This window comes from Pseudomonas sp. R37(2017), assembly GCF_002113375.1.
Taxonomy (GTDB): domain Bacteria; phylum Pseudomonadota; class Gammaproteobacteria; order Pseudomonadales; family Pseudomonadaceae; genus Aquipseudomonas.
The window spans coordinates 510,296-564,270 of the sequence record NZ_NEHO01000002.1 but is presented as its reverse complement, the minus strand read 5'-3'; the positions used below and the strand labels follow the sequence as shown (position 1 = coordinate 564,270).

Genomic DNA, 53,975 nt, shown 5'->3' with positions numbered 1-53,975 from the left:
TGCGCCTGCATGACGCGCTTGCTGGTGTAGTTCTCCGACGCGATCAGCTCGATGTGATCTTCCTGACGTTGCTCTTCGGCATTCATCGCCGCCAGCAGTGCATCGTCGTAACCCTGGATCTGGTCTTGCTTGCTGAACATCGCGTCTCTCCCAGCGGCATCTATGCGCCATTCGTCTCGGTAAGGCACTGGCGGTTCGCCCTTGCCCTTTGAATGCGATGGTATGACTGGCTTGGAGTCGTCAAATGCCTACGGGCGCCACGCAAAGGTGCGTTTACGACATGGCGGAAAATGGCATGCCGGACACAAACCTCAAATCAGCAGAGATCCCCTGTGGGAGCGAGCCTGCTCGCGAAGGCGGTGTGTCAGCAACATTGATGCAGATTGGCACGCCCTCTTCGCGAGCAGGCTCGCTCCCACAGGTTTTACATCTTCCACAGGGTTATGCGATGGCCTGTCGCACAGCCAGCAACATCAGAAAATGCACGGGATAAAGCGCATACGCCCATCTGCGCATGGCTGGTGGTTTTACGTCCCTGGCATGTCGCAAAAGGAACATCCCCAACCAGGGCGCAATCAGACAAGTGGCAACCGCCGCCATCGCCACGTGATTGCCCAATCGCATGGAGTAATACAGCACCTGCCATTGATTGGCGGCCAGACACACCAACCCCGGCAGCAGCGCGAAACTCCAGGGCCGACGCATCACCAGCAACATCGCCAGCGGCAACAACACACCGAAGAAACCAAACATGAGCTTTGACGCGAACAGCGCCGCCAGCACGACGCAAGCGACAGCCAACAGTCGCATCTGAACACTGCGATCCTGCCAGCCACGCGCCACCAGCAGACCCAGTACCAGCGTTGGCATCACGTTCAGCGTGTCGGGATTGGGCAAGAACAATCGATAGGGCATTTCGCTGACCGCGCTGAACAGCACCAGCCATCCCAGATAGCGCCACTGGCCGCCTGTCGCTACGGGCGCCCGCGCCAGATTGGCCGCCATCGCCAGACAAAACCAGGGGAACGCCACCCGCCCCGGCACATACAGCCAATCGGCGGAATAACCGACATATCGCAGGTGATCGAGCACCATGCACAGCAGCGCCAGCCACTTGAGCAAATCCAGTGCACCATCGCGCTGCTTTAAGTGCATAGACATGTGCATAATTGCCCGGCATCTCCGTAACTTTTTGACAGTGATATCCCGTGTACTCCCCGGACGATCTTCGGCAGAGTGCGCCCCCCCTAATTGACCACGAGACGCTTCACCATAGGCATCTCGACCACGGAAGCAGGCCATGACCGACAAGAGCCAACAATTCGCCAGCGACAACTATTCCGGTATCTGCCCTGAAGCCTGGGCTGCCATGGAACAGGCCAACCACGGCCACCAGCGCGCATACGGCGACGACGAGTGGACCGCCCGCGCCTCCGACGGTTTCCGCAAACTGTTCGAGACCGACTGCGAAGTGTTTTTCGCCTTCAACGGCACCGCCGCCAACTCGCTGGCACTGTCGTCCCTGTGCCAGAGTTACCACAGCGTGATCTGCTCGGAAACCGCCCACGTCGAGACCGACGAATGCGGCGCCCCGGAATTCTTCTCCAACGGCTCCAAACTGCTGATCGCCGGCACTGAAAACGGCAAGCTGACCCCGGACTCGATCCGCGAGGTCGCGCTCAAGCGCCAGGACATCCACTACCCCAAACCCCGCGTCGTGACCCTGACCCAGGCCACCGAAGTCGGCAGCGTCTACACCCCGGACGAAATCCGCGCCATCAGCGCCACCTGCAAGGAACTGGGCCTGAACCTGCACATGGACGGCGCGCGCTTCTCCAATGCCTGCGCATTCCTCGGCTGCTCGCCAGCGGACCTGACCTGGAAGGCCGGCGTCGACGTGCTGTGCTTCGGCGGCACGAAAAACGGCATGGCCGTGGGCGAAGCCATCCTGTTCTTCAATCACAAACTGGCCGAAGACTTCGACTACCGCTGCAAACAGGCAGGGCAGCTTGCTTCGAAGATGCGCTTCCTGTCGGCCCCGTGGGTCGGGATCCTGGAAAACGACGCCTGGCTCAAATACGCCAACCACGCCAACCATTGCGCGCAATTGCTCGCCGAGCTGGTCAGCGACATTCCCGGCGTGGAACTGATGTTCCCGGTACAGGCCAACGGCGTGTTCCTGCAACTCTCGGAACCGGCCATCGCCGCGCTGACCGCCAAGGGCTGGCGCTTCTACACCTTCATCGGCAAGGGTGGCGCGCGCTTCATGTGCTCATGGGATACCGAGGAAGAGCGGGTGCGGGAACTGGCGCGGGATATCCGTGAAGTGATGTCTCACTGAAACACGGCTTGCACAGCTCCCTGCAGGAGCGAGCTTGCTCGCGATGAGGCCGGCACATCCAACATTGATGTCAGCTGACACTCCACCATCGCAAGCAAACTCGCTCCCGCAATCGGCAACCAGGCGCCTCATTGCCGTTCGCACCTGAAGACTTCGTCTACATTGTCTGTCGAGCCTCGGCTCACATAACAATAATCAGGAGCGTGCGCATGTCCCTACAAGGCAAAACCCTGTTCATCACCGGTGCCAGCCGTGGCATCGGCCGCGAAATCGCGCTGCGGGCCGCGCGTGATGGGGCCAATATCGTGATTGCCGCCAAGAGCGCGGAACCGCATGCCAAACTGCCCGGGACCATTTTCAGCGTGGCCGGGGAAGTCGAGGCCGCAGGGGGCAAGGCATTGGCCCTGCAGGTAGACGTACGTGAAGAGGATGCCGTACGTGAGGCACTGGCCCAGGCGAACGAGCATTTCGGTGGCATCGATGCACTGATCAACAACGCCGGGGCGATCAAGCTGACCGGTGTCCAGCACCTCGAACTCAAGCGCTTCGACCTGATGCACCAGATCAACACTCGCGCCGTATTGCTGTGCAGTCAGGCTGCGTTGCCGTACCTGAAAAAGTCCGCCGGCCACATCCTCAACCTGTCCCCACCGCTGAACCTGGCGACCAAATGGTTCGCCCAATACAGCCCCTACACCGTCACCAAGTACGGCATGAGCATGCTGACTTTGGGCATGAGTGAGGAGTTCAAGAACTACGGGATCAGCGTCAACTCGCTATGGCCCCAGACGATGATCGCCACCGCCGCGATCGAATTTCAGTTGGGATCGAGGGAATCGTTCAAGCATGCGCGCCTGCCTGCGATCATGGCGGATGCGGCGCATGTGATTCTGAGCAGCAGCGGGCGCAGCATCACCGGGCGCCTGCTGATCGATGAGGAAGTACTGCGGGAAAGTGGCGTGACCGAGTTCGAACACTATCGGTTCGCGCCCGATAGCGACGAAAAACTCATGACCGACCTGTTCGTTGACTGAAACACCCTTCCCTGTAGGAGCGAGCATGCTCGCGATAGCGGACTGTCAGTCGACATCAATTCTGAATGTCAGATCGCAATCGCGAGCATGCTCGCTCCTACAGGGGTTAGTGCGTGACCGTCAGAATTCGATCCGCACGTCGCCTTTCGGCACGCTGCAGCACGACAGGATGAAGCCTTCGGCTTCGTCTTCCTCGGTAATCCCGCCGTTGTGCTCCATCTCCACTTCGCCCCCCAGCTTCAGCACCTTGCAGGTGCCACAGATGCCCATGCCGCAGGCTTTCGGGATCATCAAGCCAACCTTGGCCGCCGCCGCATGCACAGTCTCGCCCGGTGCCACGCGAATGCTCTTGCCTGAAGCGGTGAACTCCACCTCGTGCAGATCCGCCGCATCGATTTCCGGTGCCTCGGCCGCTTGTTCGGCATTCTCCACGGCATCGGCGATCGCCTCTGGCGGCGTCGCACCAAAGGACTCCTCGTGGTAGTGCTTCATATTGAAGCCGGCGTTTTCCAGCAAGCGCTTGACCGCATTCATGTACGGCGTCGGGCCGCAGCAGAACACTTCGCGCTCAAGGAAGTCCGGAACCATCAGTTCCAGCATCTTGTGGTTCAGATAACCGCGATAACCGGACCAGGGCTCACCGAAGCCATGTTTTTCGCAGATCAGGTGCAGGCTGAAGTTTTCGATCCGCGCCGCCATGTGTTCCAGCTCGCGGTGATAAATGATGTCCTTGGGCGAGCGGGCGCTATGGATGAACGCCATGTCGACGTTGCCGTTGGTGTCGAAGAACCACCGAGCCATGGACATGCACGGCGTGATCCCCACCCCGCCACTGAGGTACAGCACTTTCGGGCTGGGGAAATCGATGGCGTTGAACAGCCCCACCGGGCCGTGCACCGCCAGTTCGTAGCCTTCATGCAGGGTGTCGTGCAGCCAGTTCGAGACCTTGCCGCCCGGAACCCGCTTGATGGTCACCGAAAAGCTGTAAGGCACCGACGGCGAACTGGAAATGGTGTACGAGCGCATGATCGGCTGGCCTTCGATCTCCAGCTCCAGGGTGACGAATTGCCCCGGCTTGAAGAAGAACATGATTGGCTGGTCGGCCATAAAGCAAAAGGTGCGCACATCCCAGGTTTCCTGGATGACTTTGACGCAACGGACGATGTGTCGGCCATTGGCCCAGGTCTGGGTGGTTACCGGATTCAGGAAGTTATTGGACATGCTGATCTCCACGGCCGACTGCCGGCCTTCATGTTGGCGATTCTGCGTATAGCGCGAACCATCCATTTACCTATCTGCGACATTCACATGCTTATCGCGACCAGCCTCTAACGACCGGGCCTTGCGCGTCGGGAACAGATTGCACCATGTCGCCCATGGATAAGGTTCGGGCCAGCGCCGGCCCCACACTCGCCCCATACCAAGAGACACTCTTCACACCTTGCGTAGCAACCCTGATCAGCCACTTTCGTCGGCCACGCAGATGGCCTTGAGGATTAAACGATGGACGTCACCACTACCCTGAGCCTGGGCGATCCGCTGGAACCCGCACGCAAGGCCACCGCCCAGATGCTGCAAGAGCGCGAGCGCACCTTCTCGCTGCCGCAGCCGTTCTACACCGACGAGCGCCTGTTCGACATCGACATGCAGGAGATCTTCCAGAAAGAGTGGTTGATCGCCGGCATGACCTGCGAGATCCCGACCAAGGGCAACTACCTGACCCTGCAGGTCGGCAAGAACCCGATCATCGTGATCCGCGGCGCCGATGGCGTGGTGCATGCCTTCCACAACGTCTGCCGTCACCGCGGCTCACGCCTGTGCACCAGCGACAAGGGCAAGGTCGCAAAACTGGTCTGCCACTACCACCAGTGGACCTACGAACTCGACGGTCGCCTGCTGTTCGCCGGCACCGAAATGGGCGCCGACTTCGACATGAACCAGTACGGCCTCAAGCCGGTGAACGTGAAGACCGCCGGCGGCTACATCTTCATCAGCCTGGCGGAAAACCCGCCGGCCATCGATGAATTCCTGGCGACGCTGACCCATTACATGGAACCGTACGACATGGAAAACACCAAGGTGGCGGTGCAAACCACCTTGATGGAAAAAGCCAACTGGAAACTGGTGCTGGAAAACAACCGCGAGTGCTACCACTGCGGCGGCTCGCACCCTGAGTTGCTGAAAACCCTGCTGGAATGGGACGACGTCACCGACCCGCGCGCCGACCAGGCGTTCAAGGATCACGTGGCCGCCTCCGCCGCTGCCTGGGAAGCCGAGAAGATCCCTTACGCCCACGCCAGCTTCGGCCTGCGCAACCGCATCGTGCGTATGCCGCTGCTCAAGGGCACCGTGTCGATGACCATGGACGGCAAACAGGGCTGCGCCAAGCTGATGGGCCGCATCAAGAACCCGGACCTGGGCTCGATGCGCATCCTGCACCTGCCGCACTCCTGGAACCACTGCATGGGCGACCACATCATCGTGTTCACCGTGTGGCCGATCAGCGCCCAGGAAACCATGGTCACCACCAAGTGGCTGGTACACAAAGACGCCGTCGAAGGCGTGGACTACGACGTGGAACGCATGCGCCAGGTCTGGGACGCCACCAACGACCAGGACCGTCGCCTGGCCGAAGAAAACCAGCGTGGCATCAACTCCACCGCCTACCAGCCAGGTCCGTATTCCAAGACCTATGAGTTCGGTGTGGTGAACTTCATCGACTGGTACAGCGGTCGCATGCTGAACAACCTGGGCGCCGAGCCTGCGCCGTACCTCAAAGGGGTTGCGGTCAGCGGCTAACAGCATCGCGGGCAAGCCCGCTCCCACAGGATTTTGGTTGTTCACTCAATTTGTTCAACAACGTAAATCTCTGTGGGAGCGGGCTTGCCCGCGATGAGTCTCTTCCGGTCACTACCTCTCTTCCCGCAACACCAACTCCTCGCATTTGAAACTGTACGAAATATGACCTATTCCGTTCAGCGCTATACCCCACGCGGCCCCCAGCCTTCCGCAAACAACTTATCCACATCTCCACCCACAGCAAATGGGGACAACTGTGGAAAGTCTGCAAGTTTTCTCCACAGAAACTGAAGAAAATCCGTGACTTATTAAGCGCGAGGATTTTTCCCGCCACCTGATCATTTATTGATCAAATCTCTGAAAACTACGTAATACGTGGCTTTCAGCGTATAGCGAACACCTTATCCACAGAAGCGCCAACAGACTTTGGGGGAAACTTTCCCGGCATTGTGGAAAACCGCTGAAAGCCACGAATTTCCTGTGTTCTGGAGATACCTGGTTAGCAAAACGGCCAATTTGAACATTTTTTGATCAAACCTTCGAAAGCCACGGTTTATATGGCCCGTAGCGGTAAACGAACATCTTATCCACAGAAACGCCAACAGAGATTGGGGGCAAATCCTGTTAGCCGATCACACTTATCCTCTGAAAAATCCTTTGAAAACCGCAATTCAGGCTGGTTGTTTTTTGATCGACGGGCTGCAAGCCCTGATCTGCAAGGGCTTGAGAAAGGGGCAAACATGTTATCCACAGAAGCGCCAACAGGGATTGTGGGTAACCACATCCAATCGACTCGAACCCGTCAAACTTTGTTGAAACACGAGCGCCCCGTTTCGATATCCAGGCTCATCTCGAAATCCTCGAACGCCCGCCACCCAAGCAGAACGGAAGGCACGTACCACCCTCTCACCCGGGACGGCGGAATGGTGAAGTGCGGGTAATATTTGTAGATGACCGGCAGACTGTGGCCGGGCAGGTTCAGCACACCCTTGAAGGCTTGGTAGCGTTGCTTCTCGGTGGTATCGAGCGGGGAACTTCCAGGGGTCAGCGTCTGCACCACGTTGATTGGCTCACCGGGCAAGGCGGAGGTCAGGTAATCGACATTGCCGGTGTCGACGATCGCCTGGGTCATGCGATTGTCCAGACGGGCGGCGATGGTCAGTCGCTGGTTGAGGTCCACGCGGGTGTAGGTAATCGGCGAGTCGCAGCGCGGGAACAGTGCAGGGTTGAGTATCAGGGTCTCGCGGGTAATTTTCAGCCGTCCCAGCTTGCTGATCAGATCCAGCCCCAGCAGGTTGTCTCGATCGCTGACGAACACCAGCACGTTCCTGAACTCGCTTGAGCCGATCTTCAGCGAATCGATGACGCCAAGCCTGGCCGACAGATTGTTCTCGCCGTAAAAGGTGCTGTAGGCGTAGTGAGAGTCGCTCAGCCACCTGATCCCCATCAACTTTGCGGTGTCGACATTGATCCGGGTTTGCGGCGCGCCTGTATCGAGGATGAAACGTGCGGAATGACCGTTAGCGGCACTGACATCGATGAATGGCAGCACCTGTTGTGCGATGAAATGGTCACGGGCGTAAGGATGAATCTTCAGCACTTCGCGTTGCGAAGTGCGTTTTACCGTGAAATTGCCAGTCGTGCGCAGTATCGCCAGGGATTGATCGCCGAACATCGAGAACAGAAGCTTCAGCTCTGGATCGGCCTGGATGACCCCAGCGTGTCGGCGCTGAATCGCCAGGTAGTAATCCGGCAACTGGTTGGCAGCCTTGAGCTCGAACATCCGGGCGATCACCGTCACCGAACAATCGAGATTTCCCCCCGGCTCTGACACACGGTCACAACGCTCGCGCAGCTGCTCCAGGGTGGCTTTCTGCCCCTGATCCGAGGCCAACCATTGATAGAAGCCCGGTTCGGGCAAGACACGCGGCTCAGGCGCGTTCGGCGGGGTAGCGGCGGTCAATCCCGTCGACACCAGGACCACCCAGGCGAGGAGCAAGCGCTTCAGCGGCTTCATGGCCAACCCACTCATAAAAACCAGGTTTCATGAACAAGCGCTGAACCTCTGAAAGCTCCTTGATCCCGTGATGCACCCTGACCAGCGCACCTTGAAAATGTAGCTCATCCAATGCGCTGGAGGACGGGGAGCGAGAGTTATCCACAACCCGTCGCCGGTCGCATCGAGCCCCTAGGGCCGATACATCAGATAAGCCTCACCCGTCACCCGAATCATCGGATGCGGCGTGATCTGGCAGGTATCGACAACTCGAAACCCATGGCGCTCGTAGAAACGCCGGGCGCCGGTATTGGCGGCGTAGTCGATCAGGCTCAGGCCATTGAGGCCCAGCTGATTGGCACGGTCGTAGGCGTAGGCGAGGAACTGTTTGCCCAGGCCTTGATTTCGCCAACCCTCATGCAGCGCGAGGCTGGAAATGTAGAGCGTGTCGGGGATTTCCATCGTGGCATAGGGTGCCAGCACCGGATCGGTCACGGGCTCGGCGAATGGATCGTGACGCATCACATAGCTGTGCATCATGCCAATGACCTGCCCGTTCGTCTCGGCGATCAGGCAGTTCTGCCAGGAGAAATCCACATCGTCGCGGGCATAGCGCTGGGCGCCGACGTCGAGCAGGTTCTGGCCGGGTTCGGCAATCTGGCTCCAGATGTAATCTGAAGCACCCTCGGATGAAATCTGGAACAGGCGCGCAATCTCCCGCGCATCCGCGCGGACCGCGGAACGAAATTCAACAGCCATTATTTTTCCCTGTGGAAAACAAATCTGTGGTGAGGGGCTAGCCAGTCAGCCAAAAGATTGAACAGGCGATGAAAACATTGTGGCGAGGGGGCTTGCCCCCGCTGGGCTGCGCAGCGGCCCCAAAAAGATGGGACTGCTGCGCAGTCCAACGGGGGCAAGCCCCCTCGCCACAGGTTACTCATTGTTTTTTACATCTCTTGACCGACCCGAAAGAGTCAGCGAACAACGCCTTCTTCGACCAGCAACTTGAGAATCGCCTCGGCACCCGCTTGTGCGGTCACGCCCTTGAGCACTTGCCCGCCACCGCCACTGGCCTTGGCCGTCGCGGCTTTCATACGGTCGGCGCCGCTCTTGGCCTTGATCACTTTCAGGCGTTTGGGTCGCGGCTTGGCCGGTTGCAGCGTTGCGACCGCCAACAGTTCATCGTCGACCACTTCCACTTCATCGGCCTGCAACACCCCGCGCCGGGCCGGGCCGTAGGCGCTTTGCCGTGGCTTGGGCGCGGCGTTATCCACAGTCGCCAGGAACGGCAGACGTACCTTCAACCGACGACGCTGGCCACGGGGCAAGGCTTGCAGCACCAGTGCCGAGCCGCCGTCGATCGACTCGACCTGGGCCAACCCCACTACCAGCGGCCAGCCAAGGCCCTCCGCCAGCAGGAACGGCAGCATGCCCGAGCCTTCACCGGTTTCCGCCTGGCTGCCGGTCAGCACCACCTGAGCTCCAGCGTCGCGCAGATAAGCGGTCAATGCCGGCAGCGCATCGGCGCCTTGCGGTTGTTCCAGCACGTGAAGTTGTTCCAGGCCCATGCCCAGATAAGCCCGCAGCGCAGGCTCGGCCACATCGCCGGCATGCAGCACCTGCAAGTTATCCCCAGCCAGTTGCAGACCCAGTTCCACCGCCCGTGCATCCTGTTCCGCGCGACGCGGACGACCGGAGGTCGGGTGCGCGCCGATGGACACCAGGCTGATGATTTTCGTGCTCATAACCCTTTCCTTCCCTTAAGCCGCATCGCGCTTGGCGTCGTTGCGGTAAGCCTCTACCGCCTCGATCAAGGCTTGAAGAATCTCCGCGCTCTCGCCGATCACCGAGAGGTCCGCGCGCTTGATCATGTCGCAGCCAGGGTCGAGATTGATCGCCACCACCTTGTCACAGGCACCGATGCCTTGCAGGTGCTGGATCGCCCCGGAAATCCCCACCGCCACATAAACCCGCGCGGTGACCCAGGTGCCGGACGCGCCGACCTGACGATCACGGGCCATGAAGCCGTCGTCCACCGCCACCCGCGATGCGCCTTCGGTCGCGCCGAGGGCTTCGGCGGTCCTGTGGAAAAGTCCCCAGTCCTTGACCCCGTTGCCACCGGAGAAAATGAATTCGGCTTCGGCCATGGGGATCGCCGCCGGGTCCACCGCCACCGCGCCCAGATCTTCGATCCGCGACAGGCTGCGCGCCACGGCTGTGGATAACTCCACCGGCAAGGCTTCATGACGGGTTTCGCTGACCGGTTCGGCGCACTCGACAGCCGCCAGAATCAAGCGCGCCAGCGGACGGGCAAGGTCTTGCAGACCCGCGCCGGCGCGGCCGATGCACTCCTGATCCTTGACCTGCCAGACCCGGGTGGCCGGGCGTTCGCCCAGTGCCGCGGCAAAACGCCGGCCCAGTTCGCCACCGCCACTGCGGCTGTCCGGCAGCAGCCAGTGACGCGGGCTGAACTGGTTATCCACAGCCCGCAGGCCCTGGACCCGTTGCTCCGGTGCATAACCGCTGAACTCCTCACCCTCCAGCACCAGCAGGCGATCGACGCCCGCCGTGGCGAAAGCGTTTTCCTTGTGCTCGCCGAAGACCACGGCCAGCACCGCGCCGTCCTTGCCAGCCAGTTGATGGGCCAGGCCCAGCAGGTCGCGGTCGTGACTGCTCAAGCGGCCACCGACCATGTCCGGCACCACGCTGATGTAAAACGCCGGCGCCACCACCTGATGCAATGGCAACTGCACTTCGACAGCGGCTGAACGTTTGGTCGTCCCGCCCTGCTGGGCGCCACTGCGGTCGATGCGCTTGATGCCATTGGGGCCGATAAAGCCAATGCCGTGGGGATTCTTGCGGATGACACCGTTCGGCCCCATCCAGCTGTGTTGCACCGGCTGCATGGCTGCGTGCAGCGGATGCAGGCGGTTGCGGGCAATCCGCTCGGCTCGCGGATCGCGGCGAATAATGTCGCTCATCAGTGCACCTCCGCGGCTACACGTTGGGCCGCAGCCGCTGGCTTGCTCGGCGCTGCGTCTTCGAGCAACGCATCGGCCACCAGTTCGGCAATGTCCTTGATCATCGGCCGGGGCTCGACCACGCCTTCGAGCATCGCCGTGCATTGTGGACAACCCACCGCCACCAGTTCGGCGCCGGTTTCGCGGATGTCTTCCATGCGCATGTCGGGGATACGTTGCTTGCCGGGAATGTCGGTGATTGGCGCACCGCCACCACCGCCGCAGCAGCGGGAGCGGAAACCGGAGCGTTGCATTTCTTTCACTTCAATCCCGAGGGCACGCAACACCTGGCGCGGTGCCTCGTATTCGCCATTGTAGCGGCCCAGGTAGCACGGGTCGTGATAGGTCACGCTGTCGCCTTTGTGCTGACCGAGATTGAGCGCGCCAGCATCGATGATTTCCGCCATGTAGGTGCTGTGGTGCTGCACCAGATAGTTGCCATCGAAGGCGCCGTACTCGTTTTTCAGCACGTGGAAGCTGTGTGGATCGCAGGTGACGATGCGGTTGAAACTGTACTTGGCCAGGGTCTGGATGTTGCGTTTGGCCAACAGTTGGAAGGTCGCTTCGTCGCCCAGGCGCCGGGCCACGTCACCGCTGTCGCGCTCTTCGAGGCCGAGCACGGCGAAGTCGATTTTCGCCGCCTTGAGCACTTTGACGAAGGCGCGCAGGGTGCGCTGGTTGCGCATGTCGAAGGCACCGTCGCCGACCCAGAACAGCACGTCGGTGGATTTCTTTTCGCTGAGCAGGTTGAGGTTCAGGTCCGCCGCCCAGTTCATCCGTCCGCCCGGTGCGAAACCGCCCGGGTTGTCGGTGGCGATCAGGTTTTCCAGGACCTCGGCGCCCTTGTTCGGCGTCGCACCTTTTTCCAGGGTCAGATGGCGGCGCATGTCGACGATGGCATCGACGTGCTCGATCATCATCGGGCATTCCTCGACGCAGGCACGGCAGGTGGTGCACGACCACAGGGTTTCGGCGTCGACCAGACCGTTGACGATCGGTTGATGCGGGTTGCCGGAATGCTCGCCGATTGGCTTGCCTGGATACGGGCTGCCGGCGAACTTGGCATCGCTGCCGCCGGCCAGGCCGACGACCATGTCCTGGATGAGCTTTTTCGGGTTCAGTGGCTGGCCGGCGGCGAACGCCGGGCATGCCGCTTCGCATTTACCGCACTGCACGCAGGCATCGAAGCCGAGCAACTGGTTCCAGGTGAAATCCTTGGGTTTTTCCACGCCCAGCGGTGCGCTCGGGTCGTTCAGGTCGAGCGGTTTCAGCCCCGTGGAACGACCGCCGCCAAAGCGCTCGGCGCGACGGTGCCAGGCCAGGTGCAAGGCACCGGCGAAGGCGTGTTTCATCGGCCCGCCCCAGGTCATGCCGAAGAACAGTTCCGATACGCCCCACAGCACGCCGATGCCGAGAATCGTCGCCAACAGCCAGCCGCCGAAGTTCTCCGGCAGGATGCCCGCCACCGGCAGGGTCACCAGGAAAAACGACGCCGAGAACGCCAGCAGGCTTTTCGGCAGGCGCATCCACGGGCCTTTGGACAGACGCGACGGCGGGTTGCGCCGACGCAGGTAAACAAAGATCGCGCCGACGAACATCACCGCCGACATCAGCAACAGCGCATAGCCGAGGAAGCGGTTATGCAGGCCGAAACCATGCACCAGGATCGCCAGCACGATGGACGCCACTGCACCGCCCGCCGTGGCGACGTGGGTGTTGGCAATGTATTTGTCCCGCGCTACCACATGGTGCAAATCGACCATGTAGCGCTTGGGCATGGCGAACAGGCCGCCGATCAGGTCGACCTTGGAGGCTCGGCCCCGGCGCCACATGGCCACCCGCCGCAACGCGCCGAGAACCGCAAGGCCCAGGGCAGCGAACAACAGGATTGGAAGAAGGGTGTTCAACATAGGTGTTGCTCCCAAAGACCGCAGGGTCTTGCAGGTCGAGATGCCTTACTCGGTTCCTGTAGGGGCGGGTTCCCGCTTGCGGCATGCTCGCGAAAAACCTGAGAACGCCGCGTTGAATCAGAGATCCCGCGTCATCGTTCACGTCCATCGCGAGCATGCTCGCTCCTACAGGGTCATGTGCAAGCCTTTAGAAGTCTTTGCACAACCGCAGCGCGTCATAGATGGCTGCGTGCACGTTACGCTGGGCCACGCAGTCGCCGATGCGGAACAGCAGGTAGCCGTCGCCGCTTTGCTCCAGACAAGGCTGCGGCTTGATCGCGAACAGGGCTTCGACGTCGATCTGGCCCTTGTTGCGCGAACCTTCCTTGAGCGCGTAGTAGATTTCCTCGTCCGGGCGCACGCCGTTTTCGACGACCACCTGGTCCACCACCCGCTCCTCTTTGGCGCCGGTGTATTCGTTTTCCAGCACCGCCACCAGCTTGTCGCCTTCGCGGTAGACCTTCTCCAGCATCATGTCGCCGGTCATGATCACTTCTTTGGGGTACATGCTGCGGTAGTAGGTCGGGAACGACGTACCGCCGATCGCCACGCCAGGCTTGATGTCGTCGGTGACGATCTCGACCTGGCTGCCCTTGTCGGCGAGGAAGTCGGCGGTCGACATGCCGGTGAATTCGCAGATGGTGTCGTAGACCAGCACGTTCTTGCCCGGCGCCACCTTGCCGTCGAGCACGTCCCAACTGCTGACCACCAGGCCTTCAGCCGCGCCCCAGTGCTCATTCTGCTCCAGGTACGGATGACCGCCGACAGCCAGCACCACCACATCCGGACGCAGGTCCATGATGGTCGGCGCATCCGCCGCGGTGCCCAGGCGCAGGTCGACTTTCAACCGGGCCAGTTCCAGCTGATACCAGCGGGTGATACCGGCGATCTGGTCACGCTGCGGCGCCTTGGCCGCGGTGGTGATCTGCCCGCCGATGAATTCCTTCTTCTCGAACAGGGTCACGTCGTGGCCACGTTCGGCGGCGACACGGGCGGCTTCCATCCCCGCAGGGCCGGCACCGACCACTACCACCTTGCGTTTCTTGCCGGTGGTTTTTTCGATGATGTGCGGCAGGCCCATGTATTCACGGGAGGTCGCCGCGTTCTGGATGCACAACACATCCAGGCCCTGATACTGACGGTCGATGCAGTAGTTGGCACCGACGCATTGCTTGATCTGGTCGACCTGGCCCATCTTGATCTTGGCGATCAGGTGCGGGTCGGCGATGTGCGCGCGGGTCATGCCGACCATGTCGACGTAACCGCCCTCCAGAATACGGGTGGCCTGGTTCGGGTCCTTGATGTTCTGCGCATGCAGCACCGGAACCTTGACCACTTCCTTGATACCGGCGGCCAGGTGCAGGAACGGCTCCGGTGGATAACTCATGTTCGGAATCACGTTGGCCAGGGTGTTGTGGGTGTCGCAACCCGAACCCACGACGCCGATGAAGTCGAGCATGCCGGTGTCGTCGTAATACTTGGCGATCTGCTTCATGTCCTCGTGAGACAAACCATCCGGGTGGAACTCGTCACCGCAGATACGCATGCCCACGCAGAAATCGTCACCGACCTCGGCGCGTACGGCCTTGAGCACTTCCAGGCCGAATTTCATGCGGCCTTCGAAGGTGCCGCCCCATTCGTCGGTACGCTTGTTGACCCGCGGGCTCCAGAACTGGTCGATCATGTGCTGGTGCACGGCCGACAGTTCGACGCCGTCCAGGCCACCGGCCTTGGCGCGACGTGCCGCTTGCGCGTAGTTGCCGATCACCCGCCAGATTTCTTCCGGCTCGATGGTTTTGCAGGTGGCGCGGTGCACCGGTTCACGGATGCCCGACGGCGACATCAGCGTCGGCCAGTTGAAACCGTCCCAACGGGAGCGACGGCCCATGTGGGTAATCTGGATCATGATCTTGGCGCCGTGCTTGTGCATGGCGTCGGCCAGATTCTGGAAGTGCGGAATGATGCGGTCGGTGGACAGGTTCACCGAGCTCCACCATTCCTGCGGGCTGTCGATGGCCACCACGGACGAACCGCCGCAGATCGCCAGGCCGATCCCGCCCTTGGCCTTCTCTTCGTAATACTTGACGTACCGGTCGGTGGTCATGCCGCCGTCGGTGGCGTAGACCTCGGCGTGCGCGGTGCTGAGCACGCGGTTGCGGATGGTCAGTTTGCCGATCTGGATCGGCTGGAACATTGCTTCGAAAGCCATGGCGGGTTCCTCGACTTACAACGGCTTGACGGTGAACAGGCCGTCGTCGTGGCCCTCTTCGGAGCCACCGTAGACTTGTTCGGCCACGGTACGGATCTTGCTGCCGCGAGCGGCGAGGATCTGATCCATTGCCCCTGCAAACCAGCCGGTGAACATGTAGTCGACCTTGCGCCCGACCTTGCCGTACACGTAGACGAACGCCGAGTGTTCGAGCTTGACGCTGGCGGTGCCTTTGTCGAGGTCGATGTCCTGGATCTTGAACAGGCCCCAACCGCGTTGCGACAGACGCTTCATGTAGTGCTCGAACACCGCGACACCTTCCAGGCCATGGCATTCGGCTTCTTTTTCACACCAGTGCCAGGCGGACTTGTAGCCGGCCTTGTAGAGAATTTCGGCATAGGCTTCGGCGCCCAGCACTTCCTCGATGCCCATGTGGTTGTTGACGAAGAAATGGCGCGGTACGTACAGCATCGGCAGGGCGTCGGACGTCCAGACACCGGTCTCGCTGTCGACTTCGATAGGCAATTGCGGGGCGATCTTGGCCATGGAAACTTAACTCCAGAAAAATTTTGTTGTTGCCCCCGGCGCGGCCGGCCGGGGGAAAGGATTCAGAAGAGCGGTGGCTTATTCGCCCCAAACGTCTTTCAAGACGTTGACCCAGTTCTCGCCCATGATCTTGCGCACCACGCGCTCGGAGTGGCCGCGCTTGAGCAAGGTCTCGGTCAGGTTCGGGAACTCGCCCACGGTGCGGATGCCCAGCGGGTTGATGATCTTGCCGAAGCTGGTCAGACGGCGGGCGTAGCCCTTGTCGTGGGTCAGGTATTCGAAGAAGTCCTGGCCGTGACCCTGGGTGAAGTCGGTGCCGATGCCGATGGCGTCTTCGCCGACGATGTTCATGGTGTATTCGATGGCTTCGGCGTAGTCGTCGATGGTCGAGTCGATGCCCTTGGCCAGGAACGGCGCGAACATGGTCACGCCGACGAAACCGCCGTGGTCGGCAATGAACTTGAGTTCTTCATCGGACTTGTTGCGCGGGTGCTCCTTGAGCCCCGACGGCAGGCAGTGGGAGTAGCAGACCGGCTTCTTCGATTCGAGGATGACTTCTTCGGAAGTCTTGGAACCGACGTGGGACAGGTCGCACATGACGCCGACGCGGTTCATCTCGGCAACGATTTCGCGACCGAAGCCCGACAGGCCGCCGTCTCGCTCGTAGCAGCCGGTACCCACCAGGTTCTGGGTGTTGTAGCACATCTGCACGATGCCCACGCCGAGCTGCTTGAAGACTTCGACATAGCCGATCTGGTCTTCAAACGCATGGGCGTTCTGGAAGCCGAAAAGGATGCCGGTCTTGCCCTGCTCCTTGGCTTTGCGGATGTCGGCGGTGGTGCGCACCGGCATCACCAGGTCACTGTTCTCGCGGATCAGCTTCTGGCTGGCGGCGATGTTGTTGACGGTGGCCTGGAAGCCTTCCCACACCGACACGGTGCAGTTGGCCGCGGTCAGACCGCCCTTGCGCATGTCTTCGAACAGTTCACGGTTCCACTTGGCGATAATCAGCCCGTCGATAACGATACTGTCGGCGTGCAATTCGGCTGGGCTCATCAGGCTGTCCCCTTGTTAGCGATTCATGCGCCGAATCGTCTGCCGGCGCTTTGGAGCCAGCATATGCCTCGGTGCGGGGGCAGCCGGGTGCAAAAACGACAGGGGGTTTGCCGAAAGCGTCAATCCGCGACAAAGGGTCGCCGCAAGGCTCGATTGACGCCCTGTTCAAGGCGTTGCGCTTGGGCCAGAATTCGCCGCATCACTGGAATAGAGCGGCGACCTGAATGAAATCCATCCTTCTGGCTTTGGCACTGATTACGACCGGCGTACACGCGGCAGAGGTGTCCGACGACAACCCGTGCGACAAAGTCGAAAACGATGTCCAGACCCTCGAGTGCTCGGTCTTCAGCAAAACCACCGCCGAAGACCTGCTCAAGGAAAATCTCCAAGGCCTGACCGACCGCATGCAGTCGCAATACGGCAAAAACCCTTCGCAATTGGCCGACATCACCGCCAAGATCAAGGCCGCCCAACAGCAATGGCTGAAGACTCGGGATGCCGACTGCGCCGTCGAAGCCTTCCCGGCCACCAGCGGCAGCAAGGCGTTCACCATCGCGCAAAACGATTGCGTGGCGCGAATGAGCGATGAACGGTCGGAGTTTTTGGAGTCGATTGGGCAGGAATAGTCCTGAATATTCCGCTGAAAGCTGGCACTACCACCAGCTTTCAATCGCCAAAAAACCTTTTCCCACAAAGCACTCTGATCTGACCTACAGCTTCTGTCCAAAGCCATTACTCTGCGGACTTTTCATGCAACATGCCGACAAATGTTGTTGATGGCCGACCACAAAAATATAAGTAAAGATTCGCAAATCTTATAAAAGACTTATATTCTTCCATGAACAGCATCCACTGGACTCGAAAGGCCGTTAAGCAACTTTTGAGATTGCATTCCGTTCACCAGATTCAGGTTCGTGATGCCATCACGGCGCTCGCTGGCATGCCCGATGTGGCTCAAGTCAAAGCACTGGTTGGTCATGATTACGCTTACCGACTACGTGTCGGTAATTATCGGGTCATGTTCGACTGGGATGGCGCGATCAAAGTGGTCAGTATTCAAGAGGTCAAAAAACGCGATGAACGCACCTACTGAGGTTCAAATCATCAACGACGAAAACGGCAACCCCGCATTCGTGGTCATTCCCTATGCGCAATATGTCGCGCAAAGGATCGAGCCAGACCTGATCCCCCACGAGGTGGTCAGCCGTATCGTCGATGGCGCCACGCCCATCCGCGCCTGGCGCGAACACTTGAACCTTACCCAGGATGAAGTGGCCAAACGCATGGGCATTTCCCAACCGGCTTTCGCCCAACAGGAAACGGTCGCCAAGCCGCGCAGGGCCACCCGCGAAAAAATTGCGGCAGCTTTTGGCATCAACGCCAGTCAACTTGAGCTGTAAGCTGCACGCTTCAGCCAGCAAAGGGATTCAACATGAAAGTCTGCGGCATCGAAATCAAAGGCAGCGAAGCGATCATCGCCGTGGCGACGCTGGAGGGTCCGTCGTTGAACCACGTGGCGCTAGCCACAAAGAAAATCGCCCTCGACGATGACGACGAATCCGCGAACGTGAAGGTTTTCGCTGCTCAGGTTGCTTCTTTTGTTCGCGAGAATTCGATAGATCGAATGGCGATCAAGAAGCGCAGCAAGAAAGGCGAATTCGCCGGTGGGCCGACGACGTTCAAGATCGAAGGGGTTTTGCAGTTGCTGGAGCATTGCGAGGTGACCCTGCTGTCGCCGCAGACCATCAATGCCCAAGCCAAGAAACACGGGTTTGAACTGCCGGCGACGCTGAACAAGTATCAGCATGAGGCTTATAAGGCGGCTTGTTCGGCGTTACTGAAAAAATAATCAGATCAATTGTGGGAGCGAGCCTGCTCGCGAAGGCGGTACACCAGTCAACGTCAGTTTGACTGACAAACCGCTTTCGCGAGCAGGCTCGCTCCCACAGGTTTCCCCAGCGTTTATGCCTTTTCGGTACGCCTATCTTCCCGCGGACAACGCTCATACTTCGCCCGATAACTGCGGGTGAAATACGACGGCGATTCAAACCCGCAGGCAATGCTCACCTCCAGCACGCTCATGTCTGTTTGTCGCAATAACTGCCGGGCTTTCTCCAGCCTCAAGCGCAGATAGAAATTGCTCGGCGTGTCGTTCAGATGCAGGCGAAACAGGCGCTCCAGCTGTCGCCGTGTCACCTTGATCGATTCCGCCAGTTCCAGCGTGCTCAGCGGCGGTTCGCTGTGCTGTTCCATCTCGCCGATCACGTGCACCAACTTCTTGTTGCTGATGCCATAACGGGTGGCGACTTCCATGCGCTGGTGGTCTTTGCGCGTGCGGATGCGGCCGAGCACGAATTGTTCGCTGACCTGGATCGCCAGGTCGGGGCCGTGGGCCTGGGCGATCAGATCCAGCATCAAATCGATGGACGCCGTGCCACCGGCGCAGGTGATGCGCCGACGGTCGATCTCGAACAGCTCCTGGGTGACGCTCAGCTGCGGGTAGGACTCCTTGAAAGCGTCGATGGCTTCCCAGTGCAGGGTCAGGCGATGACCGTCGAGCAGGCCTGCTTCGGCGAGGATGAAACTGCCGGTGTCGATGGCGCCGAGGGTTACGCCTTCGTTGTCCAGGCGGCGCAACCAGTGCTCCAGCGCCGGGGAGGTGAATTTCAAGGGTTCGAAACCGGCAACCACCAGCAGCGTCGCGCCTTTTTTCAACGGTTCCAGCGCCGCATCGGCGTTGACCGACATGCCGTTGCTCGCCAGTACCGCCCCGCCATCCGCGCTCAGCACATGCCAGCGATAGAGCTCGCCGCGAAAGCGATTGGCGACCCGCAACGGCTCGATGGCCGAGATGAATCCAATGGCCGAGAAACCCGGCATCAACAAGAAGTAGAAATCCTGGGACATGGAGCGCACTCGACTGGCAGGGAGCGAGATGGCGGGTAGCGTGAGGACGTTGATACGCCAGTTGCGAGCGGCATTCAAGAGCACAGGTCGCCACAGTGCAAGAGCTGGTCGCCGCAGTGCGCTTTCACGGCCGCTTGGCTGCGTAACTTGGCATCACCGGCGCATCAGACACCGGAACTCACAATAAACGAACTGCCGAGGAACCCGAGAATGAAACGACTGATCAGCAGCTGTGTTCTTGCACTCAGTGGTACCGCGTTACTGAGCGCCAGTGTCATGGCCGCAGAGCCCGCCGCGTGCCAGAACGTGCGCATGGGTGTAGTGAACTGGACCGACGTGATCGCCACCAGCGCCATGACCCAGGTATTGCTCGATGGCCTCGGCTACAGCACCAAGCAAACCAGCGCCTCCCAGCAGATCATTTTCGCCGGGATCCGCGACCAGCGTCTGGACCTGTTCCTCGGCTACTGGAACCCGCTGATGACCCAGACCATCACCCCGTTCGTCGACGCCAAACAGGTCAAGGTGCTTGAAGCGCCAAGCCTGCAGGACGCCCGCGCGACCCTCGCCGTACCGACCTACCTCGCCGACAAGGGCCTGAAAACCTTCGCTGACATCGCCAAATTCGAAAAAGAACTGGGCGGCAAGATCTACGGCATCGAGCCCGGCTCGGGCGCCAACACCCAGATCAAGGCGATGATCGCCAAGAACCAGTTCGGCCTCGGCAAGTTCCAGCTGGTCGAGTCCAGTGAAGCCGGCATGCTCGCCGCGGTGGATCGCGCCGTGCGTCGCAACGAAGCCGTGGTGTTCTTCGGCTGGGCACCGCACCCGATGAACGTCAACGTGAAAATGACCTACCTCAGCGGCAGCGACGACGCCCTCGGCCCGAACGAAGGCAAGGCCACCGTGTGGACCGTCACCGCACCGACATACGCCGAACAATGCCCGAACATCGCTCGCCTGCTGAGCAACCTGACATTCACCGCCGAAGACGAGAGCCGGATGATGCAGCCGCTGCTGGATCACAAGGACGCTTTCGAGTCGGCCAGACAATGGCTCAAGGATCACCCGCAGGACAAAAAACGCTGGCTTGAAGGCGTCACCACCTTCGATGGCAAACCGGCCGCCGAAAACCTGCAACTGACCAGTAAGTAAACCCGAACGAAGCACCGACTCGCAGCCCCGACGGGCTGCGAACGGGACGGCCACGCCTGGCCAAAACCCACAAACTCGCCTGTAAGGAACCGCCAAATGAACCACGACGTCATCATCACCTGCGCACTCACCGGTGCTGGCGACACGACCGCCAAGAGCCCCCACGTGCCGGTCACCCCGAAACAGATCGCGGCCGCCGCCGTGGAAGCCGCCAAGGCCGGCGCCACCGTGGTTCACTGCCATGTGCGCGACCCGCAAACCGGCAAGTTCAGCCGTGACGTGGCGCTGTATCGTGAGGTGATGGAGCGCATCCGCGAGGCGGATGTGGACATCATCGTCAACCTCACCGCAGGCATGGGTGGCGACCTGGAAATCGGCGCCGGCGAGAATCCGATGGAGTTCGGCCCGAATACTGATCTGGTCGGTCCGCTGACCCGCCTGGCCCACGTCGAAGAGCTGCTGCCGGAAATCTGCACCCTGGATTGCGGCACCCTGAACTTCGGTGACGGCGACACCATTTACGTCTCCACCCCTGCCCAACTGCGTGCTGGCGCCAAGCGCATCCAGGAGCTGGGCGTGAAGGCCGAGTTGGAAATCTTCGACACCGGTCACCTGTGGTTCGCCAAACAAATGATCAAGGAAGGCCTGCTCGACAACCCGCTGTTCCAGCTGTGCCTGGGCATCCCGTGGGGCGCCCCGGCGGACACCACGACCATGAAAGCCATGGTCGACAACCTGCCCGCCGACGCGGTCTGGGCCGGTTTCGGTATCGGCCGCATGCAGATGCCGATGGCGGCGCAAGCGGTGTTGCTCGGCGGCAACGTGCGCGTCGGCCTGGAAGACAACCTGTGGCTGGACAAGGGCGTGCTAGCGACCAACGGTCAACTGGTCGAACGCGCCACGGAAATCCTCAGCCGCCTCGGTGCCCGCGTCCTGACCCCGGCTGAGGGCCGCAAGAAAATGGGCCTGACCCAGCGCGGCTAATCCATCACCCATTTCCCCCTGTGGGAGCGAGCTTTTGTGGCGAGGGGGCTTGCCCCCGTTCGACTGCGAAGCAGTCGTAAATCATTGCACCTGTTGTATCTGGAACACTGCAGTTTCTGGTTTTAGGGCCGCTTCGCGCCCCAACGGGGGCAAGCCCCCTCGCCACAAAGCCCACTCCCACTAGGGATCACCGAACTCTTCAGGAAATCGCCATGAGCTTTATCACCGAAATCAAAACCTTCGCAGCGTTAGGCAGCGGTGTCATCGGCAGCGGCTGGGTGTCCCGCGCCCTCGCCCATGGCCTGGACGTGGTGGCCTGGGACCCGGCTCCCGGTGCCGAAGCAGCCCTGCGCAAACGCGTTGCAAATGCCTGGGGTGCACTGGAAAAACAAGGCCTGGCACCCGGTGCATCGCAGGATCGCCTGCGCTTTGTCACGACTATCGAAGAGTGCGTGCGCGATGCCGACTTCATCCAGGAAAGCGCCCCGGAGCGTCTGGAACTGAAACTGGACCTGCACAGCAAAATCAGCGCGGCGGCCAAACCCAATGCGTTGATCGGCTCCAGCACCTCCGGCCTGTTGCCGAGCGAGTTCTACGAAAGCGCCACGCACCCGCAACGCTGTGTGGTCGGCCACCCGTTCAACCCGGTTTACCTGCTGCCATTGGTGGAAGTGGTCGGCGGCAAGAACACCGCCCCTGAAGCGGTGCAGGCAGCGATGAAAGTCTATGAATCCTTGGGGATGCGCCCGTTGCACGTGCGCAAGGAAGTGCCGGGCTTCATCGCCGACCGCCTGCTCGAAGCGCTGTGGCGCGAGGCGCTGCACCTGGTCAACGACGGCGTGGCGACCACCGGCGAAATCGACGATGCAATCCGCTTTGGCGCGGGCTTGCGCTGGTCGTTCATGGGCACGTTCCTGACCTACACCCTGGCGGGTGGCGATGCCGGCATGCGTCACTTCATGGCGCAGTTTGGTCCAGCGTTGCAGTTACCCTGGACTTACCTGCCGGCGCCGGAACTGACAGACAAACTGATCGACGACGTAGTCGACGGCACCAGCGATCAACTGGGCAAACACAGCATTTCGGCGCTGGAGCGCTATCGTGATGACTGCCTGCTGGCGGTGCTGGAGGCGGTGAAAACCACCAAAGAGAAGCATGGGATGGCGTTCAGCGAGTAGTCTCATGTTATGAGGCCAGCAGTACCGGCCTCTTCGCGGGCAAGCCCGCTCCCACAGGGTTCTGTTGAGTGAAAAAGTCAGTGTTCACACCACAAATCACTGTGGGAGCGGGCTTGCCCGCGAAGACGGCAGTCCAGTCACCACCAATGTTGGAACAGATATCATGCCCACCCTCACCACCTACCAGACCACCATCATCCCCGACTGGGTCGACTACAACGGCCACCTGCGCGATGCCTTCTACCTGCTGATTTTCAGCTACGCCACCGATGCCCTGATGGATCGCCTGGGCCTGGACAGCAACAGTCGCGAAGCCAGCGGCAACTCGCTGTTCACCCTCGAACTGCACCTCAACTACCTGCACGAAGTGAAGCTCGACGCCCAAGTCGAAGTGCACACCCAAATCATTGCCCACGACAGCAAGCGCGTGCACCTCTATCACAGCCTGCACCTGGTCGGTGACGCCCGGGAACTTGCAGGCAACGAACAGATGCTGCTGCACGTGGACCTCGACGGGCCGCGTTCGGCACCGTTCAGCGAACAGTCCTTGAACCGACTGCAAGCCATCGTCGCCGAACAGGCGGACCTGCCGTCCCCCGAGTACATTGGCCGAGTGATCGCATTACCGCCAAAAAAATAACAAGGAGATCGCCATGAACACCGCCGCTGCATTTGCCGACTTTCGTACCTATCCGTTGATCAGCGCGCTGACTGGCGTGCAGACCCTGGCGGACCGTGTTCTGGTGAAGTGGGCCGACGATCGCGTCAGCCCTTTCCACCATCAATGGCTGCGGGATAACTGCCCGTGCCCGCAGTGCGTCTACACCGTGACCCGCGAGCAAGTGCTGGAAATCGTCGATGTGGCCCGGGATCTGATGCCTGACGCCGTACACATCGACACGGAAGGCTGCCTGTCGGTGGCTTGGCAGGATGGCCACGCCAGCCGCTTCGATCCCGGCTGGCTGCGCGCCCATGCCTATGACGACGAGTCCCGCGCCGAACGTCAGGCACACAAGCCCAAAGCCAGGCTTTGGCACAGTGATTTGCAGTTGCCGGTGTTCGACTATCAGGCGTTGATGAACGACTCCCAGGCGTTGCTGCAATGGCTGCTGGCGGTGCGGGATGTCGGGCTGACCCAGGTCCGTGGCGTACCCACCGAACCCGGCTCGTTGAAGCAGGTCGCCCAACGCATTTCTTTCATCCGCGAGAGCAATTTCGGCGTGCTGTTCAACGTGCAGTCCAAGGCCGACGCCGACAGCAACGCCTACACCGCTTTCAACCTGCCGCTGCACACCGATCTGCCAACCCGCGAGTTGCAACCGGGTCTGCAATTCCTGCACTGCCTGGTCAATGACGCCGAGGGTGGCGAGAGCATTTTCGTCGACGGTTTTGCCATTGCCGACGCCTTGCGCCGGGAAGATCCCGAGTCGTTCAAAAGCCTCTGCGAAATCCCCGTGGAATTTCGCAACAAGGACCGCCACAGCGACTACCGTTGCCTCGCACCCATCATTGCCCTGGATGCGTTGGGGCAGGTGTCGGAAATCCGCATGGCCAACTTTCTGCGCGGACCGTTCGATGCCTCGGTAGAGCAGATGCCCAGGCTCTATCAAGCCTACCGGCGCTTTATCGCGATGACCCGCGAACCCCGGTTCCGCCTGATGCAGCGGCTCAACCCAGGTGAGCTGTGGTGCTTCGACAACCGTCGCACGCTGCATGCCCGCAACGCCTTCGACCCCGCCACCGGAGCGCGACATTTCCAGGGCTGCTATGTCGACCGGGATGAGTTGCTGTCGCGGATCCTCGTGTTACAGCGCTAGACCGCGTTATCGTTCATCGCGGGCAAGCCGCGCTCCCACAGGTTTGGTGTCGTTCACCAAATCTGTGGCAACCCTGACCTTGTGGGAGCGCGGCTTGCCCGCGATGGCGTCCGCACAGACAACACAGAAAAAACGAGCAAAAAAAACCCCGGTCAAGCCGTGACATGACCGAGGCAGAGGGTACTGTTGAGGAGCTGCCACGCTTGGGTGACCAAACCTTCGTGAAGCGAGCTGAGTCCAGTGTGCCCCCTCCTTCGGCCGGCAAGTTGCCCGAAAACGACCTGTTCATAGCCATTGCTGCCATTGTGACAAATCGCCCTTGCCGACACTCGGCACCCCCACCAGAATCGAACCACGACACCGTTCCCTGAAGAAGGATTGCGTCATGATGCACGCCGATTTGATAGACCAGGAAGACCTGTTGGGCCATCTCATTTCATTGGGCTTTCAAGTGCCGAACGGCGCCACTGCCGAGCAGGCCTGCGAGTTTGCGGTGCGCGGTTTGAACAACGAGCGAGCCATCGTGCTGCGCACCATGGTCAAGCAGATGTACACCAGCAGCGCGACCATCCTGCCGGCGGTGCGCCAGGCGATCGACAAGCAGTTGCTGCCGGCATTGGCGGAGTATCAGCAGAGCCACCCAGGCCGATAAATCCATTCGCGAGCAGGCTCGCTCCCACAGGAGATCGGGGTTGAACACAAAATGTGTGAACAATCCGATAACCTGTGGGAGCGAGCCTGCTCGCGATAAAGGCGCCTCGGTCTAGAGCCTTACGCTGGCAAACGTCGACTCATTGCGCGCCTGGCTCAGTGCCGACAACGGACCGGACAACGGCGACAGCACCAGCGCTTGCGGCAGCGGCATCATCGCCACTTGCTGGGTGGTATTGGAGCCTACGCGCTCGTCACGCGGCGGAATGCCGAAGTATTCGCGGTAGCACTTGGAGAAGTGCGGCGTGGACACGAAACCGCACACCGACGCCACTTCGATGATCGACATCGGCGTTTGCTTGAGCAGCTGGCGCGCACGGATCAGGCGCAGCTTGAGGTAGTAACGCGACGGCGAACAGTGCAGGTATTTCTGGAACAGGCGTTCGAGCTGCCGACGGGACACCGCGACATACACCGCCAATTCGTCGAGGTCGATCGGCTCTTCGAGGTTGGCCTCCATCAGCGCAACGATTTCCTGCAACTTCGGTTGATTGGTGCCGAGCATGTGCTTGAGCGGCACACGCTGGTGATCCTGTTCGTTGCGGATGCGCTCGTAGACGAACATCTCCGAAATGGCCGCCGACAGTTCACGGCCGTGATCGCGGCTGATCAGGTGCAGCATCATGTCCAGTGGCGCGGTGCCGCCCGAACTGGTGAAACGGTTACGGTCGAGGGTGAACAGACGAGTGCTCATCGCTACCCGCGGGAAAGCTTCCTGCATCGCCGCCAGGCATTCCCAGTGCACGCTGCAATCGAAACCGTCCAGCAGGCCGGCGCAGGCCAGGGCCCAGCTGCCAGTGCAGACCGCGCCGAGACGACGGGACTGGCGAGCCTGGCTCTGCAGCCATGACACGTGTTCGCGGGTAACAGTGCGCTGGATGCCGATACCGCCGCACACGATGACAGTGTCCATCGGCGGGGCTTTGTGCATGGAAGCGTCGGGGGTGATCTGCAGACCGTCACTGGCCCAGACCTGGCCGCCATCGACGGTGAGGGTGGTCCAGCGATACAGCTCGCGACCGGACAACTGGTTGGCCATGCGCAAGGGTTCGACTGCAGAGGCCAGAGAAATCAGTGTGAAATTGTCCAGCAGCAGAAAGCCGATGGATTGAGGCGCACGGTTCTGGGGTTGGGCCCCGGAGTTGAACGTCGTCATCGCGGTATCTCCTCACACAAAGCGGGTGATGGCCTCAGGCGGAGGCTCTTGTTATTGCCATCGTTCTCGCATTGGAGACGGGCTTTGTAATGACAGAGCAATTGCCATGCCTATTTTTGAATGTGCGTTCAATAACTCCTGAAAACGACGTCGGAATGTGTCTATATATGACGCGCAAGGTGGGGGGATTTAAATGGCCATCAGGGCCGGCACGCGCCTCGGTCCACACACTGTGAGCAATTCGGTAGCACTTGTGGGAACAGCATTGCGCCACGATGGAAAGGAGTGTCACCGCAGGCACGGGCGACGGGTGGTCGAGGACTCGATGAAGCCTGATCACCGGCAGGGCGATTTATCTGTAAGCGACGCGCCAAAAGGTGGCGCGTTTTCCAGCAGGTGTTCACTTAACGCGCAATTTTGACTGGTTTGACGCCTTCGTCGGAACGCCGCCCGGAACAGGCTCGCTCCCACCGAGCCCTGTGGGAGCGAGCCTGCTCGCGAACAATGCGACTCGGTGCTACTGACTCAGCACTCCACCGCACTCACCGCCAACCCACCCCGCGATGTCTCCTTGTATTTGTCATGCATATCGGCACCGGTATCGCGCATGGTGCGGATCACTCGATCCAGCGAGATAAAGTGCTGACCATCACCGCGCAATGCCATTTGCGCCGCATTGATCGCTTTCACAGCAGCGATTGCATTGCGCTCGATGCACGGCACCTGGACCAGCCCACCCACCGGGTCGCAGGTCAGGCCGAGGTTGTGTTCCAGGCCGATCTCCGCCGCGTTGCACATTTGCTCCGGTGTAGCGCCGAGGATTTGCGCCAGCCCCGCCGCCGCCATGGCGCAGGCCGAACCGACTTCACCCTGGCAGCCGACTTCGGCACCGGAAATCGAAGCGTTCTTCTTGCACAGGATCCCGACCGACGCAGCGCCGAGGAAGTAATCGACGACATTGGCGTCGGTCACGTCTTCGCTGAACTTCATAAAGTAGTGCAACACCGCAGGAATGATTCCCGCCGCACCATTGGTCGGCGCCGTGACCATGCGCCCACCGGCGGCGTTTTCTTCGTTGACCGCCAATGCGTAGAGGTTGACCCACTCCATCGCACTCAGAGTCGAGCCGATCACATTGGGCTTGTTCAGTTCCTGCAGACTGCGATGCAACTTGGCCGCACGCCGCCGCACGTTCAGGCCACCGGGCAGGATGCCTTCGTGCTTGAGGCCGTGCTCGACGCAATCCTGCATGGCACGCCAGAGTTTCATCAGGCCGCTGCGGATTTCCTCTTCGCTGCGCCAGACCTTCTCGTTGGCCATCATTAATTCAGCCACGCTCAGGCCGTGTTTCCTGCACAGCTCCAACAACTCCGCGGCGCTGGAAAAATCGTAAGGCAATACAGTGCCATCCAGATCGACGACACCGCTGGACGCCTGGGCTTGATCGACGACAAAACCGCCGCCGACCGAATAATAAGTGTCGCGATGCAACTCGCCGTCATCGCCTTCGGCGACCAGGGTCATGGCATTGGGGTGAAACGGCAGGTTCTCATCGATCAGGCGCATGTCCCGTGCCCAGACGAACGACACCGGCAGACGACCATCGAGCAATAGCGTGTCGGTTTCGCGCAGGGTGGCGATGCGGACGCCGATTTGCGACGGATCGATCGCATCCGGCCACTCGCCCATCAGGCCCATGATCACCGCGTTGTCGCTGCCGTGGCCGATGCCGGTGGCCGACAGCGAACCATAAAGCTGAACTTCGACACGCCGCACCCGCTCCAGCAGCCCGCGCTCACGCAGATCCTGTACGAATAGCGCCGCCGCGCGCATCGGTCCCACGGTGTGCGAACTGGAAGGGCCGATGCCGATTTTGAACAGGTCGAAAACACTGATAGCCATTACTGCCGAACTCCTGGATAGGCCCACTGCGCACGCGAAAGCGCACGATGACGGAGCTGCTACGCTCAAGCTGCAATCCGCCGAGATGGCCGCATCATCCGGCTTTTGTCGTGTCGCTCGACGTCTCGGACCGACGCACTCATGTCCACGAACGCCGTGTGCGTTTTACGCCATGTTTTCACTGTTTTTGGCGGTGCAGATGGGGAAAAGGGGCTGAAAAAATCTGTAAACGACGTCACCGACACTGGATGCGACCATCCCTGTACTGGTTACGACGCACCCTGTAGGCGTCAGATTTTCACTGGTACATGATCTTATTCGACTCGATTGCAAAGGCGCTGCGGTAGAGCCGTCACAAGAACGCCACCCAACCGCAACCTATAAGTGCGGTAGTCCAAGTCGGAACACTGCCAAAAAAAAAAAACACCAAGGAGTCCATCCATGAAAGGTTCCCCGTCGTTGTTGTTGGCCGCCATGCTTAGCCTGCCGGTTCTGGCGCAAGCCGCAGAACCGGCACAGTGCAGTACCGTGAACTTCTCCGATGTCGGCTGGACCGATATCACCGCGACAACCGCGACCACCAGCGTGGTGCTCAACGCCCTCGGCTACAAGACCAAGACCACCATGATTTCCGTCCCCGTGACCTACAAGTCCCTGGCCGACGGCAAGAACATGGACGTGTTCCTGGGGAACTGGATGCCGACCATGGAAAACGACATCAAGGCCTACCGCGATGCCGGCACCGTGGAAACCCTGCGTACCAACCTCAAGGGTGCCAAGTACACCCTGGCGGTTCCTCAAGCCCTGTACGACAAGGGGCTGCATGACTTCGCCGATATCGCCAAATTCAAGAAAGAACTCGACGGCAAGATCTACGGGATCGAGCCGGGCAACGACGGCAACCGCCTGATCCAGAGCATGATCGACAAGAACGCCTTCGGCCTCAAGGACGCCGGCTTCAAGGTCGTCGAATCCAGCGAAGCCGGCATGCTGTCGCAGGTCGATCGTGCGCAGAAACGCGACACCGCCGTAGTCTTCCTCGGCTGGGCGCCGCACCCGATGAACAAGCGCTTCAAGATTCAATACCTGACCGGCGGCGACGATTTCTTTGGCCCGGATTTCGGCGCCGCCACCGTAGCGACCAACACCCGCAAGGGTTACGCCGAGGAATGCAGCAACGTGGGCCAGCTGTTGAAAAACCTGGAGTTCAACGTCGACATGGAAAGCGAACTGATGGGCAACATCCTGGACGACAAGATGAAGCCTGAGGCGGCCGCCAAGGCCTGGCTGAAAAAGAATCCACAGGTGCTCGATACCTGGCTCGCTGGCGTAACCACCATTGACGGTAAACCTGGCCTGGAGGCCGTTAAAGCCAAACTGCAGTAATCGCTTATGCCGGACGGCGCACGCCGTCCGGGCTGTTAATTACCTTGCATGCGGACGTTCACTACCATGCTGATTGATCAGAAAATACCCTTAGGCCAGTACATCGCGGGCTTCGTTGAATGGCTGACGCAACACGGCGCCAGCACCTTCGACGCAATCGCCGTGACGCTGGAAACGATGATCCACGGCGTGACGTTTGCGCTGACCTGGTTCAACCCGCTGGCACTGATCGGCCTAATCGCACTACTGGCACACTTCATTCAACGCAAATGGGGCCTGACCGCGTTTGTCGTTGCCTCCTTTCTGCTGATCCTCAATCTGGGGTACTGGCAGGAAACCATGGAAACCCTGGCCCAGGTGATGTTCGCCACCCTGGTCTGCGTACTCATCGGCGTGCCGCTGGGCATCGTCGCGGCGCACAAGCCGATGTTCTACACTTTAATGCGTCCGGTACTCGATCTGATGCAGACCGTACCGACCTTTGTATACCTCATTCCTACCCTGACCCTCTTCGGGCTGGGTGTGGTCCCGGGCCTGATTTCGACGGTGGTGTTCGCGATTGCCGCGCCCATCCGCCTGACCTACCTGGGTATCCGCGATGTTCCGGAAGAATTGATGGACGCCGGCAAAGCCTTTGGCTGTTCGCGCCGTCAGTTGCTCTCGCGAATCGAACTGCCCCACGCCATGCCAAGCATCGCGGCCGGCATCACCCAGTGCATCATGCTGTCTCTTTCGATGGTGGTGATCGCGGCACTGGTGGGTGCCGATGGTCTGGGCAAACCGGTGGTCAACGCACTGAACACTGCTGATATCGCCCTGGGCTTCGAAGCAGGCCTGGCGATCGTACTGCTGGCGATCATGCTCGACCGTATCTGCAAACAACCCGACGCCAAAGCAGGGGGTGACGCATGAGCATTATTCGCTTCGATAACGTTGACGTTATCTTCTCCAGGGATCCACGCGAGGCACTCAAGCTGCTGGATCAGGGCATGACCCGCAACGAGATCCTGAAAAAGACCGGGCAGATTGTCGGTGTTGAAAAAGCCAGCCTGGATATCGAAAAAGGTGAAATCTGCGTACTGATGGGCCTGTCCGGCTCCGGCAAGTCCAGCCTGCTGCGCTGCATCAACGGGCTGAACACCGTCAGCCGTGGCAAGTTGTTCGTCGAGCACGAAGGCAAGCAGATCGACATCGCCTCCTGCAGCCCCGCCGAACTGAAAATGATGCGCACCAAACGCATCGCGATGGTGTTCCAGAAGTTCGCCCTGATGCCTTGGCTGACCGTTCGCGAGAACATCAGCTTTGGCCTGGAAATGCAGGGCCGTCCCGAGAAGGAACGGCGCAAACTGGTGGACGACAAGCTTGAGCTGGTGGGCCTGACCCAATGGCGCAACAAGAAACCCAACGAGCTGTCCGGTGGTATGCAACAACGCGTGGGCCTGGCCCGTGCCCTGGCGATGGACGCCGACATTCTGCTGATGGACGAACCGTTCTCGGCACTCGACCCGCTGATCCGCCAGGGTCTGCAAGACGAACTGCTGGAACTGCAAACCAAGCTGAGCAAGACCATCGTGTTCGTCAGCCACGACCTCGACGAGGCCCTGAAACTGGGTAGCCGCATCGCGATCATGAAAGACGGCCGGATCATCCAGTACAGCAAACCGGAAGAAATCGTCCTCAACCCGGCGGACGACTATGTACGGACCTTCGTGGCCCACACCAACCCGCTGAACGTGTTGTGCGGCCGCAGCCTGATGCGCACCCTGGACAACTGCAAACGCATCAACGGTTCGGTGTGCCTGGATCCGGGCGGCGATTCGTGGCTGGACCTGGCCGAAGGCAACACCATCAAGGGCGCTCGCCAGAACGGCTCTACGCTGGACCTGCAAAACTGGGCACCGGGTCAGGCCGTTGAAGGCCTGGGTCGTCGACCAACCCTGGTGGATTCGAACATCGGCATGCGCGATGCGCTGCAGATTCGTTATCAGACCGGCAACAAACTGGTGCTGCACGATAACAACCATGTGGTGGGGATTCTTGGCGACAGCGAGCTGTATCACGCACTGCTCGGCAAGAACCTGGGGTAAGGCAACAGACACAAAAACGCCGCGAGAGATCGCGGCGTTTTTGTTTATGGGGTATCCGGTCAAGCAGCTTCGCAACTGATGACCCCTTCGCGAGCAGGCTCGCTCCCACGTTGGAATGCATACACCTGTGGGAGCGAGCCTGCTCGCGAAGAATGCGACGCGGTGCTTCTGACTGAAACACCACGCCACTCACACGATCAATTCGTAATCCTGGCTTCAGCTGCGCTATTACGCACTTGCGACTGCTCCGGCTGCAGGTCCAGCTCGGTCAGAAGCTCGTTGAAACCACGACGACTGCGTGCTGCCATTTCCGCCTGCTCCTGCTCGATCTGCGCGTCCTGGCCCATGGCCTTGTGCAAGCCGAACATGAAGAACACCAGCACCACCGAGAACGGCAGACCGGCCAGCACCACCATGGTTTGCATGGCTTCGAAGTTGCCGGCGAACAGCAGGCCGATGGTCACCAGGGTGATCACCACCGACCAGAAGATCCGCAGCCAATGCGGGGCATCTTCGTCAACGTTGCCGCCCTTGCACGACAGGTTGGCCATCATCACCGCGCCAGAGTCCGCCGGGGTCAGGAACAGCACGAAACCGACAAAGATCGACACGCCGATCACAACCTTCGACGCCGGGTAATGCTCAAGCAACTGGTAGATCGCCATGGACGGCTGTTCCAGCGCCGTTTTCCCGAGTTCCACCGCCCCATGGTTCATCACCAGGTCCAGGGCCGAGTTACCGAAGATCGACAACCACGCCAGGGTGAAGCCCAACGGGATCAGCAGCACGCCGGCGACCAGTTCGCGCACGGTGCGACCACGGGAAATACGTGCGATGAACATGCCCACGAATGGCGCCCAGGAAATCCACCAGGCCCAGTAGAACAGAGTCCACAGGCCTAGCCAGCGGTCGGACTTCTCACTGTCGCCTTCGTACACATAAAGGTCGAAGGTCTTCAGCACCACACCGTTCAGGTAGTCACCGATGTTCTGCACGAAGCCGTTGAGCAGGTGCAGGGTCGGGCCGAACAACAGCACGAAAATCAGCAGGCCGCTGAACAGTATGATGTTGAGGTTGGACAGACGGCGGATGCCGTTTTCCACACCCGACACGGCGGCGATGGTCGCCACGGTGCTCATCACGATGATAACGATCAGCAGATTGGTGTTGCTGTGCTCCATGCCGAAGAGGTTTTCCAGCCCCGACGACACTTGCAGCGAACCAATCCCCAGGTTGGTCACCAGACCCAGCAGGGTCACGAACATGCCGAAGCCGTCCACCGCATGCCCGGCCGCGCCCTTGACCCAACGCTCGCCCGCCAGCGGGTACAGCGCCGATCGCAACGCCAGCGGCTGGTTATGCCGGTAAGCGAAATAGGCAACGGCCAGACCGACCAACGCGTAGATCGCCCAGCCGTGCAGGCCCCAGTGCAGGAAGGTCAGTTGCACCGCCTGACGGGCGGCAAGGTTGCTGCCGGCCACGCCTTCCGGCGGATTGAAGTAATGATCCAGCGGCTCGGAAGCACCGAAGTACAGCAACGAAATGCCGATACCCGACGAGAACAGCATCCCCGCCCAGGCGCCGTAGCTGAAATCCGGGGTGTCATCCTTGCTGCCCAGTTTCAGTTTGCCGTAGGACGAAAACGCCAGGCCGACGACAAAAATCAGGTAGGCGGCAATCACAACCATGTAGTACCAGCCGAAGCTGCGGGACAACCAGGCTTGCGCCGTACCCAGCATTCTGCCGGCCTCTTGCGGGGCGATGATCAGAATGGCGGTCAACAACAGAATCAACGCGGTAGAGGTGTAGAACACCCAACCGTTGACCGTCACCTTCTCGGGTGGGGTCTTTATTAGCGAGGCAGAACTCATGGCACAGATGCTCCGGGCAGTGCGAGAGAAGAACGCAAGACAGACGGGTTACCCGACCAATCGGTTAGTGGGCAGCCGACCGGCGGGTGATATAAAGACACCCTGAAAAAAGCCCGAAACCCCTGGAGCGCCGTAGCACGTAGGTTTCGAGCAGTTTGGGATGTCGTTTTTCCGCCAGCTACAAATAGGAAAAACCTGTAGGCAGCGACGATTTGTCGCAGATCTTATTCTTTGTTGATTGAACGTTCAATCAAAACAAAATAGACTGGCCCTCAAGCCGATGGACGCCCTGCGTCTGCCGGAAGGCCTAAGGAGATGTGCAAGATGCCCAAGGTCGGTATGCAACCCATCCGTCGCCAGCAATTGATCGAAGCCACGCTGCTGGCCGTCGATCAGGTCGGAATGGGGGACGCCAGCATTGCGCTGATCGCCCGTTTGGCCGGTGTCTCGAATGGCATCATCAGTCATTACTTTCAGGACAAGAACGGCCTGATCGCCGCCACCATGGGGTACCTGATGACTGTCCTGAGCGAGAACGTCACCGCGCGCCGACAGGCGCTGACAGATGACAGCCCGCGGGCGCATCTGCAGGTGATCATCGAAGGCAACTTCGACGCCAGCCAGGTCAATGGCCCGGCAATGAAAACCTGGTTGGCCTTCTGGGCCACCAGCATGCACCAGCCGTCTTTGCACAGGTTGCAGCGGATCAACGATCACCGTCTGTATTCCAACCTGTGCTGCCAGTTCCGCCGTGTGCTGCCGCTCGAAGATGCGCGCAGCGCCGCCCGGGGCCTGGCAGCGTTGATCGACGGTTTGTGGTTGCGCGGTGCGCTGTCGGGAGACGCTTTCGACACCGGACAGGCGCAACAGATCGCTTACGAATACATGGATATCCAACTGGCCAAGCGGGTGAGTTAGAGCACACATAGAACGCTCAACCACCGGGCCGCGCCAATCACTGATGCACTTGCGAGGACTTTATGGCCCGTTTCGAACTGCAAAAACTCTACATCGATGGTGCTTACTCCGACGCTGGCAGCGATGCCACGTTCGAAGCCATCAACCCGGCTAACGGTGAAGTCCTCGCAAAAGTACAACGCGCCACCTTCGATGACGTCGAACGCGCCGTCGTCAGCGCCGAAAAGGGCCAGAAAATCTGGGCTGCCATGACCGCCATGGAGCGTTCGCGCATCCTGCGTCGCGCCGTGGAAATCCTGCGTGAGCGCAACGACGAACTGGCCGCCCTGGAAACCCTGGACACCGGCAAGGCCTACTCCGAAACCCGCTACGTCGACATCGTCACCGGCGCCGACGTGCTGGAATACTACGCAGGCCTGGTACCGGCCATCGAAGGCGAGCAGATCCCGCTGCGCACCACGTCCTTCGTCTACACCCGTCGCGAGCCGCTGGGCGTCGTGGCCGGTATCGGCGCGTGGAACTACCCGATCCAGATCGCCCTGTGGAAATCCGCCCCGGCCCTGGCCGCCGGCAACGCGATGATCTTCAAGCCAAGCGAAGTCACCTCGCTGACCACCCTGAAACTGGCCGAGATCTACACCGAGGCCGGCGTGCCAAACGGCGTGTTCAACGTCCTGACCGGCAGCGGCCGTGAAGTCGGCACCTGGCTGACCGAGCACCCGCGCATCGAGAAAGTCTCGTTCACCGGCGGCACCGACACCGGCAAGAAAGTCATGGCCAGCGCTTCGAGCTCTTCGCTCAAGGAAGTGACCATGGAACTGGGCGGCAAGTCGCCGCTGATCATCTGCGATGACGCCGATCTCGATCGCGCCGCCGATACCGCGATGATGGCCAACTTCTACAGCTCCGGCCAGGTCTGCACCAACGGCACTCGCGTGTTCGTACCGGCCCACCTGAAAGCCGCGTTCGAAGCCAAGATCGTTGAGCGTGTTGCGCGCATCCGCGTCGGTAACCCGGAAGACGAAAACACCAACTTCGGCCCGCTGGTCAGCTTCGCCCACATGGAAAACGTGCTGGGCTACATCGCCAAGGGCAAGGAAGAAGGCGCACGCGTACTGTGCGGCGGCGAGCGTCTGACCGACGGCGAATTCGCCAAGGGCGCCTTCGTGGCCCCGACCGTGTTCACCGACTGCACCGACGATATGACCATCGTCCGTGAAGAAATCTTTGGCCCGGTGATGGCGATCCTCACCTACGAAACCGAAGAGGAAGTGATCCGTCGCGCCAACGACACCGAATTCGGCCTGGCCGCCGGTATCGTCACCCGCGACCTGAACCGCGCACACCGCGTGATTCATCAGCTGGAAGCGGGTATCTGCTGGATCAACGCCTGGGGCGAGTCCGACGCGAAGATGCCGGTTGGCGGCTACAAGCAGTCGGGTGTCGGCCGTGAAAACGGCATCAGCTCGCTGAACAACTTCACCCGCATCAAATCGGTACAGGTCGAGCTGGGCGATTACGTCTCGGTGTTCTAAGACCCGAGACCTGTATTGCTCGCGAATCGAGTGCACAGCGCTCGCCGAGGTCTGACCTGACCACCATCAAAGAGGGTGCATTCAATGTCCCAAGAATTCGACTACATCATCATCGGTGCCGGCTCGGCCGGTAACACCCTGGCGACCCGTCTGACCGAAGACGAAGGCGTCACCGTCCTGCTGCTCGAAGCGGGCGGCCCGGACTACCGCATGGACTTCCGCACGCAAATGCCGGCCGCTTTGGCGTTCCCGCTGCAAGGCCGTCGCTACAACTGGGCCTACGAAACCGATCCAGAGCCACACATGGACGGTCGCCGCATGGAATGCGGTCGCGGCAAGGGCCTGGGCGGTTCCTCGCTGATCAACGGCATGTGCTACATCCGCGGCAACGCCATGGACTACGACGGCTGGGCCAAGCTGCCTGGCCTTGAGGACTGGTCGTACCTGGACTGCCTGCCCTACTTCAGAAAAGCGGAAACCAGGGACATCGGCCCGAACGACTACCACGGTGGCGACGGCCCGGTCAGCGTGACCACGCCAAAAGCCGGCAACAACCCGCTGTTCCACGCCATGGTCGAAGCCGGCGTGCAGGCCGGCTACCCGCGCACCGAAGACTTGAACGGCTACCAACAGGAAGGCTTCGGCCCGATGGACCGCACCGTGACGCCTAAAGGTCGTCGTGCTTCCACCGCCCGCGGCTACCTGGACGTGGCCAAGAAGCGTTCGACCCTGACCATCGTTACCCACGCCCTGACCGACAAGATCCTATTCGAAGGCAAGCGTGCGGTCGGCGTGCGCTACCTGGTCGGCGCCGCTGAAGAGCGCGTTGAAGTCAAGGCGCGCAAGGAAGTGCTGCTGTGCGCCGGCGCCATCGCTTCGCCGCAGATCCTGCAACGTTCCGGCGTCGGCCCGGCCGAGTTGCTGAACAAGCTCGACATTCCGGTGGTCCACGACCTGCCGGGCGTCGGTGAAAACCTGCAGGATCACCTCGAACTGTACCTGCAATACGCTTGCACCCAACCGGTCTCGCTGTACCCGTCGCTGCTCTGGCACAACCAGCCGGCCATTGGTGCCGAATGGCTGTTCAACGGCACCGGCATCGGCGCCAGCAACCAGTTCGAAGCCGGCGGTTTCATCCGCACCCGTCCGGAATTCGAATGGCCGAACATCCAGTACCACTTCCTGCCGGTAGCGATTAACTACAACGGCAGCAACGGTGTGCAAGAGCACGGTTTCCAGGCGCACATGGGCTCCATGCGTTCCCCAAGCCGTGGTCGCATCCAGGCCAAGTCCAAGGACCCGCGCCAGCACCCGAGCATCCTGTTCAACTATATGGCGACCGAACAGGACTGGCAGGAATTCCGCGACGGCATCCGCCTGACCCGTGAAATCATGCAGCAGCCTGCGCTGGACGCCTTCCGTGGTCGTGAGATCAGCCCAGGCATCGAAGTGCAAACCGATGAGCAGTTGGACAAGTTCATCCGCGAACACGCCGAAACCGCGTTCCACCCGTCCTGCTCGTGCAAGATGGGCACCGACGACATGGCCGTGGTCGATGGCCAGGGTCGCGTGCACGGCATGCAAGGCCTGCGGGTGGTCGATGCTTCGATCATGCCGATCATCACCACCGGCAACCTGAACGCACCAACGATCATGATGGCCGAGAAAATCGCCGACAAGATCCGTGGTCGCAAGCCATTGCCGCGCAGCACTGCCAACTACTATGTGGCGGCCGGCGCGCCGGTGAAGGGCAAGGCGGTGCGGGAAGTGAGCCAGACCGCGTAACACCCTTACACCGCATCAAAGCTATTCGCGAGCAGGCTCGCTCCCACAGGGGATCTTCAGTGAACACAATATTTGTGAACACCGGAAATCAAATGTGGGAGCGAGCCTGCTCGCGAAGAGGCCCTGAAGAGCAACACCGTATTCCCCTCCCTCACCGCGTCATCCTTGATCCCACCCCCCACGCAAGCCTACTCTAGCGCCACGCAAACGTTTCACCCTCCCCTCGCAGCATCGATGCTCCACACCCAGGAGGTTCACGAATGTTCGATTTCCATCCCCAGCTCAAGCAGCGCTTCGCTGCCTTGCGCACGGGTGCCGAATTCTTTTCCCTGCGTTATGTGCGCGAATCCGGGCAGTACCTGTCGGTGCGCAAGAACGTCGCCGAACCGCCGAGCCTGAGCCGTGACGAAGGGGCGATGCTGACCGTGCGGGTCAATGGCGTCGAGGCCTATGCGGCCACCAACGATCTGTCGCAACAAGGCCTGCAGGCCGCCCTCGAGCGTGCCGAGCTCCAGGCCCGCAGGCTCAAGCCCCACGCCTTGCTGGACCTGCGCGAACAAGCCGTTTCCAGCGACCGTGCCGATTACTTCTCGCCCAACCTCGAGCAGGCCTTCCCGTCCCTGAGCGACTGCTACCAGTTGCTCGGCACCGAATCCGCCGCCGTCCCCAGGGACGAGCGCCTGGTGAACTGGCAGGTCAGCCTCGGCATCACCCACGTCGAGCAGATCTACCTCAACAGCGCCGGTGCCGAACTGCGCCGGGCCCAACGCTTTGTGTACCCTGGCCTGGACGTCACGGCCTATGACGGCAACGACAGCCAGACCCGCAGCCTGGGCCGCGAGAACTTCGGCCAGCAAGGCGCGGCGGACGTCATCGGTCGCTGTGGCCTGATCGGCGCCGGCGCCCAGGTGGCCGACCAGGCTCTGCAATTGCTGCTGGCGCCCAACACGCCGCAGGGCAAGCGTGACCTGCTGCTGATGCCAGACCAGATGATGCTGCAAATCCACGAGTCCATCGGCCATCCGCTGGAGCTGGACCGCATCCTCGGCGACGAGCGCAATTACGCCGGCACCAGTTTCGTCAAAGCCTGCGATTTCGGCCGGCTGCAATACGGTTCCAGCCTGCTCAACGTGACCTTCGACCCGGACATCCCCGAAGAACTCGCCAGCTACGGCCATGACGACGACGGCACGCCCGCCAGCAAACAGTTCCTGATCCGAGAAGGCCTGTTGCTGCGCCCGCTGGGCGGTGCGCTGTCGCAATTCCGTGCCGGCATGGACGGCGTCGCCAACAGCCGAGCCTGCGGCTGGAACCGTCCGCCGATCGACCGCATGGCCAACCTCAATATCGAGCCGGGCGATCAATCCCTCGAACAACTGATCGGTGGCATCGAACACGGCGTGCTGATGTCGACCAACCGTTCCTGGTCGATCGACGATGCGCGCAATAAATTCCAGTTCGGCTGCGAATGGGGCCAATTGATAGAAAACGGCGAACTCTTGGGAGTGGTAAAGAATCCCAATTACAGGGGCATCTCCGCGCAATTCTGGAAAAGCCTCAGCGCCGTCGGCGATGCCAGTACCTTCAAGGTTCTCGGCACACCGAACTGCGGCAAGGGCGAACCGAACCAGGTGATCCGCGTCGGTCACGCGTCACCGGCCTGCGTGTTCAGCAACATCGATGTATTCGGAGGAGACGCTTGATGAATCCTTCAACCAGCCAGTCCGCGTCGTTCAAGACGCTGGTCGGCAGCTTGCGTGACGCACTTCATGGGCCCGAGCAGTTCACCCTCAGCTATGCCGCCGAATTGTCGGCTTTTGTGCGTTTCAACAACGCCAAGGTTCGCCAGGCCGGCCAGGTTCAGCAGGCGAACATCGGCCTGAAACTGATTAACGGAGGCCGACATGCCGACCTGCAAATCACGCTGGCCGGCGATCCGCACGTGGATGCGCAGCGCCTGAGCGAAGGCCTGCAACAGTTGCGTGAGACCTTGCCGCTATTGCCTGCGGACCCGTACCTGCTGCTCAATCACAACGGCTGGCAGAGCAACAACGTGCAGTCGCACCCGCTGCCGGACACCGAGGAAGTGGTCGCGCAAATCACCCAGGCCGCCGAAGGCCTGGACCTTGTCGGTTTCTACGCTGCCGGGCAGATCAGTCGCGGCTTTGCCAGTTCTTCGGGCGCCTTCGGCTGGCATGAGGCCAACAGCTTCAATTTCGACTTCAGCCTGTTCCACGAGAACGGCCAGGCCGTGAAAGCCAGCTACGCCGGGCATGACTGGAGCAGCGAAGGTTTTGCCAAACGCTTCCAGCAAGCTCGTGAGCAGCTTGAGTTTCTGGGGCGGCCGCTGCGCACTTTGGCACCCGGCCAGTACCGTGCCTACCTGGCGCCGGCGGCGCTGGAAGAAATCATGGGCATGCTGTGCTGGGGCGGTTTCTCGGCACAGTCGATCGCCAGCAAAAGCAGCCCGCTGCAAAAGCTCTACGGTGGCGACAACGCGTTCAACCCGCTGGTCTCGCTGGATGAGAAAGTCAGCGGCTCGCTGAGCCCGGCATTTTCCGATGAAGGTTATCCGCGCAGCGATCTGGGGTTGATCGTCAACGGCAAGGCCGGGGCGCAGTTGGTCAGTTCGCGCAGCGCCGCGGAATATGGTTTGACCGCCAACGGCGCCAGCGGCGGTGAATCACCGAGCGCCCTGAACATGAAAGCCGGGGCACTGCCTGACGCGGACATCCTCAAGCGACTGGGCACGGGTTTGTACATCAGCAACCTGTGGTACCTGAACTTCTCCGATCAACCGGCCGCACGCCTGACTGGCATGACTCGCTTTGCCACGTTCTGGGTCGAGAACGGCGAAATCCAGGCACCGGTCAGCACCATGCGTTTTGATGACAGCGCCTTCAGCCTGCTTGGATCGCAGCTCGAAGCGCTGACCGAGGAGCGGGAGTTGCTGTTGTCGGCGAGCACCTACAGCCAGCGGGCGACGGCGTCGGCGTTGTTGCCGGGGGCGCTCGTGAGCCAGTTGACCTTGACCCTGTAAAAAGCTTCGCGAGCAGGCTCGCTCCCACAGGTTGTTCGCCGTCCATGTGGGAGCGAGCCTGCTCGCGAAGAAGTCACCTCGGACTCCCTGATTCACACAGACAAGAGGCCCCATGCCCAATCGCCCACCTCTCGACGTTGTCACCGCCCGCTGGGTACCGTGGGTTGTCGCCATTGCCTTCTTCATGCAGTCCCTCGACGGGACGATTCTCAACACTGCCCTGCCGGCCATGGCCCGCGACCTGGCCGAAGACCCGTTGCGCATGCAGGGCGTGATCATCGCCTACATGCTCACGGTCGCCTTGCTGATTCCCGCTTCGGGCTGGATCGCCGATCGTTTCGGCACCAGGAAGATCTTCTTCAGTGCGATTTTGCTGTTCAGCCTCGGCTCGCTGCTCTGTGCACTGTCGACCAGCCTGACTCAGTTGATCGGCGCCCGGGTGATCCAGGGCCTGGGCGGTGCGTTGATGCTGCCGGTCGGGCGGCTGGTGGTGTTGCGCGCCTACCCGCGTTCGGAGCTGGTGCGGATCATGGGCTTTATCACCATTCCCGGACTGCTCGGTCCATTGATCGGCCCGACCATGGGCGGCTGGATGGTGCAATACCTGACCTGGCACTGGATCTTCCTGATCAACCTGCCGGTGGGGCTGGTCGGTTGCTACGCCGTGTGGAGATTCATCCCGGACCTGCGCGGCTCCGAACGCACCCGTTTCGATAGCCTGGGCTTCGTGCTGTTCGGCGCGGCGATGATTCTGATCACCATCGCCATGGAGGGCCTCGGCGAACTGCACCTGCCGCACCTGCGGGTGATGTTGCTGCTGTTCGGCGGCATGGCATGCCTGGCGGCGTACTGGCTGCGTGCCGGGCATATCGACAACCCGTTGTTCGCGCCGTCGCTGTTCAAGACCCGGACCTTTGCCGTGGGCATTCTCGGCAATTTGTTCGCCCGCCTCGGCAGCGGCGCCCTGCCCTTTCTGGTGCCTTTGCTGCTGCAAGTGGCGCTGGGCTATTCGCCGTCCCAGGCCGGGATGAGCATGCTGCCGCTGGCAGCGGCGGCAATGATCGCCAAGTGGGTCGCGCGGCCGCTGATCGAGCGCCTCGGTTATCGCATCGTGCTCACCGGCAACACCCTGGCCCTGGGGATCATGCTGGCGAGCATGGGCCTGGTCAGCGAGCAGACGCCGTACTGGCTGCTGCTGTGCCTGCTGGCGATCCTCGGGGCGATCAACTCCTTGCAGTTCACCGCGATGAACACCGTGACCCTGATCGACCTCGACGATGCCAGCGCCAGCAGCGGCAACAGCTTGCTGTCGGTGGTCGCGCAATTGTCCCTGAGTCTGGGCGTGGCCTGCGCCGGTGCGTTGCTCGGTGGCTTCACGGCGGAGATTGGAAATGACGGGGTAGACACGGTTCTGGGTGCGTTCCAGCTGACATTCGTGACGGTAGGCATCATGGCGATGCTGGCCGCGACGATCTTCTCACAGCTGTCAAAGAATGACGGACGGCGAGTCAAACGTCCGGAACAACACATAGAGCCTTAGGGCTAATGGCCATCGGACTGGTACACTGCGCGACATTTTGTTTTGCAGGCCAGTCCCGTGACCACCATCGCCACCGAATTCAATACTCTGCCGCTGTCCGCCGCCATGCTGGCTAACCTCGACTCCCTCGGTTATGCCCAGATGACGCCGATCCAGGCGCAAAGCTTGCCGGTGATCCTCAAGGGGATGGACCTGATCGCCCAGGCCAAGACCGGCAGCGGCAAGACCGCCGCGTTCGGCATCGGCCTGCTGAACCCGATCAATCCGCGCTACTTCGGTTGCCAGGCGCTGATCCTGTGCCCGACCCGCGAGCTGGCCGACCAGGTCGCCAAGGAAATCCGTCGCCTGGCCCGGGCCGAAGACAACATCAAGGTCCTGACCCTGTGCGGCGGCGTGTCCCTCGGCCCGCAGATCGCTTCGCTGGAACACGGCGCACACATCATCGTCGGCACCCCGGGCCGTATCCAGCAGCACCTGCGCAAGGGCTCGCTGGTTCTTCATGGCCTCAACACCCTGATCCTTGATGAAGCCGACCGCATGCTCGACATGGGTTTCTACGATTCCATCGAAGAAATCATCATGCAGGCCCCGGAGCGTCGCCAGACCCTGCTGTTCTCCGCCACCTACCCGGTGGGTATCAAGCAGCTGGCGGCGAAATTCATGCGCAACCCGCAGCAGGTCAAGGCCGAAGCGTTCCACGATGATTCGCAGATCGAGCAACGTTTCTACGAGATTTCCCCGGAAGAACGCATGAGCGCGGTGACCAGGGTGCTTGGCCACTTCCGCCCGGCTTCCTGCGTGGCCTTCTGCTTCACCAAGCAACAGGTTCAGGAAACCGTCGATCACCTGACCGCCAAAGGCATTTCCGCCGTCGGCCTGCACGGCGATCTGGAACAGCGTGACCGCGACCAGGTGCTGGCGATGTTCGCCAACCGCAGTACTTCGGTACTGGTGGCCACCGACGTCGCCGCTCGCGGCCTCGATATCGATTCCCTGGACATGGTGATCAACGTCGAACTGGCCCGTGATTCGGAAATCCACATTCACCGCGTTGGCCGTACCGGTCGCGCCGGCGAGAAAGGCCTGGCGATCAGTCTGGTCGCACCGTCGGAAGCCCAGCGTGCGCAGGCCATCGAAGAGCTGCAGAAAACCCCGCTGACCTGGGATCAGGTGGACAACCTCACTTCCAAGGGCGGTGGCCCGCTGCTGCCGCAGATGAGCACGCTGTGCATCGCTGCCGGCCGCAAGGACAAGGTGCGTCCAGGCGACATTCTTGGCGCACTCACCGGTGATGCCGGCATTCCGGGGGCCCAGGTCGGCAAGATCGCGATTTTCGACTTCCAGGCCTATGTGGCCGTGGAACGCGGCGTCGCCAAGCAGGCCTTGCAGCGTTTGAATGCCGGCAAGATCAAGGGCCGTTCGTTGCGCGTGCGTATCCTTTAAGAACGCATCCCCCTGTAGGAGCGAGCACGCTCGCGATGGACGACAGATCGCCGCTGGGCATCAGACAGCCCGCGTTATCGTTGACGACCATCGCGAGCATGCTCGCTCCTACAGGTTTTGATTTGTGGTGAATGAAGAGGACACCGTTTTGCGCTCTACCGAAGTCGTGATCATTGGCGCTGGCGCCGCAGGGTTGATGTGTGCACTGACCGCCGCCGGGCGCGGGCGCAAGGTGCTGCTGCTCGACCATGCCAACAAGGCCGGCAAGAAAATCCTGATGTCAGGCGGTGGCCGCTGCAATTTCACCAACATGTACACGGAGCCGAGCAATTTTCTCTCGCAGAACACGCACTTCTGCAAATCCGCCCTGGCCCGCTACACCCAGTGGGACTTCATCGGCATGGTGGCCAAGCACGGCGTGCCCTACCACGAGAAAAAACTCGGCCAGCTGTTCTGCGATAACAAATCCAGCGACATCCTGGAAATGCTGCTCAGCGAGTGCGATCAGGTCGGCGTCGAATTGCACCTGGACACCTCGATCCAGACCATCGAGAAGCTCGAAAGCGGCTACCTGCTGGACACCACCCTCGACCAGATAACCTGCGAATCGCTGGTGATCGCCACCGGTGGCCTGTCGATCCCGACCCTGGGCGCTACCGGCTTCGGTTACCAGGTGGCCAGGCAGTTTGGCCACGAACTGCTGCCGACCCGCGCCGGGCTGGTGCCATTCACCATCACCGATCAGCTCAAGGCCTTGTGCACCGAGCTGTCCGGTACGTCGGTGGATTGCCTGGTGAGCTGCAACGACCAGAGCTTTCGCGAGAACATCCTGTTCACCCACCGCGGCCTCAGCGGCCCGGCGATTTTGCAGATCTCGTCGTTCTGGGAGTCCGGCGATACCGTCGAGATCAACCTGATGCCTGACCATGACGTGCCGTCCTGGCTGCAACAGCAACAGGCCGAGCGTCCCAACAGCGAATTGAAAACCCTGCTCGGGGAAATCTTCACCAAGAAGATGGCCAACCTGCTGGCGGACAACTGGTTCGTCTCCAAGCCGATGAAGCAGTACACCCATGCAGAGATTGCCGATATCGCCGAAAAACTGGCGAGCTGGAAAATCGTGCCGGCCGGGACGGAAGGCTATCGTACTGCCGAGGTGACCCTGGGTGGCGTCAACACCAATGAAGTGTCGTCCAAGACCATGGAATCGCTGAAAAGCCCGGGGCTGTACTTCATCGGCGAAGTGCTCGACGTGACCGGGCATCTGGGCGGCTTCAACTTCCAGTGGGCGTGGGCATCGGGCTACGCGGCTGCGCAATACGTCTGATCCCACATTTCTCTAATGTGAAATGCTCCCACAGGTTTCTCTGCCAGCCTGAAAATTTGAGGCTGGCATGAAGTATCAAAGGAACAGATTTTGCTGTCTGATGTGATCGGCGCCATTGCGTCGGCGTCATTAGTGGCTCAATTTAGCGTCATCGCCTCGGAAGGCCTTCGCATTTCATGTCATCGACTTCGTTCCGCCAGTCTCTGCGTCGCCTTTGGGCGCTGGATAAATTCAGCTATAGCGTGCGGGTATTCATTGCCCTGACCGGCACCATGGCGCTGTGTTGGTATCAGGACGAAATGGGCCTGCTGATCCCATTGTTCCTGGGGATTATCGCCAGCGCCCTGGCGGAGACCGACGACAGCTGGCAAGGCCGTCTCAATGCGCTGGCCGTGACGCTGGTGTGTTTCGCTGTCGCCGCCCTGTCTGTCGAACTGCTCTTCCCCTACCCCCCGGTTTTTATCATCGCCTTCGCCCTGGCCGCGTTTTGCCTGACCATGCTCGGCGCCCTCGGCGAGCGCTATGGCGCGATTGCCTCGGCGACGTTGATCCTCTCGGTCTACACCATGATCGGCGTGGACCAGCGTGGCGGTGCCGTCATCGACGTGTGGCACGAGCCGGTGTTGCTGGTGGCCGGCGCCGCCTGGTACGGCTTGCTCTCGGTGTTGTGGCAGGCGCTGTTTTCCAATCAGCCGGTGCAGCAGAGCCTGGCGCGGTTATTCCGCGAGCTGGGCTTTTACCTGAAGCTCAAATCCTCGCTGTTCGAGCCAATCCGGCAGATGGACGTGGAGGCGCGACGCCTGGAGCTGGCCCGGCAGAACGGCCGGGTGGTGGCGGCACTCAACGCCGCCAAGGAGATCATCCTGCACCGGGTCGGCAACGGTCGCCCCGGTTCGAAAGTCAGCCGCTACCTCAAGCTGTACTTCCTCGCCCAGGACATCCACGAGCGCGCCAGCTCTTCGCACTACCCCTATAACGCCCTGGCCGATGCTTTTTTCCACAGCGACGTGCTGTTCCGCTGCCAACGCCTGCTGCGCCAGCAAGGCAAAGCCTGCCGGGCCCTGGCCGAATCGATCCAGATGCGCCAGCCGTTCACCTACGATGCCAATTTCGCCGAAGCCCTGAGCGACCTCGACGCCTCCCTCGAACACCTGCGCGTCCAGAGCAACCCGGCCTGGCGCGGCTTGCTGCGTTCACTGCGGGCGCTGGCGGCCAACCTTGGCACCCTCGACCGCTTGCTCAGCGATGCCAGCAACCCCGACGCCCTGGCGGATGCCACCGACAGCAGCCTGCTCGACCGTTCGCCGCGCAACCTCAAGGACGTGTGGCTGCGCTTGCGCACGCAGCTGACGCCGACATCGCTGCTGTTCCGCCATGCCCTGCGATTGCCCCTGGCCTTGAGTATCGGCTACGCCATGGTGCATTTGATCCACCCGTCCCAAGGCTACTGGATCATCCTGACTACGCTGTTCGTCTGCCAACCGAACTACGGCGCCACCCGCCTCAAACTCGGTCAACGGATCATCGGCACCGCCATCGGCCTGACCCTGGCCTGGGCGCTGTTCGACCTGTTCCCCAATCCGCTGATCCAGTCGTGTTTCGCCATTGCCGCCGGGGTGGTGTTCTTTACCAACCGCACTACCCGCTACACCCTGGCGACGGCGGCGATCACCCTGATGGTGCTGTTCTGTTTCAACCAGGTGGGTGACGGTTACGGGCTGTTCGTGCCTCGGCTGTTCGATACCTTGCTCGGCAGCCTGATCGCCGGCCTCGCGGTATTCCTGTTCCTGCCCGACTGGCAGGGCCGGCGCCTGAACAAAGTGTTGGCCAATACCCTGGCCTGCAACAGCATTTACCTGCGCCAGATCATGCAGCAATACGCTGCGGGCAAAAGCGACGATCTGGTTTATCGCCTGGCCCGCCGCAATGCACACAACGCCGACGCGGCGCTGTCGACCACCCTGGCCAATATGCTGATGGAGCCAGGACACTTTCGTAAGGAAGCGGATGTCGGCTTTCGCTTCCTGGTGCTGTCGCACACGCTACTCAGTTACCTGTCGGGCCTGGGCGCGCACCGGGAATCCCGACTGCCGACAGATGTACGTGAACATTTGATTGAAGGCGCCGGGGTGAAACTGGCGGCGAGCATCGACGAGATTGCCCAAGGGCTGGCGAGCAAATCCTCGATTGCGATTCAAAGCGATGAAGAAGAAGCACTGGCCAATGAACTGGAACAGATGCCCGATGAAATCGATGAAGGCCAGCGACTGGTGCAGACGCAACTGGCGCTGATCTGCCGGCAGTTGGGGCCGCTGAGGACCTTGGCGGCGCATCTGATCAAGGATACGAGTGAGGATTGAGATCTGTGGTGTCCGGGCTGGGCTCATCGCGAGCATGCTCGCTCCTACGGGGATCTTCGCCACACCAAAGATCAACTTATAGCCTGAAGCTTGTGGCTTGAAGCTGCCCCTCTACATCCCATGCTGCTTCATCAACTTGTCATAACTGCCGTCCGCCTTCATCGCCGCGATCTCGCGGTCGAAACCGGCGACTATCTGCTCGTGCTGCGGATTCTTCAGGCTGACCAGAATATGCAGACTGTTCTCGCTCAAGGGCTTGGGCAGGAACTCCACGGCGTTACGCACCTTGGGTGACTCGCGGGCCAGGTAGTAGCGGGCGACGTATTCATCTTCAAGCGTCAGTTTGACCCGCTCTGCCGCGAGCATGCGCACCGCCATGGAGAAGCTGTGAACAGGGATCTTCTGCAATGAGTCATCCTTGTCGAACGAGGGCGAGTAAGCGTATCCGCGCACGATGGCGATTGGATAAGTGTGCAATTGCTGCAGGTTGTTGAATTCGATGGGCACGTCTTTGCGCTTGAGAAAACGCACGCGATTGAGCAGGTACTCGCCGGAAAACTGGCCGAGCTTTGTCCGCTCGTCGTTGTACCAGGCATTGACGAGCACGTCGTATCGGCCTTCACCCAATCCCATCAAGGCCCGCGCCCAGGGCACCTGTTCGAACTCACTGGCGTAGCCGGCCCTGGTCAGTGCGGTACTGACAATGTCCGTGGCCAGCCCACCGTTGACGAGCGTGGAATCGGTAAAGGGGGGCCAGGCATCAGCGACCAACCGCAGTTTTTCTGCCGCTGCTCCCTGAACCAGCAACAGCAATCCAATCAAGGCCAATGCTCGATGCAATCGCGGCATGCCAGAAAATCCTTAGCGGGCGGATTGCCCGGCGTGTTTTCAGCCAAAACCCCAAGGCACCGTACCGGCAGGACCCCATGTACTAAACATTGGGTCATCGAAGCCTTGGCAAAGTGCCATGATTCAGATTACACAAAGAAGACATCCAAGCGAAAAATGAATGATGGCATTTTGGCCTTTGTCACAGATTCTTCCGCCATAAAGACTTCTGGCGCCAGTGCGCTTAGTATCGGAACGACGTTTTCAGGGAATCAAAACATGACAGTCGATTGGATCTGCAAACACCACAGCGACCTGGGCAAAGAGCAGCTGTATGCCATTTTGCAGCTGCGCGCCGAGGTGTTCGTCGTCGAGCAAAAATGCGCTTACCAGGACATCGATGGCCAGGACCTGGAAGGTGACACCTGCCACGTGATGGCTTGGGACGGTAACCGGCTGGTGGCCTACCTGAGGTTGCTTGACCCGCAATCACAGGGCGGCGACGTGGTGATCGGCCGGGTGATCATCGCCCCACACGCACGCGGCACGGGGCTTGGGCATGAGCTGATGGACCAGGCGCTGCATCAGATCGACAAATACTGGCCCGGCCTGCCGGTCTACCTCTCGGCCCAAGCGCATTTGCAGGGGTACTACGGGCGGTACGGGTTTGTCGTGGCGGGTGAGGAATATGTGGAAGATGGCATTCCACACATTGGCATGCGTCGTCCTTGAGGACCCTATCGCGAGCAGGCTCGCTCCCACAGTCGATTTGAGTTGTGAACACAATCCAGTGTGGGAGCGGGTGCCCGCTTGCGGCCTGCTCGCGAAGGCATCAGTCAAACCACTGAAGGATTTCAGGGATACTCCAGCACCGCCTTGATCTGCCGCAGATTGCGCTCGATCCACCCGCGATCGATCGCTCCCCACTCGCGAATCCGATAGCGCCCCGCATGATTGCGCGCGCCCTCTTCCTGCTCGAACTCACAGACGATATCCAGATCCGCCAGCGCCGCGATGGTGTCCTGTGCCGTGCGCCGGGGCATGCCGGTGACCTCGGTCAGCGCCGGGACGCTGCTGGCCAGCCCGCTGTCGATCAGGTACGCCACGTACAGGCGGCGGTAGAAACTGCTTTTGGTCTTGCTCACGTCCATCCACACACTCCTTGTTGCGATACTCGGCGGCGTAGCTACTGCATGTCCCGCCACGTCAGGTAGACCCGCACATCAAATTCCACCTGGTGATAACCCGGCATCATGTGTTCGCACAGTTTGTAGAAGGCCTTGTTGTGGTCCGACTCCTTGAAGTGCGCCAGTTCATGCACCACGATCATTTTCAGGAACTCGCAAGGCGCTTCCTTGAACAGCGAAGCGATGCGGATTTCCTTCTTGGCCTTGAGCTTGCCACCCTGCACCCGGGAGATCGTGGTGTGCAGGCCGAGTGCGCGGTGAGTCAGGTCCAGACGGTTGTCGAACAGCACCTTGTCGATGGCCGGGGCATTACGCAGGTATTCCTGCTTGAGGTCCAGGGCATAGGTGTACAGCGCCTTGTCGCTCTGCACCCCATGCTTTTGCGGGTAACGCTGGTTCAGGTAATCACCCAGCCGACCGTCGGCGATCAGCTGGCGCACCTGATCCTGCAAGGTGGCGGGATAGGCCTGGAGATATTTCAACACGGTCATCGGGGCGGCAATACGGGTCACTGAAAGATCGCCAGTGTAGCGAATTCAGCGGGGCAGCGCGCTCCAGTCAAACGGCTGGACAAAAACCCCGGCGTCTTCGGCCATCATCGGCCGGGCCACCAGAAAACCCTGCACGTATTCACAGCCGTTGGCCTGCAGCCATTCATACTGCGCGACGGTTTCCACTCCTTCGGCAATCACCAGTACCCCGTATTGTCTGCACAGGTCGATCACACAGCGCACCAGCGCCGCATCCCGTACCGACTCCGGTAACCGGGCGATCAAATGCCGGTCGAGCTTGAGGGTGTCCAGTTCCAGGTCGCGCAAATGCGCCAGGGAACACGGACCGGCCCCGAAGTCATCGAGCGCCACTCGCACCCCCAGGTTGTTCAGCAGACGCAGTTGCTTGCGGGTTTCCTCGGGGTGATGCATCAAGGCCTCTTCCGTGACCTCGACTTCCAGCTGGCGCGGCTGCAAGCCATGGCGCTGCAGCACCTGACGCAACTCGGTGACCAGGTTGGGCATGCCAAACTGCGTACTGCTCAAGCTGACGGCGAGCACCAGATCCTCGGCAAACATGGACTCCCAGGCTTTGCGTTGCCCGGCACTGCGATGGTAGATCCAGCTGCCCAGGCGACTGATCAGCCGTGCCTCTTCCAGTAAGGGTAAAAACAATCCCGGAGGTACATCGCCAACGCTGGGATGCTGCCAGCGCAACAAGGCCTCGAAACCACGAAGCCTCCCGTCGGCAATAGCAACCTGAGGCTGATACACCAGATTGAAATCGCGGTTCTCGATGGCTGTCCGCACACTGTCTTCCAGCATCAGCCGCGAGCGCGCCCGACCGTTCATATCGTGATCGTAGAATCGATATTGCTGGCGACCGGCGCGCTTGGCTTCGTACATGGCAATGTCCGCCGCCCGCAGCATCCCGTCGAGATTGGCGCCACAATCGGGGAATGTAGCGATGCCGATGCTGGTACCCAGGGCGATATCGAGGCCGTCGACCTGCTGGCAGATCGACACGCGCTCGATGAGCTTCTCGGCAATCTTCGCCGCCTGCTCGGGAAATTCCAGGTCCAGCAGCGCGGTGAATTCGTCGCCACCCATCCGCGCCAGAATGTCGAAGGGCCGCAAGCAGGCCTTCAACTGTTCGGAAACCCAGCGCAACACCCGATCGCCAGCATCGTGCCCGAGCGAATCATTGACACGCTTGAAGCCATCGAGGTCCAGATACATCAAGACCCAGGAACTGTCGGAACGCTCACCGCGTACCAGCAGGTTTTCTACGGTCTGGTAGAAACCCCGACGGTTGAGCAATCCGGTCAGCGGATCGGTGACGGCCTGAAATTCCAGTTGCTGATGCAGATGGTGCACCACCGACATGTCCAGTACCGTCACTACCATTGCATGTTGTTCGGCAGGTAATGGGGCGCAGGACAAGGCTACCGGCACCTGCTGGCCGCGCGTCGTACGCAGCAGTGCGTCGTGCAGACGCTGGGTCTCACCGCGCTTGTAGCCCGTGAAGAATTCGGAATCGGCCCAGACCGGGACATGTGGTTTTTGCAGGTAGTCCAGAAATTCCTTGCCTTGCAGCTCCTGCACGGGAGCATTGAGCAGTCGTGACATTGCCGGGTTGGCAAAGCGAATCAGACCGTCCTCCCCCAACACCAGAATGCCTTCGGCTGCGTTATCCAGAACCGACGCATTAAAGGCACGAGCGGATTCCAGATCATGACTCAGGCGCTGCAGGGCCCGGCGGTTACGCTGGTGTTCGAGCAACGCCTGGACCTTGGGCGTGAAAATCTGCGGGTCGAACGGCTTGAACAGGTAATCCACCGCACCACTGGCATAGCCCTTGATCACCGCATCCAGGGACTGTTCGTTGGCGGTCAGGAAAATGATCGGCGTGAGACGGGTCCGCTGGCTACCGCGCATCAGGCGGGCCACTTCATAACCGTCCATACCCGGCATCTGCACGTCCAGCAGCACCAGGTCGATATCGTGTTCAAGCAACAAACCGAGAGCCTCGAAACCCGAGGCAGCTGTAATGACCCGCCAGTCCTGGCGCTGTAACAACGCGCGCATGCTGATCAGGTTTTCAGGGTAATCGTCGACGACTAATAGGGTTGAGCCGCCTTCTGCTGGCGTGGGTTGCGCGCATTCCATGCTGCTTCTCTAATTGCGGGGCGTCAGACCGGTTTCTCGTGAAAACCGGACAAATACTGTGTCTTCACTCTAGACCCGGTTCTGCAAAAGCAGAAGGTGTCAGTGAGCCATCATTTAATCATTGTGTCTTTTTACCGACTAACGGTCGATGGTTCAGGACAATGAAAATCGGAAAAGATGGCATTTCGACAGGATGTTGACGTCAGCCATCCGTCAGGCGATCGTTAACAAAATCTCCCACTACGCTTATAAAGGCCGCCCCAAAGGTGCGGACTAGAACGACTGGCACATCCGTACAGCATGAACCAAGTGGAAAAAACGACATGATCGACCTCGCAACCTGGAACCTCAGCGTGCCCGTCGGCAGCCCGCCGTACACCGTCGAAACCGCCAAGCTGGTAGATGGCTTCAAGGATCAATACTTCCATTCCGACACCGGCACATTGTTTTTCTGGTCGCCCGTGACCGGCTCCCGTACCGAGAACGCGATTTATCCGCGCACCGAATTGCGCGAAACCTACAGCAACGGCAAGTTGAAAAACTGGTACTACCCGGATGCCGACAATTTGTTGTACGCCACGCTGGCAGTGAACCAGGTGCCCAGTTCCGGGAAAGTCGTCATCGGCCAGATCCATGCCTATCAAAGCCAGAAACCGCTGGTGAAGGTCGAGTATCAATACAAGACCAGTACCGGCACCGGCAATATCGTCGCCAAGGTTCGGATGCATCCCGATGACGATACAGGCCGGGTGATCGTCGTGGCGACGGGGGTGAAACTCGATCAGGAGTTCAACTATCTCATTCACCTCAGCCCCGGTGGTGCCTTGGGGATCAGCGCGGCAGGCTATAAATGGGATACGCAAATCAGCACAACCTGGCGCGACAAACCGCTGTATTTCAAGGCCGGGGTTTATGTGCAGGACAACACCGGGTACACCACTGAAGGTGGGCAAGTGACCTTCAGCAGGCTGGATATCGATCACAATCAATAATTGAAAATATGGGGCGAGGAACAGTCCTCCTCGCCCAGACAACTAGTGAACACACATCAGCATGAAGCTTTTAGAAGTCGCTGCATCCTTCGCGGAACCTGCTGTCAATTGGGTGATTACCTTGATGGTCTTGACCGTTGGCGTTCCGGCAATCTTGGCATTGGCGAACAGCAAATCATCGTAGGTGTCCACGTCAGTTACGGATACATCGCAGTAACCCGGTGCCTGCCGAAAGACCCCAGCCTTTGGAATAACT

Annotated in this window: 46 protein-coding genes and 1 pseudogene (1 of these 47 cut by a window edge); 27 read left to right on the top strand and 20 right to left on the bottom strand. The window is 60.5% G+C overall.

Going from position 1 to position 53,975, the window contains the following annotated elements; all coding sequences use genetic code 11:
* Positions 1–140: pseudogene (glyA, locus tag CAG47_RS27710) on the bottom strand (serine hydroxymethyltransferase); the annotation flags it as partial.
* A gap of 301 nt (positions 141–441) precedes the next feature.
* Positions 442–1,167 (bottom strand): TraX family protein, encoded by a 726-nt coding sequence (locus tag CAG47_RS05790; RefSeq protein WP_085723959.1) that lies wholly within the window; start codon positions 1,165–1,167, stop codon positions 442–444.
* A gap of 133 nt (positions 1,168–1,300) precedes the next feature.
* On the opposite strand from CAG47_RS05790, the gene CAG47_RS05785 reads away from it, so the two are divergent.
* Together CAG47_RS05785 and CAG47_RS05780 are read left to right on the top strand one after the other, a co-directional pair.
* Complete coding sequence (locus CAG47_RS05785; RefSeq protein WP_085723958.1) at positions 1,301–2,341, top strand: low specificity L-threonine aldolase; 1,041 nt, start codon at positions 1,301–1,303, stop codon at positions 2,339–2,341.
* Positions 2,342–2,550: 209 nt separating this feature from the next.
* The gene (locus tag CAG47_RS05780; protein ID WP_085723957.1) at positions 2,551–3,375 is read left to right on the top strand and encodes an NAD(P)-dependent oxidoreductase; all 825 of its coding nucleotides are present in this window, start codon (positions 2,551–2,553) and stop codon (positions 3,373–3,375) included.
* Positions 3,376–3,495: 120 nt separating this feature from the next.
* Here CAG47_RS05780 and gbcB read toward each other — a convergent pair whose 3' ends face one another.
* Positions 3,496–4,596 carry a glycine-betaine demethylase subunit GbcB gene (gene gbcB / locus CAG47_RS05775; protein ID WP_085723956.1) on the bottom strand — a complete coding sequence of 367 codons (1,101 nt, stop codon included), beginning with the start codon at positions 4,594–4,596 and terminating at the stop codon, positions 3,496–3,498.
* Positions 4,597–4,878: 282 nt separating this feature from the next.
* Here gbcB and gbcA point away from each other — a divergent pair, with 282 nt between their 5' ends.
* Complete coding sequence (gene gbcA, locus CAG47_RS05765; protein ID WP_085723955.1) at positions 4,879–6,174, top strand: glycine-betaine demethylase subunit GbcA; 1,296 nt, start codon at positions 4,879–4,881, stop codon at positions 6,172–6,174.
* Between the two features lie 802 nt (positions 6,175–6,976).
* On the opposite strand, the gene CAG47_RS05760 is transcribed toward gbcA, so the two are convergent.
* The 8 genes from CAG47_RS05760 to CAG47_RS05725 form a co-directional block, all read right to left on the bottom strand.
* The gene (locus CAG47_RS05760; RefSeq protein WP_256577371.1) at positions 6,977–8,191 is read right to left on the bottom strand and encodes a retropepsin-like aspartic protease; all 1,215 of its coding nucleotides are present in this window, start codon (positions 8,189–8,191) and stop codon (positions 6,977–6,979) included.
* Positions 8,192–8,362: 171 nt separating this feature from the next.
* Positions 8,363–8,929, bottom strand: a complete 567-nt coding sequence (locus tag CAG47_RS05755; RefSeq protein ID WP_085723953.1) for a GNAT family N-acetyltransferase — start codon at positions 8,927–8,929, stop codon at positions 8,363–8,365.
* A 215-nt stretch (positions 8,930–9,144) separates the two neighbouring features.
* Positions 9,145–9,915 (bottom strand): electron transfer flavoprotein subunit beta, encoded by a 771-nt coding sequence (locus tag CAG47_RS05750; protein WP_085723952.1) that lies wholly within the window; start codon positions 9,913–9,915, stop codon positions 9,145–9,147.
* A gap of 15 nt (positions 9,916–9,930) precedes the next feature.
* Positions 9,931–11,151, bottom strand: a complete 1,221-nt coding sequence (locus CAG47_RS05745) for an electron transfer flavoprotein subunit alpha/FixB family protein (RefSeq protein WP_085723951.1) — start codon at positions 11,149–11,151, stop codon at positions 9,931–9,933.
* Positions 11,151–13,100, bottom strand: coding sequence for a dimethylglycine demethylation protein DgcB (gene dgcB, locus CAG47_RS05740; protein ID WP_085723950.1), 1,950 nt, complete (start codon positions 13,098–13,100; stop codon positions 11,151–11,153). The genes CAG47_RS05745 and dgcB overlap by 1 nt, the downstream gene beginning before the upstream one ends.
* A 187-nt stretch (positions 13,101–13,287) precedes the next feature.
* A complete protein-coding gene (gene dgcA, locus CAG47_RS05735; RefSeq protein ID WP_085723949.1) occupies positions 13,288–15,348 on the bottom strand; it encodes a dimethylglycine demethylation protein DgcA in 2,061 nt (686 codons plus the stop codon).
* A 15-nt stretch (positions 15,349–15,363) separates the two neighbouring features.
* Positions 15,364–15,894 carry a DUF5943 domain-containing protein gene (locus CAG47_RS05730; RefSeq protein ID WP_003228980.1) on the bottom strand — a complete coding sequence of 177 codons (531 nt, stop codon included), beginning with the start codon at positions 15,892–15,894 and terminating at the stop codon, positions 15,364–15,366.
* Positions 15,895–15,972: 78 nt separating this feature from the next.
* Positions 15,973–16,950, bottom strand: a complete 978-nt coding sequence (locus CAG47_RS05725) for a dipeptidase (protein ID WP_085723948.1) — start codon at positions 16,948–16,950, stop codon at positions 15,973–15,975.
* Between the two features lie 224 nt (positions 16,951–17,174).
* Between CAG47_RS05725 and CAG47_RS05720 the strand changes: the two genes are divergently transcribed.
* From CAG47_RS05720 to CAG47_RS05705, 4 genes are all read left to right on the top strand, one after another.
* Complete coding sequence (locus CAG47_RS05720; RefSeq protein WP_085723947.1) at positions 17,175–17,576, top strand: lysozyme inhibitor LprI family protein; 402 nt, start codon at positions 17,175–17,177, stop codon at positions 17,574–17,576.
* Between the two features lie 212 nt (positions 17,577–17,788).
* A complete protein-coding gene (locus CAG47_RS05715; protein ID WP_085723946.1) occupies positions 17,789–18,043 on the top strand; it encodes a type II toxin-antitoxin system RelE/ParE family toxin in 255 nt (84 codons plus the stop codon).
* Complete coding sequence (locus CAG47_RS05710) at positions 18,027–18,350, top strand: helix-turn-helix domain-containing protein (protein WP_085723945.1); 324 nt, start codon at positions 18,027–18,029, stop codon at positions 18,348–18,350. The genes CAG47_RS05715 and CAG47_RS05710 overlap by 17 nt, the downstream gene beginning before the upstream one ends.
* A gap of 32 nt (positions 18,351–18,382) precedes the next feature.
* A complete protein-coding gene (locus CAG47_RS05705; RefSeq protein ID WP_085723944.1) occupies positions 18,383–18,799 on the top strand; it encodes a DUF3010 family protein in 417 nt (138 codons plus the stop codon).
* A 113-nt stretch (positions 18,800–18,912) separates the two neighbouring features.
* On the opposite strand, the gene CAG47_RS05700 is transcribed toward CAG47_RS05705, so the two are convergent.
* Entirely contained in the window at positions 18,913–19,857 is a 945-nt protein-coding gene (locus tag CAG47_RS05700) for a GlxA family transcriptional regulator (protein WP_085723943.1), read from the bottom strand.
* 210 nt (positions 19,858–20,067) lie between these two features.
* Between CAG47_RS05700 and CAG47_RS05695 the strand changes: the two genes are divergently transcribed.
* The 6 genes from CAG47_RS05695 (at position 20,068) to CAG47_RS05665 (ending at position 25,643) form a co-directional block, all read left to right on the top strand.
* The gene (locus CAG47_RS05695) at positions 20,068–21,012 is read left to right on the top strand and encodes a choline ABC transporter substrate-binding protein (RefSeq protein WP_085723942.1); all 945 of its coding nucleotides are present in this window, start codon (positions 20,068–20,070) and stop codon (positions 21,010–21,012) included.
* A 96-nt stretch (positions 21,013–21,108) separates the two neighbouring features.
* On the top strand, positions 21,109–21,996 hold the full coding sequence (locus CAG47_RS05690) for a 3-keto-5-aminohexanoate cleavage protein (RefSeq protein ID WP_008019488.1): 888 nt from the start codon (positions 21,109–21,111) through the stop codon (positions 21,994–21,996).
* A gap of 212 nt (positions 21,997–22,208) precedes the next feature.
* Positions 22,209–23,174 (top strand): L-carnitine dehydrogenase, encoded by a 966-nt coding sequence (locus CAG47_RS05685; protein WP_085723941.1) that lies wholly within the window; start codon positions 22,209–22,211, stop codon positions 23,172–23,174.
* Between the two features lie 163 nt (positions 23,175–23,337).
* A complete protein-coding gene (locus tag CAG47_RS05680; protein WP_085723940.1) occupies positions 23,338–23,814 on the top strand; it encodes a thioesterase family protein in 477 nt (158 codons plus the stop codon).
* A gap of 13 nt (positions 23,815–23,827) precedes the next feature.
* Entirely contained in the window at positions 23,828–24,991 is a 1,164-nt protein-coding gene (locus CAG47_RS05675) for a gamma-butyrobetaine dioxygenase (RefSeq protein WP_085723939.1), read from the top strand.
* A 385-nt stretch (positions 24,992–25,376) separates the two neighbouring features.
* A complete protein-coding gene (locus CAG47_RS05665) occupies positions 25,377–25,643 on the top strand; it encodes a hypothetical protein (RefSeq protein ID WP_085723938.1) in 267 nt (88 codons plus the stop codon).
* Between the two features lie 111 nt (positions 25,644–25,754).
* On the opposite strand, the gene CAG47_RS05660 is transcribed toward CAG47_RS05665, so the two are convergent.
* Positions 25,755–26,858 (bottom strand): GlxA family transcriptional regulator, encoded by a 1,104-nt coding sequence (locus CAG47_RS05660; protein WP_007975492.1) that lies wholly within the window; start codon positions 26,856–26,858, stop codon positions 25,755–25,757.
* Positions 26,859–27,383: 525 nt separating this feature from the next.
* On the bottom strand, positions 27,384–28,760 hold the full coding sequence (locus CAG47_RS05655; protein WP_085723937.1) for an L-serine ammonia-lyase: 1,377 nt from the start codon (positions 28,758–28,760) through the stop codon (positions 27,384–27,386).
* A gap of 441 nt (positions 28,761–29,201) precedes the next feature.
* Between CAG47_RS05655 and CAG47_RS05650 the strand changes: the two genes are divergently transcribed.
* From CAG47_RS05650 to choV, 3 genes are all read left to right on the top strand, one after another.
* Positions 29,202–30,146 (top strand): choline ABC transporter substrate-binding protein, encoded by a 945-nt coding sequence (locus CAG47_RS05650; RefSeq protein ID WP_085723936.1) that lies wholly within the window; start codon positions 29,202–29,204, stop codon positions 30,144–30,146.
* 66 nt (positions 30,147–30,212) lie between these two features.
* Positions 30,213–31,058: a choline ABC transporter permease subunit gene (gene choW / locus CAG47_RS05645; RefSeq protein ID WP_085723935.1), complete on the top strand. Its 846-nt coding sequence runs from the start codon at positions 30,213–30,215 to the stop codon at positions 31,056–31,058.
* The gene (gene choV, locus CAG47_RS05640) at positions 31,055–32,233 is read left to right on the top strand and encodes a choline ABC transporter ATP-binding protein (RefSeq protein ID WP_085723934.1); all 1,179 of its coding nucleotides are present in this window, start codon (positions 31,055–31,057) and stop codon (positions 32,231–32,233) included. The genes choW and choV overlap by 4 nt, the downstream gene beginning before the upstream one ends.
* A 197-nt stretch (positions 32,234–32,430) precedes the next feature.
* Here the strand turns inward: choV and CAG47_RS05635 are convergent, their stop codons facing one another.
* Complete coding sequence (locus CAG47_RS05635) at positions 32,431–34,047, bottom strand: BCCT family transporter (RefSeq protein WP_256577377.1); 1,617 nt, start codon at positions 34,045–34,047, stop codon at positions 32,431–32,433.
* A gap of 381 nt (positions 34,048–34,428) precedes the next feature.
* Between CAG47_RS05635 and betI the strand changes: the two genes are divergently transcribed.
* From betI to yccS, 9 genes are all read left to right on the top strand, one after another.
* Complete coding sequence (betI, locus tag CAG47_RS05630) at positions 34,429–35,022, top strand: transcriptional regulator BetI (RefSeq protein ID WP_085723933.1); 594 nt, start codon at positions 34,429–34,431, stop codon at positions 35,020–35,022.
* Positions 35,023–35,084: 62 nt separating this feature from the next.
* A complete protein-coding gene (betB, locus tag CAG47_RS05625; protein ID WP_085723932.1) occupies positions 35,085–36,557 on the top strand; it encodes a betaine-aldehyde dehydrogenase in 1,473 nt (490 codons plus the stop codon).
* Between the two features lie 84 nt (positions 36,558–36,641).
* Positions 36,642–38,342, top strand: coding sequence for a choline dehydrogenase (betA, locus tag CAG47_RS05620; RefSeq protein ID WP_085723931.1), 1,701 nt, complete (start codon positions 36,642–36,644; stop codon positions 38,340–38,342).
* Between the two features lie 260 nt (positions 38,343–38,602).
* Positions 38,603–40,045: a TldD/PmbA family protein gene (locus CAG47_RS05610; protein ID WP_085723930.1), complete on the top strand. Its 1,443-nt coding sequence runs from the start codon at positions 38,603–38,605 to the stop codon at positions 40,043–40,045.
* Complete coding sequence (locus CAG47_RS05605; protein WP_085723929.1) at positions 40,045–41,382, top strand: TldD/PmbA family protein; 1,338 nt, start codon at positions 40,045–40,047, stop codon at positions 41,380–41,382. Before CAG47_RS05610 ends, CAG47_RS05605 begins: the two co-directional genes overlap by 1 nt.
* Before the next feature lie 112 nt (positions 41,383–41,494).
* Entirely contained in the window at positions 41,495–42,922 is a 1,428-nt protein-coding gene (gene mdtD, locus CAG47_RS05600) for a multidrug transporter subunit MdtD (RefSeq protein WP_085723928.1), read from the top strand.
* 105 nt (positions 42,923–43,027) lie between these two features.
* Complete coding sequence (dbpA, locus tag CAG47_RS05595) at positions 43,028–44,365, top strand: ATP-dependent RNA helicase DbpA (protein WP_256577376.1); 1,338 nt, start codon at positions 43,028–43,030, stop codon at positions 44,363–44,365.
* A gap of 148 nt (positions 44,366–44,513) precedes the next feature.
* Positions 44,514–45,692: an NAD(P)/FAD-dependent oxidoreductase gene (locus CAG47_RS05590; protein ID WP_085723967.1), complete on the top strand. Its 1,179-nt coding sequence runs from the start codon at positions 44,514–44,516 to the stop codon at positions 45,690–45,692.
* Between the two features lie 176 nt (positions 45,693–45,868).
* Positions 45,869–48,052: a YccS family putative transporter gene (gene yccS / locus CAG47_RS05585; protein WP_085723926.1), complete on the top strand. Its 2,184-nt coding sequence runs from the start codon at positions 45,869–45,871 to the stop codon at positions 48,050–48,052.
* Positions 48,053–48,163: 111 nt separating this feature from the next.
* Here yccS and CAG47_RS05580 read toward each other — a convergent pair whose 3' ends face one another.
* Complete coding sequence (locus CAG47_RS05580) at positions 48,164–48,901, bottom strand: ABC transporter substrate-binding protein (RefSeq protein ID WP_085723925.1); 738 nt, start codon at positions 48,899–48,901, stop codon at positions 48,164–48,166.
* Positions 48,902–49,159: 258 nt separating this feature from the next.
* Here CAG47_RS05580 and CAG47_RS05575 point away from each other — a divergent pair, with 258 nt between their 5' ends.
* Positions 49,160–49,612 carry a GNAT family N-acetyltransferase gene (locus tag CAG47_RS05575; protein ID WP_085723924.1) on the top strand — a complete coding sequence of 151 codons (453 nt, stop codon included), beginning with the start codon at positions 49,160–49,162 and terminating at the stop codon, positions 49,610–49,612.
* 122 nt (positions 49,613–49,734) lie between these two features.
* Here CAG47_RS05575 and CAG47_RS05570 read toward each other — a convergent pair whose 3' ends face one another.
* Genes CAG47_RS05570 through CAG47_RS05560 form a run of 3 tightly spaced genes read right to left on the bottom strand, consistent with a single transcriptional unit; the run spans position 49,735 to position 52,727 of the window.
* Positions 49,735–50,031 (bottom strand): helix-turn-helix domain-containing protein, encoded by a 297-nt coding sequence (locus tag CAG47_RS05570; RefSeq protein ID WP_007894945.1) that lies wholly within the window; start codon positions 50,029–50,031, stop codon positions 49,735–49,737.
* A gap of 35 nt (positions 50,032–50,066) precedes the next feature.
* Entirely contained in the window at positions 50,067–50,558 is a 492-nt protein-coding gene (locus CAG47_RS05565; protein ID WP_085723966.1) for a YgjP-like metallopeptidase domain-containing protein, read from the bottom strand.
* A 45-nt stretch (positions 50,559–50,603) separates the two neighbouring features.
* The gene (locus tag CAG47_RS05560; protein ID WP_085723923.1) at positions 50,604–52,727 is read right to left on the bottom strand and encodes a bifunctional diguanylate cyclase/phosphodiesterase; all 2,124 of its coding nucleotides are present in this window, start codon (positions 52,725–52,727) and stop codon (positions 50,604–50,606) included.
* A 323-nt stretch (positions 52,728–53,050) separates the two neighbouring features.
* On the opposite strand from CAG47_RS05560, the gene CAG47_RS05555 reads away from it, so the two are divergent.
* Positions 53,051–53,719 carry a polysaccharide lyase family 7 protein gene (locus CAG47_RS05555; RefSeq protein WP_085723922.1) on the top strand — a complete coding sequence of 223 codons (669 nt, stop codon included), beginning with the start codon at positions 53,051–53,053 and terminating at the stop codon, positions 53,717–53,719.
* A gap of 42 nt (positions 53,720–53,761) precedes the next feature.
* Here CAG47_RS05555 and CAG47_RS05550 read toward each other — a convergent pair whose 3' ends face one another.
* On the bottom strand, positions 53,762–53,975 hold the 3' portion of the coding sequence (locus CAG47_RS05550) for a hypothetical protein (RefSeq protein ID WP_143515808.1). It continues 188 nt past the right edge of the window; the window shows 214 of its 402 coding nt (coding positions 189–402); its start codon lies off the right edge, out of view; the stop codon is at positions 53,762–53,764.

What these genes read in the sequence shown, in the direction of transcription:
- CAG47_RS05790 (WP_085723959.1), bottom strand. Translation starts at nt 1,167, where the DNA reads ATGCACATGTCTATGCACTTAAAGCAGCGCGATGGTGCACTGGATTTG.
- CAG47_RS05785 (WP_085723958.1), top strand. Translation starts at nt 1,301, where the DNA reads ATGACCGACAAGAGCCAACAATTCGCCAGCGACAACTATTCCGGTATC.
- CAG47_RS05780 (WP_085723957.1), top strand. Translation starts at nt 2,551, where the DNA reads ATGTCCCTACAAGGCAAAACCCTGTTCATCACCGGTGCCAGCCGTGGC.
- gbcB (WP_085723956.1), bottom strand. Translation starts at nt 4,596, where the DNA reads ATGTCCAATAACTTCCTGAATCCGGTAACCACCCAGACCTGGGCCAAT.
- gbcA (WP_085723955.1), top strand. Translation starts at nt 4,879, where the DNA reads ATGGACGTCACCACTACCCTGAGCCTGGGCGATCCGCTGGAACCCGCA.
- CAG47_RS05760 (WP_256577371.1), bottom strand. Translation starts at nt 8,191, where the DNA reads ATGAAGCCGCTGAAGCGCTTGCTCCTCGCCTGGGTGGTCCTGGTGTCG.
- CAG47_RS05755 (WP_085723953.1), bottom strand. Translation starts at nt 8,929, where the DNA reads ATGGCTGTTGAATTTCGTTCCGCGGTCCGCGCGGATGCGCGGGAGATT.
- CAG47_RS05750 (WP_085723952.1), bottom strand. Translation starts at nt 9,915, where the DNA reads ATGAGCACGAAAATCATCAGCCTGGTGTCCATCGGCGCGCACCCGACC.
- CAG47_RS05745 (WP_085723951.1), bottom strand. Translation starts at nt 11,151, where the DNA reads ATGAGCGACATTATTCGCCGCGATCCGCGAGCCGAGCGGATTGCCCGC.
- dgcB (WP_085723950.1), bottom strand. Translation starts at nt 13,100, where the DNA reads ATGTTGAACACCCTTCTTCCAATCCTGTTGTTCGCTGCCCTGGGCCTT.
- dgcA (WP_085723949.1), bottom strand. Translation starts at nt 15,348, where the DNA reads ATGGCTTTCGAAGCAATGTTCCAGCCGATCCAGATCGGCAAACTGACC.
- CAG47_RS05730 (WP_003228980.1), bottom strand. Translation starts at nt 15,894, where the DNA reads ATGGCCAAGATCGCCCCGCAATTGCCTATCGAAGTCGACAGCGAGACC.
- CAG47_RS05725 (WP_085723948.1), bottom strand. Translation starts at nt 16,950, where the DNA reads ATGAGCCCAGCCGAATTGCACGCCGACAGTATCGTTATCGACGGGCTG.
- CAG47_RS05720 (WP_085723947.1), top strand. Translation starts at nt 17,175, where the DNA reads ATGAAATCCATCCTTCTGGCTTTGGCACTGATTACGACCGGCGTACAC.
- CAG47_RS05715 (WP_085723946.1), top strand. Translation starts at nt 17,789, where the DNA reads ATGAACAGCATCCACTGGACTCGAAAGGCCGTTAAGCAACTTTTGAGA.
- CAG47_RS05710 (WP_085723945.1), top strand. Translation starts at nt 18,027, where the DNA reads ATGAACGCACCTACTGAGGTTCAAATCATCAACGACGAAAACGGCAAC.
- CAG47_RS05705 (WP_085723944.1), top strand. Translation starts at nt 18,383, where the DNA reads ATGAAAGTCTGCGGCATCGAAATCAAAGGCAGCGAAGCGATCATCGCC.
- CAG47_RS05700 (WP_085723943.1), bottom strand. Translation starts at nt 19,857, where the DNA reads ATGTCCCAGGATTTCTACTTCTTGTTGATGCCGGGTTTCTCGGCCATT.
- CAG47_RS05695 (WP_085723942.1), top strand. Translation starts at nt 20,068, where the DNA reads ATGAAACGACTGATCAGCAGCTGTGTTCTTGCACTCAGTGGTACCGCG.
- CAG47_RS05690 (WP_008019488.1), top strand. Translation starts at nt 21,109, where the DNA reads ATGAACCACGACGTCATCATCACCTGCGCACTCACCGGTGCTGGCGAC.
- CAG47_RS05685 (WP_085723941.1), top strand. Translation starts at nt 22,209, where the DNA reads ATGAGCTTTATCACCGAAATCAAAACCTTCGCAGCGTTAGGCAGCGGT.
- CAG47_RS05680 (WP_085723940.1), top strand. Translation starts at nt 23,338, where the DNA reads ATGCCCACCCTCACCACCTACCAGACCACCATCATCCCCGACTGGGTC.
- CAG47_RS05675 (WP_085723939.1), top strand. Translation starts at nt 23,828, where the DNA reads ATGAACACCGCCGCTGCATTTGCCGACTTTCGTACCTATCCGTTGATC.
- CAG47_RS05665 (WP_085723938.1), top strand. Translation starts at nt 25,377, where the DNA reads ATGATGCACGCCGATTTGATAGACCAGGAAGACCTGTTGGGCCATCTC.
- CAG47_RS05660 (WP_007975492.1), bottom strand. Translation starts at nt 26,858, where the DNA reads ATGACGACGTTCAACTCCGGGGCCCAACCCCAGAACCGTGCGCCTCAA.
- CAG47_RS05655 (WP_085723937.1), bottom strand. Translation starts at nt 28,760, where the DNA reads ATGGCTATCAGTGTTTTCGACCTGTTCAAAATCGGCATCGGCCCTTCC.
- CAG47_RS05650 (WP_085723936.1), top strand. Translation starts at nt 29,202, where the DNA reads ATGAAAGGTTCCCCGTCGTTGTTGTTGGCCGCCATGCTTAGCCTGCCG.
- choW (WP_085723935.1), top strand. Translation starts at nt 30,213, where the DNA reads ATGCTGATTGATCAGAAAATACCCTTAGGCCAGTACATCGCGGGCTTC.
- choV (WP_085723934.1), top strand. Translation starts at nt 31,055, where the DNA reads ATGAGCATTATTCGCTTCGATAACGTTGACGTTATCTTCTCCAGGGAT.
- betI (WP_085723933.1), top strand. Translation starts at nt 34,429, where the DNA reads ATGCCCAAGGTCGGTATGCAACCCATCCGTCGCCAGCAATTGATCGAA.
- betB (WP_085723932.1), top strand. Translation starts at nt 35,085, where the DNA reads ATGGCCCGTTTCGAACTGCAAAAACTCTACATCGATGGTGCTTACTCC.
- betA (WP_085723931.1), top strand. Translation starts at nt 36,642, where the DNA reads ATGTCCCAAGAATTCGACTACATCATCATCGGTGCCGGCTCGGCCGGT.
- CAG47_RS05610 (WP_085723930.1), top strand. Translation starts at nt 38,603, where the DNA reads ATGTTCGATTTCCATCCCCAGCTCAAGCAGCGCTTCGCTGCCTTGCGC.
- CAG47_RS05605 (WP_085723929.1), top strand. Translation starts at nt 40,045, where the DNA reads ATGAATCCTTCAACCAGCCAGTCCGCGTCGTTCAAGACGCTGGTCGGC.
- mdtD (WP_085723928.1), top strand. Translation starts at nt 41,495, where the DNA reads ATGCCCAATCGCCCACCTCTCGACGTTGTCACCGCCCGCTGGGTACCG.
- dbpA (WP_256577376.1), top strand. Translation starts at nt 43,028, where the DNA reads ATGCTGGCTAACCTCGACTCCCTCGGTTATGCCCAGATGACGCCGATC.
- yccS (WP_085723926.1), top strand. Translation starts at nt 45,869, where the DNA reads ATGTCATCGACTTCGTTCCGCCAGTCTCTGCGTCGCCTTTGGGCGCTG.
- CAG47_RS05580 (WP_085723925.1), bottom strand. Translation starts at nt 48,901, where the DNA reads ATGCCGCGATTGCATCGAGCATTGGCCTTGATTGGATTGCTGTTGCTG.
- CAG47_RS05575 (WP_085723924.1), top strand. Translation starts at nt 49,160, where the DNA reads ATGACAGTCGATTGGATCTGCAAACACCACAGCGACCTGGGCAAAGAG.
- CAG47_RS05570 (WP_007894945.1), bottom strand. Translation starts at nt 50,031, where the DNA reads ATGGACGTGAGCAAGACCAAAAGCAGTTTCTACCGCCGCCTGTACGTG.
- CAG47_RS05565 (WP_085723966.1), bottom strand. Translation starts at nt 50,558, where the DNA reads ATGACCGTGTTGAAATATCTCCAGGCCTATCCCGCCACCTTGCAGGAT.
- CAG47_RS05560 (WP_085723923.1), bottom strand. Translation starts at nt 52,727, where the DNA reads ATGGAATGCGCGCAACCCACGCCAGCAGAAGGCGGCTCAACCCTATTA.
- CAG47_RS05555 (WP_085723922.1), top strand. Translation starts at nt 53,051, where the DNA reads ATGATCGACCTCGCAACCTGGAACCTCAGCGTGCCCGTCGGCAGCCCG.